Source organism: Desulforegulaceae bacterium, from assembly GCA_034006035.1.
GTDB lineage: Bacteria > Desulfobacterota > Desulfobacteria > Desulfobacterales > JACKCP01 > JACKCP01.
The window spans coordinates 115,343-159,216 of the sequence record JAVETN010000006.1 but is presented as its reverse complement, the minus strand read 5'-3'; the positions used below and the strand labels follow the sequence as shown (position 1 = coordinate 159,216).

Genomic DNA, 43,874 nt, shown 5'->3' with positions numbered 1-43,874 from the left:
ATTCTTGCATTTAAAAATCCGTCAGAAATAAGCCTCGCTTCGAGAGGATTAAGACTTTTATCCAGGTCGGCAGACACTTTTTTTATTTCAATGTCAGAAATAAGCCTCGCTTCGAGAGGATTAAGACATACAAAGGATTAATAAACATTCTTGCATTTAAAAATCCGTCAGAAATAAGCCTCGCTTCGAGAGGATTAAGACTTTTATCCAGGTCGGCAGACACTTTTTTTATTTCAATGTCAGAAATAAGCCTCGCTTCGAGAGGATTAAGACTTGAACTCGAATCCTACTGTGCGTAGGACTCCGATTAGGTCAGAAATAAGCCTCGCTTCGAGAGGATTAAGACAAATTCTGTCATATTTTTTCAATCTGTAATTCATTGCCGTCAGAAATAAGCCTCGCTTCGAGAGGATTAAGACTGATTGACATTGCCTTGACAGGAGTGTTGGGGAAAGTCAGAAATAAGCCTCGCTTCGAGAGGATTAAGGCAAATAAGGCTGTGATTTCTTTCTGCTGATTCCCAAATAAAAGAGCTTCTTAAAACAGAGCATGGAAAAAGCAGAGCATGGAAAAAACAGAGCATGGAAAAAACAGAGCATGGAAAAAGCAGAGTATGGAAAAAGCAGAGTATGGAAAAAAACAGAGCTAAATTAGCACGTTATCTCTGTAAGGAGTATAATTTTTTTGACCCTGCGGGTAAAATGCCGGCAGCCGGCTGCATAAAAGCTCTGTCAACTATTGAAAAGCAGGCTGGTCTGGAAACTTTTTACAATTTCAAGCCTAAAACTAAAACTAAGAAAACAGAGAAAGTAAATCTTCGTCTGGACAAAAGTGCCTGAGCCTGAGAATGTGCCTGATACAGCAGGCAAAATAAAAAATATCAAATTAATTCCTGTAGAAACCATTGAGCAAAGGTGTATCTGGAATGAGCTAATGATAAGCGAACATCCCAGAAAAGCAGGTCACCTTGTAGGCAGACAAATAAAGTATCTCATTAGTTCAGACCATGGATGTCTTGGAGGCCTTGCTTTCAGCTCTGCTGCTTTACATGTTGAAGACAGAGATAAATGGGTTGGCTGGGATTGGCCAAAGCGTCAGACGTTACTTCATTATATTCTTAATTTAAGCAGATTTTTAATCAGGCCGTGTGTAAAATGTAAAAATCTGGCCTCCCATATTCTTGGAATGGCAGTAAGGCAATTTCCTGAAGACTTTTATAAAAAATACAATTACAGACCATTACTTCTTGAAAGCTTTGTTGATACAACAAGCCATTCAGGAACTTGCTACAAAGCTGCAAACTGGGAGCTTGTTGGAAAAACAAAAGGCCGAGGCCGTCAGGATTCATTATGCGAATTCAAAGAGACAATCAAAGATATTTATATTTACAAGCTTGATGATTTTTTCAGGGAAAAATTTGGCACAAAGGCACCTCAAGATTTACAGCCCCTGCCTATTGAATCCTTTAGTGCTGAAGATTGGGCAAAAGAGGAATTTTCAGGAGTAGATATTGGAGATAAACGCCTGGATGAAAGACTTATTCAGACTGTTGAAGAAATATACAAAAACCCCTCTGCTTCATACAGTGCATGTGTTGGAGGAGACTGGAAGAAAGTAAAAGGTTTTTACAGGTTGATTGACAAACCAGATGATTCAGCCGTTTCAGTTGAAAATATATTAAAACCTCACAGAACAAGAACAATCCAAAGGATTAAAGCTCAAAAAACCGTTTTGTGTATTCAGGATGGAACCAAAATTAATTATGATAATCTCAATAACTGCACCGGACTTGGAGAAATAGGCAAAAATCAAACAAAAGCAGTTACAAAAGGCTTTCACATGTATTCAACCATGGCAGTGACAACTGATGGACTACCTCTTGGGATATTAAGTTCAGAAATAACATCGCCAAAAATCCAAAAAATAAAAAGAACTAAAAATGAAGAAAGAAACAGTTCCATAGAAACAAAAAAAATATTTTCCTGGATAAAAGGCATCCGTGACTGCATGTCAATAAAAAAACTTACTCCTGAAACAGCTTTGGTTAATGTAATGGATAGAGAAGGAGACTTTTATGAACTTTTTGATACTCATAGAAATGAATGCATTAAAATTGATTTGCTTGTAAGAGCTGCCTTTGACAGAAAAATAAATGGAAATAATAAACTTTTTGATAAATTAAGAAATACCCCAGCATCAACTTCTATTGAAATAGAGATACCTCGTCAAAGTCAGAGATTAAGAAGAGGAACTCAAAAGGCAAAACCCAAAAAAGAAAGACGAACAGCAAAAGCATTAGTAAGTTTTGAAAAAATAAGCTTAAAACCACCGTCTTACAGCAAAAGTAAAACATCTATAGAACTTTGGGCAATACATTTAAGGGAAGAAAATCCACCTGAAAATATTGACCCTGTAGAATGGTTTTTATTGACAACAATTAATATAGAATCTACAGAAACAGCCTTGGAATGCATAAAATGGTATTGTTTGAGATGGCGTATTGAAGATTGGCATAGAGTTTTAAAATCAGGGTGTAAAATCGAAGAGCTTTCAATGAAAAAAGCAGCAAGATTAAAAAGAGCTATTGCAATAAATATTGTAGTTGCCTGGCGAATTATGCTCATGACTCTTTTGGGGAGACAAGCTCCGGAGCTTCCGCCTGAAATATTATTTTCCGATATTGAAATAAAAGTACTTCAAGGTTATGCTCAAAAAAAACTTAAAAAAACCTGTCAGCCTTGGTGAAATGGTAGTTATGGTGGGAAAACTTGGAGGATATCTGAACAGGAAAAATGATCCTCCAGTTGGACATCAACTAATTTGGAAAGGTTATAATCTTTTACAGATTATATGCGAGGGATATTCCTTGAAAGAATATCCCTGAGAAAAAAAATGTGGGTAAAGGGCAGAGCTCTGGCTTGGGAATGTAATTATTGGATTCCCACCATTTATTCTAAAATTCTTGTATAAATATGAAGAAAAACAGAATCTTTATCGTTTGGCTGTCTTATAAACAAAAGCCGGTTTGACAATAAAATTTCATTTGCAAGCCTCATTGCAAGATGTGTTTTTTCACAGCCCGGAGCTCCAGTAGTTGTAATTGCTCTGCTTTGTGAGTTTTTATCTTTTTTATTTCACCTATTGCAGAATAAAGGATTTTGAATTCATTTTCATGAATAGTTTTAAGATCTGGATGGGTTTGAAAAGAATTGTCCACCCTTGAAATTAAAAATGGGTTATTAAGTATAGAGTTCTTCAAGTTTTAAGCCTTAATTGTAAAAATAATTAAGATTAATCTAAGAGATTAGAGTTAAATTTAAAATTTGTAAAGCTGTGTGATAGGTAATTTTTTTGGGTTAGTTTCCAAGTTCCAGCAGAAAGAAAGCCAGACTCGTTTCAGACTCGCTCCCAAGCTCCTGCTAAAAATTCAACTATTTGAAATAACAAGGTTTATTTGTAGATATCCATGAGGTAACCTGGTTGACCAGCAGGCTTTTTTGTCTTTTTATTGTTTTATTCATTATCTTTTTGGTAAAAAATGCTTAAATTTTGAGATCTTTTCTTTGTGATTGAATATCTAATGTGTAATATTAAGTTTCGCTTAAGTTAATAAGTAAAACATTCAGAATAAAAGATATAAATTAAGGAAAGTTATGGAAGCAGAGATAAAAAAAGAAGGAACCTGGAAAGAGGCTTTTCTTTCTTTTTTTCATAGAAGAGTGATAACCATGTTTTTTTTTGGTTTTTCGGCTGGGCTTCCAATTTTACTGATTTTTTCTTCTCTTTCTTTATGGCTTAGGGAAGCAGGTGTTGAAAGATCTGCTGTTACTTTTTTCAGCTGGGCAGCACTTGGTTACTCTTTCAAGTTTGTTTGGGCTCCTGCTGTGGATGTTATTCCTATATTTTTTCTTTCAAAAAAACTTGGCAGAAGACGTGGGTGGATTTTTTTATCCCAGCTTATGATTGTTTCTTCCATAGTATTGATGGCATTCACTGATCCTTCGAAGGGACAATTCAATGTTTACTTAATGGCTTTTGCAGCAGTTTTGCTTGGATTTTCATCGGCCACTCAGGATATTGTAATTGATGCATACAGAATTGAAAGTGCCCATTTAAGACTTCAGGCTATGATGGCTTCCTCTTATATTTCCGGCTATAGAATAGGAATGCTCACAGCCGGAGCCGGAGCTCTTTTCATGGCTGATCTTCTTGGCTCAAGAATGGGAAGCTACAATTATAATGCATGGATGTATACTTATTTGTTTATGAGTATGTTTATGCTTGTTGGGGTGCTTACTGTTTTATTTATAAAAGAGCCTCAGTCTTATAAAGAGAAAAACTATAAATATAAATCCAATGATTATCTGGGAGCATTTCTGTCTCTTGTTTTAGGAGCAATTGGTTTTATTTCAGTATTTTATTCTACAAAACCTGTTTCTGTGTTTTTAAATCAAATTTTCAATCAATTTGTTTTATTTAAATTTTTAAGCGGATTTTTGATTGGTTTTTTAAGACTTGGGCTTTCTCTTTGTGCAGGGTTTTTTATTGCTTATATTTTAGGGAAAACAAAACTTGTAAATCAGGAAATGATAAAATACACTTATATTGAACCAATTAAAGACTTTTTTACAAGATATAGTAAAAATACAGCCATTTTTCTTTTACTTCTTATAGGACTTTATAGAATTTCAGATATTATTCTTGGAGTTGTATCAAATATTTTTTATCAAGACTTAGGGTTTACCAAAACAGAAATAGCCGGTATTGTAAAAACTTTTGGTCTTTTTATGACAATTGCAGGAGGATTTATAGGAGGAATTTTTTCTCAGAAAAAAGGAGTGATAAAAATTTTATTCTGGGGAGCTTTTTTTTCGTCGGTAACAAATCTTTTATTCATGGTTCTTGCCCACTTAGGACATAATACCTTAATGCTTTATGTGGTTATTTCTGCTGATAATCTTGCTGCTGGACTTGCTGGTGCTGCTTTTGTTGCATTTTTATCCTCCCTTACAAATATTAAGTTTACAGCTGTTCAATATGCTGTTTTCAGTTCTTTGATGACTCTTGTTCCAAAACTTTTTGGAGGATATTCTGGTTCAATTGTTGATTCTGTGGGGTATCAGATGTTTTTTTTGATTACTGCAATTATTGGAATCCCTGTACTTTTTCTTGTATTAAAAGCTGAGAAAAATTTGAAAATTAAAGAATGATATTTATCATTAAAAAATTGATTAATTATAAATAATTTAAAATTTCGGAGTATTAACCATGAAAAAACAAATAATTGTACTTGCGACTAAAAACCAGGGCAAAAAAAAAGAAATGGCAAAATTTCTTGAGGGCTATCCTGTGAAAATTATGAGTCTTGAAGACTTTGGGCCTATTCCTGAAATAATTGAAGATGGTGAATCTTTTGATGACAATGCTTATAAAAAGGCAAGTCTTACTGCAAGATATCTTGGCTTCCCGGCTATAGCTGATGATTCAGGTCTTGTTGTTCCAAGTTTAGGAGGAAAGCCTGGAGTTCATTCTTCAAGATATTCAGGTGAAGATGCCTCTGATGAAGATAACATTAAAAAACTTCTTAAGGATATGAGTGGAATTGATAAAAGAGAAGCTTATTTTGAGTGCGTTATTTCAATTGCAGTACCCATAGGTCCTGCTTTAACCTATGAGGGGAAATGTGAAGGTGTTATTTTAGAAGAGCCAAAAGGCGAAGGCGGGTTTGGGTATGATCCTGTATTTTTATTTCCTGAGCTTGGAAAAACTTTTGCAGAGCTTTCAGTTGAAGAAAAAGCAAAGGTAAGTCATAGGGGAAAAGCTCTTGAAGAAATTAAAAAAGAAATTGATAAAGTACTTGTCTGGATTGAACAAAATCTTCCAAGACAGGAGAACTTTGAATGCCAAAGATAGAAATTTTTTTTGATCTTGTTATAAAAAATAGATCTTTTAGAAGGTTTGATGAAAGTTTTGATTTAGATGAGGAATTTTTAAAAGGCCTTGTTTTTACATCCAGACACACAGCTTCAGCCGGAAATCTTCAGCCTTTGAGATATAGGCTTGTTTTTGAGAAAAAAGAAAAGGAAAAATTGTTCTCAAGTCTTTCCTGGGCAGCTTATCTTAAAGATTTTGATGGGCCCGTAAAAGGCGAAAGGCCAGGAGGATACATAGTTATTTGTAAAGAGATTTCTTTAAAAGGAAATCACTTTATGTTTGATACCGGAATATCTGCCCAGACAATTTTGCTTGATGCTGTTTCCAAAGGATATGGGGGATGCATGATTGCATCTTTTAATTTAAAAAGACTTGTAAAAGATCTTGAGATTTCACAAGGAGTGGAGCCTGTTTTAGTTATAGCCCTTGGAAAGCCCATGGAAAAATGTATAATTGAAGATGCTGAAGATTCAAAAGAAATAAAATATTATAGAGATGAAAAAAATATTCATTATGTGCCTAAGATAAAACTTGATTCTCTTTTAATCTAAAATCAGTTTTTATTTTTAATATCAGATTTAAATGGGGAAATTATGACAAAAAAAAATGCTTTGGATATTGTTGGACAAAAAATTAAAGCTCTACAAAAAAAAAGAGAATCCATTTTAAAAATGGAGCCTGAAAAAGCATTGGAAGCTATTCTTGATTATAATGAAAGTTATCCTTTGGTTCATTCTTTCCCTGAACAATCTTTATATATGCTTTTAAATGAAATTGGGTATGAAGATTTTCTCCCGGTTTTATCAATAGCAAATAAAAAACAATGGGAATATATTGTAGATCTTGAAATCTGGGAAAAGGATGAAGTAGATATTACCAAGGCTTCTTTCTGGCTGGGAGTCCTCCATATGACAGATCCTCAAAGACTGGCTGACTGGCTTTTAGATGATCAGGAAGATTTTCTAACTTATTTTTTAAGAAACAGGATTGATGTGGTTATCCGTGAACACGACGAAGATCCTTCCATAATTCCAGCTGATTTTATGACATTTGATGATGTGATTTATTTCAAGGTTTTAGATTCAAAAGAGGACAAAAACCTTCCAATAAATATTAAAAGCCTGGTAACTGATATTCTTGGAAGAATAGCAGACAGATCTTATAGGGACTTTCAATCAATTATATTTATTTCAGCAGGAGTTATAAATGCTGAACATTTAGAGCATCTTTTCAAGTTTAGAAATGCAAGGCTTGAGGAAAAAGGTATCCTGCCTTTTTATGAGGCTATTGAAATTTTTGCCCCTATAGATTTAAAAAATATAAAGAAAAGATCTGAAAATAAAAACTTAAATCCCGCTGTTTTTTTTGATGACCAGGGAAACATCAATTCCAATGCGGTTATGGATATTTTTTCTGTAAATAATTATTTTCTTGATTCAGATGATTTTTCTCTTGAATTTGTTTCCTTATGCAATAGGGTGATTTCAGGTGAACATAAAAAAATAAGAACAAGAAAAGAGCTTTCAGATCTTGTAAAAAGAGTATCTGGAATTTTAAGGATTGGTGCTCAAAGTCTTGGTGAACTTGATGAAAAAACAAGTGAAAAACAATTTTTGGAACTTGCCTTTGAATCATATTATACCGAAGATATTTTCAAGGCAGGAAACACTCTTATAAGAAATTTAAGGGAAAAAGTTTTAGGCTGGCAAAGAAATTCCTTTGTTCTTAACAATTCATTTGACTTGAGTTTTATTGGCGAAAAATGGTTTGGGATAGTAGGGGGGATTGCTGCTTGGCCATCTGTTTATTTTGATAATTATCAAAGCTCATCCAATATATATAAAGAGTTTTCATCTATAGATGAGGTGAAAAATTCAGAGAAAGAAATAGAAAAGCTTATTGCTGTTGATGATCTTTTAGGACTCCTTGAAATTAAGGAAATAAAAGCAGACACTCTTTTTATAAACTGGCAGAATTTTATTCTTACTTTATGGGCAAGGGACTGGCTCCACCTTAAAGAAAATGTTTTTGAACCAATTAAAGTAAAAAATTTTAAAGAATTTTATCAGTGGCTTTGGGTTGAAGATAGTGGAATAAGAACTCCGGGGAAAGAAAAAAAGCAGGACTTTTTAAATTGGCTTGTAAGAGTTGCTGAAATTAATTATGAATCTCTTCTTAAAAGACTTGGTCCTTTGTTTGATGAATTGTTTGAGCTTGTTGAAGAAGAGCTTGGAAATGTGGATCTGGAAAACATTGATCCTAAATATATTTCTCTTTTTATCCTTTGTTGATAGCCGCCTGCTTTTTTAAATTATTTTTCTATGTCAGTTAAAATATCCTCAATTACTTTTCCGGAATCACCAAAAAGAGTGATATTTGCCACAGTGTTTGTAAGGGGAGTTGATTGGGGATTTATTTCAATTACAAAAGCTCCTGATGTTTTTGCAATCACAGGAATTGAGGATGCAGGCTGAACAACAGCTGAGGTTCCTGCAACAATAACAACTTCACATTGAGAAGCAAGAATATTTGCCCTTTCAAGGGCGTCAAGAGGAATACTTTCCCCAAAAAATACACAATCAGGTCTTAAAATTCCACCACAGCTTTTACACTTTGGGGGAAGAGATGATAGGTCAAGGCTTTCAAGATTTATTTTTTCAAAACACTCCATACAATAAAACTTGGCAAAGCTTCCATGGAATTCAATTACATCGGTGTTTCCTGCTTTTTGATGGAGGCCGTCAATGTTTTGGGTTATTATTGAATTTAAATATCCTTTTTTTTCGAGTTTATAAAAGCCTGAGTGGGCAGAGCTTGGCTTTGCCTTTATAAGTGTGTTTTTCATATCTTTTAAAAAAACTTCCCACACATCTTTTGGGTTTTTAAGAAAATAATTTATTTCAGCATATTTCATGGGGTCATATTTTTCCCATAACGAACCTTTTCCTCTAAAAGGAGGAATCCCGCTTTCAATAGAAATTCCTGCTCCTGTAAGTGCTATTGTAAGTTTTGATTTTTTTATTTTAGAGGCGGCTTGTTTTATAAGGTTTTTCATTTATAACTCCCATTATTGTTTTTTCATAATTAGGTTTTTTTAAAAATTTGGTTCTTAAAGTTCTATTTCCATCCCTGCAAAGATCCCAACTACTTCTATCCCTGTTCCTTTTAGGATACTTTTAACTGATTCAACCAGATTATCAATATCATTGTCTGTTTTGTCCTGGTTGTGATGAAAAAGCCCAAGCTTTTTTACTTTGGCAAGCTTTGCAAGCTCTGCAACCTGACTTACACTTGAATGTCCCCATTCTTTTCTTTTAAGATAGTCTTTGTCTGTATATTCGCAATCGTGAATTAAAAGGTCACAGTTTTTTGAAAAATCAGCATACTCTTCCAGTGTTTTTCCATTTTCATGAAGATGGCCAAGTTCATTGTCTGTTAGAAAAACAAAGGTTTTATTGTTTTCCCTAAATTTATATCCACACCCGGAATTGGGGTGACTTAAGTTTATGGGTTCAATTTTTATTGTGTCTATTTTAAACCCGCCGGGGCAACCGTCTTCATATGTAATAGTTGCCTTAATGTCTGTATACTTGATTGGAAAGTTTGGAGGTGACATTACCCTTGTCATCATTTCTTCAGCATATTTACCTGGGTGGGGGCATCTGATAATATTTAGTTTTGTTTTAGAAAGAAAAAGAGGTTTAAAAAAAGGAAATCCCATTAAGTGATCCCAGTGAGCGTGGGTAAAAAGAATATTAAATGAAGAATTTTTTTCAGATATAAGCTTGTTTCCCAGCTGCCTTATTCCTGTGCCAGCATCAATTATTATGATTTCATTGTTACGGCTTCTTATTTCCATACATGTTGTATCACCGCCGTATTTTAAAAAATCTTTTCCTGAAACAGGTATAGACCCCCTAGCACCCCAGCATTTTATAAACATTTATGACCTTCCTGAGATTTTTTCTAATCAACAATGAAAAGGAAAATAATATTCAATTACTTTTGCCTTAAACAATTACGATTGTCAACTTTTCACATATAATTTCTAGGTGAATGGCATAGAGTTTAAATTTAATTTTTCAATTTAAGGATCTTTAAATAATTATTGTTTATTTAATGGATAAATCGGAAAAATTAAACTTTTATATAAGAGTTTTAGTTAATTTGGGTGTAGAGTTTTACTATAGTTAAAGGATAGTTGAGTAAAATATCTCAGTTTTTCAAAGGGTTAATTGGGATTAAGAATTTAAATATGATTATCTTGGTAGTACACTGTGTTATTTTGTTGAATTATGTTTACATTCATGAGATAGTAAACTTATGCATACAAGGTACAGGAGCAGATTCAGTAAATCCGTTAATAAAAAATAAACAAATAATAAAGGAGTTTAGCATGGCTCAGATGATCGCAGACAAAAGAGATGTGGATTTTGTTTTACACGAACAGTTTTCAATTGGGGATTTTTCAAAGTTTGACAAATTTTCGGATTACAACAAAAGAACCATAGACATGATAATGAAAGAGGCTGTAAATCTTGCTATAAAAGAGATTCTTCCTCTTCAAAAAATAAGCGATGAAGTAGGATGTGTTTTCGATGCTGGGGAAGTAATCGTTCCAAAGGAATATCATAAGGTTTACAAAAATTATTGTGAAGGCGGCTGGCTTGCAATGTACGATGACCCAAAATGGGGCGGTCAGGGAATGCCTAAAACTGTAGCTCAAGCTGCAAATGAATTTTTCTATGGTGCATGTAACTCTTTTATGCTTTTCAATATGCTCTCACATGGTGCTGCAAAGCTTGTTGAAAATTTTGGAACTGATGAGCAAAGAGAAAAATGCCTTAAAAACATTTATTCAGGTAAATGGGCAGGTACTATGCTTTTAACTGAGCCTGAAGCAGGTTCAGACGTAGGTGCTCTTACAACATCAGCTGTAAAAAATTCTGATGGTACCTACTCAATTACAGGTCAAAAAATTTTTATATCAGGTGGTGAGCAGGATATGGTTGAAAATATTATTCATCCTACTCTTGCGAGAATTGAAGGTGCACCAGAAGGCAGTAGAGGAATTTCTCTTTTCCTTGTTCCAAAATTCAGAATCAATGATGATGGTAGCCTTGGAGAGTTCAACAATGTTGTGTGTACAGGGATTGAGGAGAAGATGGGTCTTCACGGAAACGCTACATGCTCACTTGATCTTGGCGGAAAAGGGGAATGTATAGGTACCCTTATAGGTACAGAAAACAAAGGTATGTCACATATGTTCCAGATGATGAATGAAGCTCGTCAGATGGTTGGACTTCAGGGATTTGCCAATGCAACAGCTTCATATATCAACGCCATGAATTATGCCAGAGAAAGAGTTCAGACCAAACATATGACTGCACCTAAAGAAGCTGGACCAGCATGTATAATTGAGCATCCAGATGTTAAAAGACAGCTTCTTTTCATGAAAGCCCATGTGGAAGGAATGAGAAGTCTTATATATTACAATGGTCTTATAGAAGACAAAAAAATGGTTTCAGATGATCCTGAAGAAATAGAAACTTTAAGTGGAATCCTTGAAGTTCTCACACCGATTATAAAAGGTTATATCACAGATAAAGCATGGGAAGTATGCAGCTACGGTGTTCAGGTTTACGGTGGATACGGATATATTGAAGAATTTCCCCAGGCACAGCTTCTAAGAGATGCAAGAATTTTTCAAATTTATGAAGGAACAAACGGAATTCAGTCTATTGACCTTCTTGGAAGAAAGCTTGGAATGAAAAAAGGTAAGCCTTTTATGGATTATCTAAATGAAGTTCAGAAAACAATCAATGAAGCAATGAAAGTTGATGAAGTAAAAGAACTTGCTACTGATCTTTCAGCATATTTTGAAAAATATGCAAAAACAGCAAAGATTCTTGGTGAAAAAGCAGGCTCTGATGATGTTTTAGAGGCTTTCTCTTTTTCATTGCCCTTCCTTGAAACAACTGGAGATCTTACAATGGCATGGATGCTTTTGTGGAGAGCTTCTATTGCAGCTCCAAAAATTGGTAAGAAGAAAAAAGATGATAATTTTTACCAAGGGCAGATAAACACTGCAAGATATTTTATAAAAACACTTCTTCCTGTAGCTTCAGGAAAACTTGATGCAATTGCTGATACTGATGGTTCAATTATTGCTATGGAAAACGAAATGTTTGGAAGTAGATAAGTTTTTTTTAGTTGATTAACAAGGTCGCCTTCTTAGGCGACCTAAAATACTTGTCAAGTGGTTGAAATTTAGAGTTTTATTATCGATTTTAAGTTTTAGATTTTAATCTGGAAATATTTAAAAAAAATTTGTTTTAATTTAGACCTGTGCCTCAGTGTTTATTCCTTTCAAAATAATCTCGTCTTCTTTTACCCCTATGTCTTTGGCTATTACATTGCATTTAGCCTTTAAAAGAAAAAAAACATCTCTTTTTTCAAGGGAAAGGCCTTCATAATTTCCTTGTCCTTTGCTTATTACAAGGTCTGAATTATTAAATAAACTTTTGAATTCATTATTTGATTTAGATAAAACTGCTCCTGGTGAATCCACTCCTGAAGATACAATTTCTGAGACCTTATCAAGGCCTGAGCTTATTGCATCATCATAAGTTACATCATTAATAACTGGAGTTCCTCTAACTGCATAATACACCTTTTTTTTAAGCTGTTTTATCAAAAGAGTGTCAAAGACAGTTTCTCCGCAATTATCTCCAATAAAAAGAATAGACTTTGAGTTGTTTAATTTTATTTTGAAAGATTCATAATCAAAAACTCCAAAGTCCTGATAAAGAATTTTTTCAAGGTCTTTTTTAATATTAAATTTCTTATCTACCCCAAGGTCGATTACATTGCCTGCTATGGAAATTCTTATTGCACAAAGAAGAGGATCTTTTGCCTGGCTTATTGTTTTCTCAAGTTCAGGTAAAAGTTCTTTAGCCTGTAAAATGTTTTCATTTTTAATTTTTCTATATGGATCTTTAATTCCTGTAACTTCCCTTACTATTCTGTAAATATCTGCTGCAGTTTCAACAGGGGTGTTTTCGAGGGGAATATGTTTAATAAATTCTCCGGTTTCATCCAGAAGTTTTTTTAATGTTTTTTCGTCTGCTCCTGTTTGTCTTCCTGCACGAAGAGCTTGTTTTATGAGACAGGGAATGCAGTCTAGGTAAGTTTTCATTTTTGCTCCAAATTTTTTATCTTGCCTTGGTGATGACAGCCAATTAATTGTCAAGTTAATGTTTTATAAAAAAACCATTTATTTCAATTACTAATAAAGAGATGACAAAGTGTAAAGGTATAAAATTTATCATTTCTTTACAGATAAATAAGGTGGTGGTAGGTAAAACTTTAGTTTTAGAGCTTAATTGTTATTATAAAATCAAGGGGAATAAAATTATGTATAAATATGTTTTTGGGCCGGTACCTTCACGAAGGCTTGGAGTTTCACTTGGAGTGGATCTTGTTACCCATAAAACCTGTTCACTTGACTGTGTATATTGTGAATGCGGGAAAACAACTATTCTTACAGCCGAAAGAAAAGAATATGTTCCTGTAAATGAAGTAAAAAAAGAGCTTGAAGATTATTTTAAAAAAAATTCAAAACCTGATTTTGTCACCTTTTCCGGTTCAGGAGAGCCTTGTCTTAATATAAAAATTGGAGAAATTCTTGATTTTATCAAGGCAAATTTTAATGTAAAAGTTTGCGTTTTAACAAACGGAACTCTTTTTGAAAACAAGGAGCTGAGAAAAGATCTTTTAAATGCGGATCTTGTAATGCCTTCCCTTGACAGTGCTGATAAAAATTCTTTTTTAAAAATAAACAGACCCGTTAAAGAAATAAAAGTTGAAAATTATATAAAAGGGCTTTCCGATTTTAAAAAAGAGTTTAAAAACAGGCTTGAGCTTGAGATTTTTATTCTCCCTGATTTTAATGATTCCAAAGAAGATATTTTAAAACTTAAAAGTGCAGTCAAACAAATAAACCCGGATCTTGTACTTTTAAATACCCTTGACAGGCCCGGAGCTATTAAAGATCTTCGGCCTGCTTCTGAAGCTGAACTTTTAAAATTTAAAAAAGAGCTGGGTTTTGAAAATACTCAAATTATTTCTAAAAGTATTCAAAGAAAAAATATTACTTCATATCGAAAAGACAGGGAAGAAGCAATATATGGAATGATTTTTAGAAGACCTTGCACTATAGATGATTTAACTGAAATTTTAGGACTCCATAGAAATGATATAGGAAAATACCTTGATGTTCTTGTCAGTCAGGGACAGGTTGAAGTGGAAGAACTTGAAAGGGGAGTTTTTTATAAAATAAAAAAAACTAATGAGATTAGTGTTAACTGAAATCTGAAAATTTTGCATATGCTTTGGAATAAAAAGATTTAAGGTTTTAAAAGACACAGGTTTCTGCCTAAGAATAAACTTGGTTTTTAAAAGTTTAAGTTTTCTTTTTTTCATACAGCTTTTTTTAAATTAAACTAGAAAAGTTTTTGTTTTTGTTGTGCAATTAAGCGTATTTCAAAACATTTAAAACGCAGTCACAAGAGTTTTTAAAAGCTTTGTCAAAATCCCAATTTAATTTGTTTCTATCACCGGTTTCATTGCTGGCAGCCCTAATTTCAATAAAAGGAATTTTATATAAAAAAGACACATAGGCAGAGCCTGCACCTTCCATGTTTTCCATTCCAGCATCATAGTTTTTAAATAAAAACTCTGCTTTTTTTCTTGTTGAAGTGATTTCTGAAACCGTTAAAAAAGGATAGAAACCCACTTTATATTGTGTTTTTGTTTTGATTATATCCAAAACTTGAAGGCTTGTGTTTTTATCTGTTTCAAAGACATTAGTAAGAAAATTTTCATTGGTAAGAGAAAATGGAAGGGGGGAGGGGATAATTGGATTTTTTGGGTTTTCCACTCCAAGATGGTGATAAATTTCTTTTGATGCAATTCCAAGATCACCAATGGAAATGTTTTTTTGTAAAAAAGCTCCAGCACATCCTGTTTGGATTATTAAATCAGGCTTTGGATTGTTTTCAAGATAAAGAGTAAGTGAATGAACAGCATTTAAAATGCCGGGCCCTGATACTAAGATATCTGTATTTCTATTGTTTATTTTTCCTTTTTCAACAATCATTGAATGTTTCTTTATTGATTTGCTTTTTCCCAGATGTTTTACAATAGGTTTTACTTCATCGTAAACAGCTGAAATAATAAGTATTTTCTTAAACATTTAAAGTCCGGTTTTTAAAATGATAATTATTTCATTAATTAGCTCTTCACACTTTTTTTTATTTGCTCCGAAAATATCTGCTCCTGGATCCAAAAATGGAAGAATTCTTGTTTGTAAAAATCTGTCCATTACAGCTTCAATTACAAAAGCTGCAAGTTTTATATCTGTGTTTTTTTTAATTTCACCTTTTATTTTTGCATCATAAAGAAGCTCACATAAAAATTCATGGGCTTCTTTTCTTATTTTTTTTTGAATATCCTTTCTTAAAGGAATGTCTGAATTTAAAAGCATTCTTATATATATTCTGTAGATATTTGGATGGTTGTCAGTAAATTCAACTCCTGATTCAAATATTTTTTTCAATCTTTCAAAAATATTCTCATTTTTAGTTTTTTCTCTGACATCCCTTAAGTAATCTTTTACTTTTTCAATTGCAAACTTATAAATATATAAAAAAAGACCTTCTTTGTCTCCAAAATAGGAAAAAATTGAGCCCTTGGCAATTTCAATTTTTTGTACAATGGAGTTTATACTAGCCCCTTTGTAACCTTTTGAAGCAAATTCTTCTGTTGAAACTTTTATTATTTTTTCTTTTTTATCAGAAGGGAGATTTAAAAATGTTTGTTTTGCCATGATTATATAAGTCTGGATAAAGCCTTAAGAGCAAGCTGATATCCAAAACTTCCAAATCCGCAGATAACTCCTGTTGAAATGTCTGAAAGGTATGACTTATGTCTTATTTTCTCCCTTTTATAAATATTGGAAAGATGAACCTCGCAAACAGGAATTTTATGCATTAAAACAGCATCTCTTATAGCAATACTTGTGTGGGTGTAGGCTGCTGCATTTATAATTAAGCCATCAATTTTGCCAAATTCTTGATTTAGTTTTGAAACAATTTCTCCTTCATGGTTAGACTGAAAAAAAGAGATTTCAATTCCAAGCTCAGCAGATATTTTTTTAAGCTCTGAATTAATTTCTTCAAGAGTTTGCTCACCGTAAATTTCAGGCTCTCTTTTTCCAAGCATATTAAGGTTTGGACCGTTTATTACAAGAAGTTTTTTCATTTGGAACCTGCAAGAAATTTTAGGTTTTCAATTTCTTCTTTATAGTCATCTTTGTTAAAAATTGCAGAACCAGCAACAAAAATATCAGCTCCAGCCTTGGAGATATCTTTTATTGTTTTTGAATTAACTCCGCCATCAACTTGAATTTTAGTATCAAGATTTTTATCATTGATCATTTGTTTTATTATTTTAATTTTATCAAGAGAGTTTTTTATAAATTTCTGTCCTCCAAAACCTGGATTAACACTCATTACAAGAACAAAATCAAGGTCTTCGATAACCCATTTTAAAACATCAGGATCTGTTGAAGGATTTAAGGCAACACCTGCCTTTACATTGTTTTCTTTGATTTGCTGAACCACCCTGTGAAGATGAGGACAGGTTTCTGAATGAACAGAAATATAATCTGCGCCGCTTTTAGCAAACTCTTCAATATGTTTTTCAGGTTTTTCTATCATAAGATGAACATCAAGGGGAAGGTTGGTGATTTTTTTGCATGTTTTAACAATTATTGAACCATAGGTGATATTTGGGACAAATTGTCCATCCATTACATCAATATGAATCCAGTCTGCACCTGCTTTTTCAGAATCAGAGATTTCCTTGCCAAGAATTGAAAAATCAGCTGATAAAATTGAGGGGGCAATTATTTTTTTCATTACAAATCCTTTGAAATTTAAAAAAAATTATTGATTTTATCAAAATCTGTTAAGAAGTTATTTGGTTTATTTATTTTAAAAGCTTTAAAAACGATCTCATCAGTAAATTCTTTATCTTTATATATAGTGACAACAGCATCCTGATCAAAAGGGATTGCTATTCTAATTTCTTCTTCAGGGCTAAAGTATTCATCATGGATAATAAATTTTTTATTGTAGATTTCAAGTTCAGTTTTTATATGTGATTTTAAAACACTTGGAGGCAGCTTATATAAAAAAACATTTGCTCCTATTATAGGAGAAATTATTGAAGGAGTATCCATATGATTTATCACAAGGCTTACCTTGGTTTTTTCTTTTACTCTAAGACCCTGCGAAGGTTTTTGGGATAAAACCACAGACTGCCTAAAGTCTGGAGAAAAAACTGATTCAATTTTATCTATAATAAGATTTCTTTTTGCTATCTTTTTTTCAGCTTCTTCAATTGTCATTCCTGTTAAATCTGGCATGGTATATTCTTTGAGTTTTCTCCCAAGACTTACAAGAAGGGAGACATCTGTGTTTGACTTTATGAAAACTCCCTGGGAAGGTGAAGATGCTATTATATGATCTTTTTTAACTTTATCGTGGTGGACATAGGAAAGATGTGATAGTTTTATTCCGTTTTTAAAAATTTCTATTCTAGCCTCATCAATAAATTTACCGTATAAAAAAGGCATTAAATCGCTTTTTTGGCCTCTTGAGATTGTGAGGTGAACATCCCGCCCTTTTTTCACTGTTTCTCCGGGAAGAGGAGCTTGATCAATTATATAATCAGCAGGAACAACCTGACTGAATTCAAAGCTTTTTATTCTAGGTATAAGTGCAAGTGAGTCAAGCTGATTTAGGCAATAGCTTATCTCTTTTCCCCTGAAATCTGAAACAATTACTTCTGGCTGATTTTTTGTAAGATAATGAATGGTAAAAAAGGCAAAAACACCAGTTATTATTGAAAAAATAACTAAAAGAAAAATAAATTTAATTATTTTTGAAATCATAATCTGTGTTTTTTATCCTTTACTAGGAAAGCTGCAAAAAATCCGTCAGTTTTTGAGATATAAGGTAAAATTGTAACATCCCCATTATTATCAATATATTTTATTTCATTGTGGTCAAGTTCAGCTCTTTTAAAGTTTTTGTTTTGCTCAAGGAATTGATTTATTACTTCAGTTGTCTCTTCAGGCTCAAAGGAGCACACACAATAAAGAAGAAGTCCTCCTTTCTTTAAAAGAGGGGCTGTGTTTTTTAAAATGAGTTTTTGAGTTTTTGCACATTCTTTAATGTCTTTTAAAGTTCTATTCCATTTTGTGTCAGGATTTCTTCTTAAAACTCCAAGTCCTGAGCAGGGTGAATCAACAAGGATTTTATCAAAATATTCTGACTTAATTTTTTGAGAACTCTGTGTAAGATCAACTACTGCGGTTTTTACAGAGTTGCTAAACCCAAGCCTTAACATTTCTTCTTTTAATAGTTCAAGTTTTGCTTTGTTTAAATCGGCAGCAGTTATTTTTGCTTTTCCTTTGGTAAGTTGGGCAAGATATCCTGTTTTTCCACCATATCCTGCACAGGCATCCATTATAATTTCATTTGGTTTTGGATCAAGAAGGGCTGTTACATATTGTGCTCCCAAATCCTGAACCTGAAAAAAACCTTTTTTAAATCCAGGTAGCTTATCTATGGTAAATTTGGGTTTTACTAAAGAAATAGAGTTTTTGCCTGAAATATCTTTCCAAACTTTTTCTGCAGCAGGCAAAAGAAGTTCGTATAAGTCTTTTTTTGTGGTTTTTATTGTATTTACCCTCAATGTGATGGGGGGAGTTTCATTATAAAAACTACACAAATCTTCAGTGTTTTTTTTCCCAAATCTTTTTTCCCAGCGTTTTGTCATCCATTTTGGAAAATCAGCTGAGTTTTTTTCATACTTAAAAAATTTTTTTGAATCAAAATCCCTTGAAAAGTTTCTTAAAATTCCGTTTACAAATCCACTGGCACTTTTAAAACCTCCGGATTTTACAATTTCAACACTTGTATTTACTGCCGCACTTACAGGAATTTTTTCCAAATATACCATTTGATAAATTCCTGTTCTCAAGGCATTTAGGACAGGAATGTCAATTTTATTAAAGTTTTTATCTGAATTTCTTTGAATTATTTTGTCAAGATTGCCTCTTTTTCTTAAAACTCCATATAAAATATTGTAAAAAAGACTTTTATCTTTTGGATCCATCTGGCTGATTGTTTTTTCATGATCAGCTACAAGAGTATCAAGCATGAGATTTTTGGTTTCAATCAAGGTAAGAAGATAGACTGCAAGATATCTTGGATTTTTTTTTAAATTTTCTTTAATTATCAATTAAGAACTGCTCCCTGGCTGATGTCGTAACCTTTCAGGAATTGAGCCGCAGTCATTTTCTTTTTTCCGGCAGGCTGAATTTCCTTAATCATCAAATCAAAATCACCTGATGAAACAATTAGTCTGGTTTCCTCTGTATTTACTATTGTACCTGGAGTTGCACTGCTTTGGTTTGATGTTTTTTCAACAGAAAAAACTTTAAGTCTGTTATCATCTAAAAATGTAAATGTTCCAGGCCATGGATCAAAGGCTCTTATTTTTGCCTCAATTTTATCTGCGGATTCTTTCCAATTGATGTGGCCGTCTTTTTTTTTCAAAAGAGGAGCATAGGTTGATAACTTATCATCCTGTTTTTGTCTTTTTATTTGATTAAAATTTTTTAAAGTGTAAATTATTGAATCAGCTCCAAGTATGCTCAGGCGGTCGTGTAAAGTTTTTGTTGTATCATTTTTACTAATTTTTGTTTTTTCAATATGTAAAATATCCCCTGTATCAAGGCCTTCATCCATAAACATTGTTGTGATTCCAGTTTCTTTTTCCATATTTAAAATCACATGTTGAATTGGTGATGCTCCTCTGTAAAATGGAAGAATAGACGCATGGATATTTATTGGTGCAAACTTTGGAATATCAAGCACTTTTTTTGGAAGTATCTGCCCATAGGCTGCTACAACAAGAAAATCAGGAGAATATGACTCAAGTTTTTTTATTGACTCAGGCTCTTTTATTTTTTCCGGTTGGAATACTTCTATTCCAAGTTCCAAAGCTTTGGTTTTTACAGGAGGAGGTAAAAGTTTTTTCCCTCTTCCTTTTTTTCTGTCCGGCTGGGTAACAGCAAGGCAGATATTAAAACCTTGATTTTTAAGAGCTTTTAAAGGAACAGCTGCAAACTCAGGTGTTCCCATAAAAATTATTTTATAGTTTTTCCAGTCCATTATTGAGCCTGCTTCACAAGTTTTTTGTGATAAAACTTCTTTTTTAAAACTGAAAGTCTGTCTATAAAAACTTTTCCGTTTAAATGGTCTATTTCGTGCTGCAAGATTATTCCAACAAGTTCATTGTCTTCTATTTCAATTTCTTCGCCCTCAAGATTTAAGGCTTTTACTTTTACTTTTGCATATCTTTTAACATCAGCTCTGATTTCTGGAAGGCTTAAGCATCCTTCTTCCTTTGAAATCTGGCTTCCTTCAGTTTCAACAATATGGGGGTTTATAAGAACAGTATAATTTCTTAGTTGAGGATCGGGATCAGGGTCAAATACGATTATTCTTTTTGTTGAATTTACCTGATTTGCTGCAAGCCCCACTCCGTTTGATTCGTACATGGTGTCTGCCATGTCTTCAGCTAGTTTTTTAAGCTCATCATCAATTGTTTCAACGTCTTTTAAGTTTTCCCTTAAAACTGGATGAGGATAAGTAACAATATCTAAAACTGACATATTCTATACTCCATCTTTAGTATCTGCAAAATATAATATATATAAAAAATAAGATGTAAATGAAAAGAAGAATCTTTTTAATTAATCTGGGGTGAACAAAGAAATTTGAAGTTCCGGCTAGTTTACCTTGGATTGAAGATCATACAATAGAACCAAGAATTTTTCTTGCCTGGCCAATATCTTTGGAAATCTGATCTGAAAGCTCTTCAATACCTGAAAATTTTTTTTCTCCCCTGAGTCTTTGAACAAAACTTACCTTTATTTTTCTACCGTAAAGGTCTTCTTTAAAATCAAGAAAATGAACTTCCACTGTAAAGTTCTGCTCGCCAAAGGTAGGACTGTAACCTATGTTTGCCACTCCTTTATATTTTACATTGTCAATTTCGGGGATTACAGCATAAACTCCGGTCTTGGGGCAAAGTTCATCTATAAGCTCAAGGTTGGCGGTTGGAAAACCTAATTTACTCCCTCTGTTTCTTCCGTGAACCACCTTTCCCCTGATTTGATAAAAACGGCCAAGCATTGATTTTGCCAGATCAAGTTTTCCGCTTGTTACAGATTCTCTTATAAGGGTTGAACTGATTCTTTGGTCTGATAACTTGATCCATTCAGGAACAAAAACTTTAAAATTATGAGTTTTTCCATATTCTTTTAAAAAGTTGATATCTCCTTGGCGGCTTTTCCCAAACATATAATCTTTACCAACAACCACAGCTTTTACTTTAAGCGTATTTACAAGAATATCTTCAATAAATTGGGCCGCTCCAAGATTTGCAAATTCTTTTGTAAATTTGATAATAAGAATATCATCAAGTCCAAAGTGATTTAACAATTCAATTTTTTGCTCAAGGGGGGTAATAGTTGGAGGATGATTTCCCGGCTTTATACATTTCATGGGGTGGGGATGAAAAGTGACAGCCATTGTCCTTAAATTATTTTCTTTACCTTTTTCTACGGCAAGTTTTATAAGTTCTTGATGACCTTTATGTACTCCGTCAAAATTTCCTATTGTTGCTATGGTGCTTAAATTATTGCCTTCAAGTTGTTCGAGTCCGTAATATTCTGTCATGATAAGGTAAATTCCCTTGTGTTTTCATTTATTCAACAAAAAGCATATATAGAATTTTTTATTTTTGAAATCAAACAGTTTTTATTAATTGACACTTAGTGATCAGTAGAAATTTAGTGTAATTGTAAAATATTTAATGTATATAAAGCTTGGTTAGAGCTTAAGCCTGCAGGTTTGGTAATTCCAAAATAAAATATAAAAAAATAAAAGCCTAAAAATGGGAATCTAGTATAAAATTCAACCAGGTTAAATTTATATCTTTTTTAGACTTGGTTTGTTTTTTATAACCAATAAATTTTTATAAGCGGAGTGAAAATGTTTGATTTATTTCTAAAACCAGAAGTGTTGTGGTTTATTGCAGGCTTAATCATGTTTATTGCTGAACTTGCTTCGTCTGGGTTCATTATAGTTTTTTTCGGTTTAGGAGCTTGGGCTGTTGCCCTTATTACCCTTGGAGTCAAAATGAGTCTGGATGTTCAGCTTTCAGTTTTTCTTGGGTTGTCTCTTCTTCTTCTTTTCTTTTTAAGGAAAAAACTCAGTTCTGTCTTTACAGGAAAGATACAAAATGTATCTGAGGGCGAAACAAATGGTATAGTTGGAGAAAAAGCTGTTGCCTCAACTGATATTTCTCCAAATTCAGCGGGTAAGGTAATGTTTCGAGGATCTGACTGGGGTGCAGATTCGGATTTTGAAATAAAACAAGGTGAACCTGTTCAAATAATAGGAAGAAAAAGCATACGGCTTATTGTAAAACCATTTAAAAAAGAGGAATAAACATGACGGGCTATTCATTGATAATTATTGGTCTTGTTGTTTTTGCAGTTATTGTTGTTGTAAAAACAGCAAGGGTGATTCCCCAGAAAGAAGCATTTGTAGTTGAAAGATTAGGTAAATACAGAGCAACTCTTCACGCAGGGTTTCATATTCTGATTCCGTTTCTTGATAAGGTTTCATACAAACACACTTTAAAGGAGCAGGCCATAGATGTTCCTTCTCAGACTTGTATAACAAAAGACAACATTTCTGTTGAAGTTGACGGTATTTTATATATGCAGGTTCTTGATGCCAATAAAGCATCATATGGAATTGATAATTACAGGTTTGCTTCAATTCAGCTTGCACAGACTACCATGAGAAGTGTGATCGGTAAAATGGAGCTTGATAAGACTTTTGAAGAAAGGGACAATATCAACGGAACTATTGTTGCAGCAGTTGATAAAGCTTCTGATCCATGGGGAGTAAAAGTTACAAGATATGAAGTGAAAAATATTGTTCCTCCTCAAAGTATAAAGGAAGCAATGGAAAGGCAAATGAAGGCAGAAAGGGATAAAAGAGCTGCAATTGCTGAGTCTGAAGGGGACAGACAGTCAAGAATAAACAGGGCAGAAGGGATGAAAAAAGAAGCAATTTCTGTATCAGAAGGTGAAATGCAAAAAAGAATCAATGAAGCTGAAGGTCATGCTCAGGAGATTTTAAAAGTTGCAAATGCAATATCCCAAAGTCTTAAAGTTGTGGGTTTGGCAATAAAAGAAGAAGGTGGAGAAGCAGCTGTTAATTTAAGAATTGCAGAACAATATATTGGTCAATTTGGAAATCTTGCAAAAGAGTCAACCTCTCTTGTTATACCTACAGACCTTTCAGATATTACAGGTTTTGTTAAAACAATGGGTAGTTTTGTTGACAAAGGAAAAAAAGCCTAATTTGAAGTTTTGTTAAACTTAATAAAAAATTTAAAAACTTTTATTGAAATGCATCAGGAATATCAAAGTTGAAACCTGATGCATTTTTTTATTTAAGAAGCTTTAAATTTGACTAGCCTTGATTTGTTTTTATTGGGTTTTTTAATATAGTCTTTTGTGGCTTGCTTAATAATTAAAGATATTGGTTTTGACAAAAATCAAGGATAAATGTAGAAAAAGTTTTTGTTTGTGTTTAACTTTTTCAGATTAGTATTTAATAGAATTAACCATAGTTATTTTCAGGGGAGGAGAAATGTTTAAACTAATTGAAAATTTTTTCGGGCTGAAAAGCCACGGAACAAATGTAAAACAGGAAATAATAGCTGGAACTACTACTTTTCTTACCATGGCCTATATTATTTTTGTAAACCCGGATATTCTTTCCGCTACAGGAATGGATAAAGGTGCACTCATTACTGTTACAATACTTGCAGCCTTTTTGGGAACAATGCTTGCCGGGCTATGGGGAAAGGTACCTTTTGCAATGGCTCCGGGAATGGGACTTAATGCTTTTTTTGCATTCAGCCTTGTAATAGGAAAGCAGATAAGCTGGCAAACTGCACTTGGTGTTGTTTTTCTTTCAGGGGTTCTTTTTTTACTTCTTACACTTTTGGGGATAAGAAAATGGATAGTTTTTGCAATTCCAAAAGAAATAAGGCTTGCCACAGCAGCAGGGATAGGGCTTTTCATAACCTTGATAGGGTTCAAAGGAATGGGTCTTATAGTTGCTAATCCCGCCACTCTTGTTGGAATAGGAAAAATGACTACTCCTCTTGTTTTAGGACTTTTAGGTCTGGCAATAATTGCAGTGCTTGAAGTTTTGAAAGTAAGGGGCAGTATGTTGATAGGAATAGTTGCAGTTACCATTATAGCAATGATAACAGGGGATGCCTCCTTGCCTGAAAAATTTATTTCAACTCCCCCATCTCCAGGGCCTATTTTTTTGGAACTTGATATTTTAGGTGCTTTAAAATGGAGTTTATGGGGGGCAATTTTTTCATTTATTTTTGTTGACCTTTTTGACTCCCTTGGAACAATTCTAGCCTGTTCATATGAGGCTAAACTTGTTGATGAAGACGGTAATATTGAAAAAATTGACAGGGTTCTTGAAGCAGATGCTGTTGCAACAATAGCAGGTGCTCTTCTTGGAACAAGTACAACAACAACCTATGTTGAATCTGGTGCAGGTATTGCTGTGGGGGGAAGAACAGGGCTTACAAGTGTTGTAACGGCTTTTCTTTTTCTTCTGGCCCTTCTTTTTACCCCTTTTATTGCAATAGTTCCAACATTTGCAACTGCTCCAGCTCTTGTCATTGTAGGTGTATTTATGTTTAAAAATGTTGGAATGATTAATTTCAGCAAGTTTCATACAGGGATTCCAGCTTTTCTTACAATAATTTTAATGCCTCTTACATATAGTATTTCAATGGGACTTGCTGTTGGTTTTGTTTCTTATTGTATCCTTGGGCTGTTTTCTGGAAATATTAAGAAGATTCATCCTCTTATGTGGATTATCGGTGTTTTCTCTTTTATTGATATAATACTGAATACAATCTAAATTTTAAATTAAGCATGGGTAAGTTTTTAAAAGTTTTCCAATAATAGGATATTAAATAATTTGCCGATGTTTTTATCTGGATGGAGAAATTGATGTCAGAAAAAGTTGAAAAATATTTTATTTCACCGGAAATGCTTGAAAACGATTCATGGGGATTTGCAAAAAAACTTTTTAAAAAAAATCTTGATTTTGATTTATTTGTGGGAATTACAAGGGGAGGAGCCCAGGTTTCGGTATATATCCAGGAAGTGTTTACCGTGCTTACCAAAACAAGAAAAAAATATGCAACCATTCAGGCACAATCTTATAAAGGTATTTATCATGCTTCCAATGAAGTTGAAGTAGATAATATTGAAGGGGTAATTCGTCAAGTTGAAGATGGAACAAGGATAATTGTAATTGATGATATATTTGACAGGGGAAAAACTTTTGAGGGAGTGAAAAATAAACTTTTAAATACAATTGATAAAAAAAATGTTTCCCTTACAATGGCAGCCCTTTATTATAAGCCTGAAAACAGAGTTGCCAATATGCTTCCTGATGAATATTATAAAACTTTTGAGTCACATCAGTGGATAGTTCTCCCCCATGAGCTTGAAGAACTTACAGAAAATGAAATGAAAGCCAAAGGGTTTATTTTTCCTGATTAACTCTTTTTGTTTCTTTGTTTTCAGTAAATAAAAAACGGAATTTATTTAAATGAAATTCCGTTTTTTATATTCAGCTTTACTATTAAATAATCAGTGCAAAAACAAAAAACTTTATTTTCAAGATGGCTAAAGCTTAATTTTATTAATATCTGCTGAATTTACGATTGGCTTTGTATTTGCTAAATAAAAAATCAATTTCTATCAGCCAAATGTTTAGTTGATTTTTTCTCTTAATTTACCTGAACACTTGAAAGTAACAATTTTTCTTGGCGGAAGCATCAAGTCTTTGCCTGTTGCTGGATTTCTTCCTCTTCTTGCCTCTTTTTCCTTAATGCAGAACTTTCCAAACCCTGAGATTAAAATATCCTCTCCGTTTTCAAGGCTTGATTTCATTATTTCTAGAAGGGTTTCTACATGCTCAGATGCATCTTTTTTGCTAAAACCCAGCTCATAAACTTGCTCGATGATGTCATTTTTGGTCAGTGCCATTTAAACTCCTAAATTTGAATTTCTGGAAGAACTTGGATTTATAAGGGGAAATTCCCTTTTTTATAAATATGCTCAAAACAATAATCATAGTATAAGGTCTCTTTTTCAGCAAGAGAGCCGTCTGGTTCTTTAAGTCTGTTTTTAATTATGCTCTCTATCCATATGTTTTTTGAAAAGCTATATAGATTTTCAAAAAACTTTTTAAATTCCAAAGATTTACCCTGTGCTTCAAGGTATGATTTCATTCCTTCTAGCACTGATTTAACAGAGCTTACATAGCCTGTTCCATCGTCTTGAGAATTATTGCTTTCTTTGCAAAGGGAAATGACTATCTCTTTGGTAATTTTAGTAAGATGTTCTGCTTTGGCCTTTTTCATTACAATTCTCCATAACTGTTTGCCAAGGGTAATTTAAAAGTCCTAAAGTTCGATGGAATATATTTTTATTTGTTTTTCGTCAAGTTATCTTTTTATTCTTTTTTATCTTTAAGTACTTAAAATATTAGGCACTTGAAAAAAAAGAAATTTAAATGTAGAAGAAATCAGCCTTGAATATTATACACTCAACTAATTAAAAAATGCTTTTGCATTTTGTTTTAAATTCCAATTTTAAAAGTTTTTAAATTTTAAATTATTCAATATTTGAAAAGCGATGAAAATCTTAAGTTTAACTTACAAATAAAAGTTTTTGTGTCTGTTTTTGTAGAAGAATAAAAAAATCAATTCTGTTACATCTCAAAATCAGGTTCAATTTGTTGACATTGTTAACAATTAACTTTGTCTTAATAACATAGCGAAAATAAAATCAAGAAAAAAATTAATGAATTTTATTGAAGAATTAAAAATCAGAGGTTTTGAAAGCCTTGAAATCTCAGGAGTAAATTCTGGTGTAATTGCCTATATTGTTTCAAGAATAAAAAAATCTTTTTTAAAGCCTGTTTTTGTTTTTGTAAACGATGAAGAAGAAGCTGAAAGACTTTTAACAGACTCAAGCTTTTTTCTGGATAAAAAAGATTTAAGAATTTTCCCAAGATATAATCAGGATATTTTAAAGTCCGATTCCTTTCATATGGAAACCACAGCTCAAAGAATAAAACTTTTGTATGAAATGAAAGAAAGTTTTTTTCAAAAAGTTGTTTTTATTCCCTGGAGTGAAGCCTGCCGATTTCTGATCCCCAAAATAAAGCTTGAAGAAAGCGTTGATCTTTACGGTGCGGGTGAAGATATTAAAATGGAAGATATAATATCTAAGCTTTTAAAGTCAGGATATTCAAGGGCCTCCATTGTAGAAGAACCAGGTGATTACTCAGTAAGGGGAGGAATCTTAGATTTTTATCCTCCTCTATATGATGATCCTGTACGATTGGAGTTTTTTGGGGACTATATAGAATCAATCCGTGTTTTTTCAGTGGTAACCCAAAGAAAAATTAAAGATATAAAAGAAGTTTTTATTGTACCTGTGAGTGAAATAATTGTTTCTGATGATGAAAAAGATAAAATTTTTTCAAAAATCAGAAAAAAAGGAGCCAACTCAAAGGTTTCGGTTGAAGCTGTAAAATCTGTTCTTGAGAAAATAAAAAACGAGGGCTCTTTTCAGGGAATAGAATCCCTTCTCCCAATATTTTATGAAGAAAAAACTGTTTTTGCTGATTATATTCCCAAGGACTCTATTGTTTTGTTTTCAAACCCTTCTATGTTTGAAAAGTCTTTTGAAGAAGTTTATAAAAAAAATGAGGAAAACTATTACAATGCCCTTGATTCTGGATTTTTTATACTCCATCCAAGAGATCTGTTTGAATCTGAAAATAAAACAATTGAAAAACTTGATAAATTCAAAAACATTACCCTGAAAAATCTTCCGGGAAATAATGAAAAAAGCACTAAAATGTTTTTAAAAATTGAAGATAATTCCTGGGTTAAATCAAGGCTTAAGGCAAAAACAGGGTCTGATTTCCCTCTTTCTCCGCTTTCTGAATGGGTTTTTGAGCAAAAAAGAAAAAACATTTTACCTGTAATTGTATGTTCTTCAAAAACTCAATGCGAAAGGCTTTCTTCAGTACTTAAGCCTTATGGAGTTGATGCTGAGCTTTATGAAAGCGATTTGTTTAAAAAAGATGAGTTTAAAAATATCAAGGCTGCAGACCCTGTAATTGTTCCTGGAGATTTGGCCAAAGGTTTTACCTTTGAAGATGAAAGTCTTTCAATTATCACTGAAAATGAAATTTTTGGAGTAAGATATTCAAGAAGAAAAAAGGTTAAAAAGCTTGCCGGTGAAAGAATTTATTCTCTTAATGAACTTGATTTAGGAGATATAATTGTTCATGCTGAACACGGACTTGGAAAATATAAAGGTCTTGAAACAATAAATCTGGGAAGTTTTAAAGGTGAATTTGCCATTGTAGAATATTTTGACAATGACAGACTTTATGTTCCAGTGGACAGAATCAATATTTTACAAAAATATGTTGGAGCTGAATATTCCAGGGTAAAGCTTGACCGTCTTGGTGGGAAGGATTTTACAAAGGCCAAGGAAAAGGCAAAGAAAAAAGCTGAAAAAATTGCTAAGGAGCTTCTTTCTATTTATGCAAAAAGAGAAGTTGAATCAGGTTATGCATTTAGTCCTCCAGACGATCTTTTCAAAGATTTTGAATCAGGATTTCCCTATGTGGAAACAAGCGGACAACTTAAAGCTATTAAAGATGTTTTAAGTGATATGACTTCCAAAAAACCCATGGACAGGCTTGTTTGCGGTGATGTGGGATATGGAAAAACAGAGGTGGCCATAAGGGCTGCATTTAAAGCCTGGAGTGAAAGTAAACAAACAGCAGTTCTTGTTCCCACAACAATTTTAGCTGAACAGCATTATAAGACATTTTTAGAAAGATTTGAGGGTTACCCTGTAAATATTTTTGTTTTAAATAGATTCAAGACCAAAAAAGAGCAAACTGAAATTATTAAAAAAATGGTCTCGGGTGAGGCAGATATTGTAATAGGAACCCATAGGCTTTTGCAAAATGATATAAAATTTAACTCCCTTGGTCTTCTTGTAATTGATGAAGAACAGAGGTTTGGTGTAAAGCACAAGGAAAAAATTAAAAAAATCAAGGCTTTTGTTGATGTGTTGACCCTTACTGCAACTCCTATTCCAAGAACCCTTCATCTTTCACTTTCAGGAATAAGAGATATCAGTATTATCTCAACCCCTCCTGAGGCAAGACAGCCTGTTAATACTTATATTTCAGGATTTGAGGAAAGTGTAATAAAAGAAGCTGTTTTAAAGGAGATCAAACGCAATGGCCAGGTTTATTTTGTTCACAACAGCATAGAAACTATAGATGGAATCTGCTCTTTTCTTGAAAAAATTCTTCCCAATGTAAGAATAGGTAAGGCCCATGGCAGAATGCCTGAAAAGCAGCTTGAAGAAACAATGAGAAAATTTGTCCATAAGGAAACTGATCTGCTGGTTTGTACAACTATTGTTGAATCAGGACTTGATATTCCTGATGCAAATACAATGATTATAAATCGGGCGGATCGGTTCGGGCTTTCTCAGCTTTATCAGCTTAGAGGCAGAATCGGAAGGGGAAGAAACCAGGCTCATGCTTATCTTTTTGTTCCAGAAGAAAACCGACTTACAAATAAAGCCCAAAAAAGGTTGAAGGTTCTTATGCAGTATTCTGAACTTGGAGCAGGTTTTCAGCTTGCAATGGGTGATCTTCAGATAAGGGGTGCAGGCGATATTTTAGGGGCTTCCCAATCAGGTCATGTTACTGCAATAGGTTATGATATGTTTCTTAAACTTTTACAAAATGAAGTATCACACCTTAAAGGGGAGGAAATAAAAGAACCTCTTGAGCCTGAAATCAATATTGGTTTAAGTGCTTATATTCCTGAATCCTATATTCCAGATATTGACCAGAGAATGATTATTTACAGAAGACTTTCAAGACTTTCAGAGCTGACTAACTTAAAAGAGTTTAGAAGTGAGCTTTCTGACAGATATGGTAAGATTCCCCAGGAAACTGAAAATCTTATTCTAAAAATCATGCTTAGAATAATTTGTATGAAAACAGGAATTGTTCAGCTTGATATGAATAATAGCGGTCTTACTTTTATTTTTTCAAAAAATTATGTTAATAGTCCTTTGGCATTAAATAAGCTTGTTGAAAAAAATAAAGGTTGGAAATTTGACGGTGATTTAAAGCTTTTTATAGACACAGGCGGAGTAAAACCCACATTTTTGAAAGCAAAAAACACTCTTTTTAATTTAAATCAAGGTTTGCAGAAATTAAGGTGAAAAACTTTAAAAAATTAATCAACTTAGGGTTATCAAGGTTTTTTATGAAAAAATTTATATTAATTCTTTTACTCCCTTGTTTATTTATGGGATGTCCTGCTGGGAAAAAAGAAATTGAAGGCAAGGTAATAGTAAAGATAGGGGATTCAGTAGTTACAACTGAAGATTTTGAAGCTGCTTTTGAGATTACAAAACTTGGTTATTCCCACAATTATGTGTTAAAGAATCTTTCTGAACTAAAAGAAGATGTTTTAGCCCAGTTAATTGAAGAAGAACTGATTCTTGATTATGCCTCAAAAAAAGGGGTTGAATATACAAACGAAGAATTTATTAATGACCTTGAAGAAGTAAAAAAGGAGTATCCTGACAACGTTTTTGAAGAGATTTTAAAAAACAATTCAATTGAAACTGCTGTTTTTCAAAAAAGATTTAAAAGGGAAATGGCACTTAAAAAAGCTCTTTCATCAATAATTAATAAAAACATTGAGGTTGATGAAAAAGATTTGAGAAGTGTTTTTTTGAAATATTGTAAAGCTAATGATTTAAACTCTGAAGATGTTAAAAATAACAACGAAATTGCTGAAATTGTGTTGGATACTGTGAAAAGACTGACGATTCAGGCTGATTACGATAGTCTTCTTGAAGAGCTTAAGAAAACTATAGAAATAAATATTGTCAAAGAAAATTGGGCTGATGTATTAAAAGAAGGCAGATTATAATTTAACAGGAATTGATAATGAATACTTTGAAATATACAATACTTTTTTGTATTTTGTCTGCTCAGGTTTGTTTTGGAGCTCAAAAGCTTGTGGATAGGATGGTTGCTGAAGTTGATAATGAAATCATCACCTACAGGGAGCTTGAAAAAGAAATAGAGCCCTTTGTTGAAAAAATCAAGCAAGCAGGATACTCAGATGCTGAAGAAAAAGAGCTTATTGCTGAAGTAAGGGCAAGAATGCTCAGAAATCTTGTTGATGAAAAGATTGCTGAAATAGCGGCAAAAAGATCAAAAGTTGAAGTTGATGAAGAAACTGTGGAACAATTTCTTGATAATATAAAAAGAGAGCAAAATCTTACCACAAAAGAGCTTGAGTCAGCCCTTATGATGGAAGGGGTGACTCTTGAAGATTATAAAAACAAATTAAGGCAACAGATTTTAAAAAAAAGACTTATTGATTATGAAGTAAGATCAAAAATAGTAGTAACCAATGAAGATGTTAAAAAATACTACCAGGATAATTTGGTAAAGTACGGGGGAGATGAAGCCTTTGAAATTTGGCATATAACCATTCCTTCAGGTCAATTTGATGAAAATGATAAGGATGAGATCTTAAAAATATTTGGAAATATAAAACAGTTAGCCGAAGGGCAAGATAATTTTACTCAAATCTCTTCAGAAGCAGGATCTTATTTTAATGAAATGAAAGTCTTGTCTGGTAATCTTGGTTATTTTAAAAAAGGAGACCTTTCAGATTCAATAAAAGCTGTAATTGAAAATCTTAATAAAGGCGAAGTAAGTTCTCCTCTTGTTACTTCAAGGGGGATTCAGATTTTTTACATCTCGGATATAAAGAAAAAAAATGAAAAAGATTTTGAAAAGGCAGCTCCTGAGATAAGAAGAATTCTATATGACCAGGAAGTTGGAAAAAGATTTGATAAGTGGATAGAATCTCTTAAGCAGAATATGCATATAACAATTATTGAATAAGGATAGTTTCTTTTTATGGAACAGGTTCCCCTGGATTCTGTACTCCTAAGGAAAACAGAGTTTGGAGATTATGATTATATTCTTACATATTTTACAAAAGAATTTGGCAATGTTTCAGTCATTGCAAAAAATGCAAAAAAAAGTAAAAAAAGATTTTCAGGCAAACTAGAACTCTATACTCTTTCAAAAATAATTTATTCATCAAGTAAAAGGGGAGGAATGCCTGTACTTACAGAGGTTATACTTGAAGACCCTTTTGAAAAAATAAGGCAAGATATTTTTAAACTTGCGTTTGCATCTTATTGGGCAGAAATAATCACTAATTGGGTCTGGGCAAATACACCCCAGGAAAGAATTTATAATCTTTTAGTCTTTCTTTTAGGCGTATTAAATAAAGATAAAATTTCGCCTCAGGCGGCAAACCTTTATTTCCAAGTTTATTTTTTAAAGTTTTCAGGGTTTGATCCCATGCTTTCAAGCTGTGCTTCCTGCGGAAAAGAGATGGATAAAAACATGAAAACTTTTAAGTTTAGATTTGACAAGGGCGGAATCTTGTGCTGCAAATGCTCTGATTTTTTTAACGGCAGCCTTTCTGCAGCTAATGTTAAGCAGCTTTTATGGATAAGGGAAAATCAATTTGAAACGGCTTCAAAACTAAGGTTTTCAGTAAAAAACATTAAAGACTGCACAAGGTTTTTAAGCGGTTTTCTTTCCTATAGCACAGGGAAAGAATTTAATTCACAAAGAATTATCCATTGTCTTGAAGCTAAAGCCTTATAATTTTCAGGGCAGACTTAAAAAAGGGTTTATAAAAAATATGATAAATTTAGAGGAAATATTAGAAAAAAAAAGCTTTTCTGCCTCAGCTCCCTGTAGAATTGATTTTGCAGGAACCCTTGATATAAATACTTTTAGTTTTCCAATGGCCAGTCTTTATCCTGTAACATTTAATATGGCAATTGACCTTAGAACTAAAGTAAGTCTTAATCCATATAAAAAAGATTATATAAAAGTAAGTTCAAAAGGGTTTGAAGACGCTGTTTTCAAGTCCAAAGAAGCTCCTTATAATCATGATTTAGGTCTTGTGTTTGCAATTTGTGATTGTTTTGATTGTGGAGGCCTAGAAGTTAAAATTGAATCTTCATCTCCTCCAAAAAGTGCTCTTGGGGGTTCTTCAGTGTTTTCTGTGGCTCTTGTTTCTCTTCTAATGAAAATTTTGAATAAAGAAAAAATTTTTGCAAAAAATGCTGCATTAAGGGCATTTTTAATTGAAAGTGCAGTAGCCGGAGTCCCCTGCGGTCTTCAAGATCACCTTTGTGCTGCTTTTGGAGGTGCAAATGCCTGGCATTGGACAGATGTTTCTTCCTGGCCTGATTTTACAAATACTTCTCTTTTAAGAAAAAACGAATTTAAAAATGCAGGAAAACATTTTCTTGTGGCCTATACTGGAAAAACCCATGATTCACACTTGGTAAATACAAAATGGAGACAGCAATTTGTATCAGGTAAGTTTAGAGAAATCTGGAATGAAATTGCTCTTCTTTCCCATGAGTTTTGTCTTTATTTTGGGAATAAAGATTTTTCAGCTCTTGGAGAAATTGTAAATAGGGAAGTTGAATTACGTCTTGAAATGACTCCTGATGTTCTTGATAATTCAGGTAAACAGCTTTTTGAACTTGCAAAGCAAAATAATTGCGGAGCAAGGTTTACAGGAGCAGGAGCAGGAGGCTGTGTCTGGGCTGTGGGCTCTCAAAAAGACATTTTAAACCTTAAATCTTTGTGGAAGAGCAAGCTTTCAAAAATTGAAGGAGGAATGCTTCTTGATACAAAGCCAGAATCTGAGGGGCTTTTGTTTGAATCAATTTAAACTTTAGTTTCTCATTTAATTTGAGTTTTTCATGATTTAGATCAACTGAATTTTATCATGGACGAAATTTAATTTTAGTATAAAGTTTGGCATTTAATTATTCCCAAAAGTTTTTTGGTTAATTTTCAAAATATTTAAGGAAAATTTTGTTATGAATTTTCAAGATCTTATTTTTAATCTTCAAAAATACTGGGCAGATGAAGGATGTTTTATATCACAGCCCTATGATACTGAAGTGGGAGCAGGAACTTTTCATCATGCAACTCTTCTCAGATCTTTAGGCCCTGAGCCCTGGAAAACTGCCTATGTTCAGGCATCAAGAAGGCCAACAGACGGAAGGTATGGAGAAAATCCAAACAGACTCCAGCATTATTATCAGTTTCAGGTTTTAATTAAACCTTCTCCTTCCGATATTCAGGAAAAATATTTAAATAGTTTAAAAGTTTTAGGAATCAATCCTCTTGAGCATGATATCCGTTTTGTGGAAGATGATTGGGAATCTCCAACTCTTGGAGCCTCGGGACTTGGCTGGGAAGTATGGCTGGACGGAATGGAAATTACTCAGTTCACATATTTTCAGATGACAGGAAGTATTGAAGTAAAGCCTGTTTCAGTGGAAATAACTTATGGTCTTGAACGAATTGCTATGTATATTCAGGGTGTTGACAATGTATATGATTTAAAATGGAATGATGAACTAAATTACGGAGATCTTTTCCATACCCAGGAAGTGGAGCAGTCAAAATATAATTTTGAGCTTGCAAATGTTTCTCTTCTCCATGAATTTTTTTCAAGCTACGAGTCTGAAGCACACCGTCTCATTAAAGAAGAAGTGGTTCTTCCTGCCTATGAATTTTGTCTCAAATGCTCACACACATTCAATCTCCTTGATGCAAGAGGGGCAATAAGTGTAACTGAAAGAACAGGCTATATAGGAAGGATACGAAAGATTGCAAGGGAATGCTCAGAAGCTTATCTTGAACAAAGAAAAGAGATGGGGTTTCCTTTGCTTAAAAAACAGAATACAGGAAATTAGGATATGACTGATTTTTTATTTGAAATATCAACAGAAGAACTTCCAGCAGGATATATAAAACCTGCTCTTGATTTTATGTCTTCATTCCTTGAAAAAAATCTTTCAGATAAAAGAATAGATTTTAAAAAAGTTTATAAATTTTCAACTCCAAGACGACTTGCCCTTATTATAAATAAAATTTCCTCCGAGCAAAAAAAAGCTCAGACAAAAATTATGGGGCCTCCTGAAAAAGTTGCTTTTAAGGATGGAAAACTTCAGACTCCAGGAATTAAGTTTGCCGAAAAAAATGGTGTTTTACCAAATAATATTCAGATTGAAGAAACTAAAAAGGGAAATTATATTTTTGTACTTAAAAATGAAGATGTTTTTTCAACAAAAGATATATTAAAAAAGCTTCTTCCTGAGCTTGTTACAAAAATTCCTTTTCCTAAAAGCATGAGATGGGCAGATCTTGATTTGACATTTGCAAGACCTGTAAAAGGCTTTATTGCCCTTATCGGCAGTGAACTTATAGAATTTGAAGTTGAGGGGATAAAGTCTTCCCGGTCAACTACAGGCCATAGATTTCATCACAGCGGAGAGCTTGTAATTGAAAATCCTGATCAATATGAAAAAAAGCTTAAAAAGGCTTTTGTAATTGCAGACAGAGAAAAAAGAAGGGATTTTATCAAATCTGAAATTAAAAAAGCAGGCTTAGAAGCGGGCGGCAGGGTATACGAAGACCTTGGGCTTCTTGATGAAGTAACCAACCTTGTAGAATATCCTGTTATTTTTACAGGAAAATTTGAAGAAAGATTTTTAAAACTTCCTGATGAGGTTTTATATACTGCAATGAAAAATCACCAGAAATATTTTGCAGTTTTAGATGAGAATGGAAAAATGCTTCCTTATTTTATTACAGTTTCAAATATAAAACCCTTAAAAGATGAAATTGTAATTAAAGGTAATGAAAAGGTTTTAAGAGCAAGGCTTTCAGATGCTGATTTTTTCTTTGATGCTGATCTTGAAGCAGATTTTGAAACCTGGAATAAAGAACTTGAAAATGTAATGTTTCAGGCAAAACTTGGTTCAATTGGAGAAAAAGTTTCACGAATCAAAAAAAACACTGAGTTTATTTGTGAAAAACTTGGATTTGATGAAAATGAAACTGAAAATGCCAAAATTACTGGAAGTTTATCTAAATCAGATCTTGTTTCTAAAATGGTTGATGAGTTTGCAGAACTCCAGGGAATAATGGGAAGAATTTATGCAAAAAACATGGGTTATCCAGATGAAGTTTCAATAGGAATTGAAGAGCATTATATGCCTGTAAGTGCTGGAGCCAAGCTTCCTGAAACAAAATCTGGGTATTGTGTTTCTTTAGCAGACAAACTTGATTCAATCTGTGGGTGTTTTTCCATAGGTCTTGTCCCAACAGGAGCCTCTGACCCCTATGCCTTAAGAAGACAATGCATTGGAATTATTCAGATTTTAAAAGCAAAAAAAGGATTTATTTCCTTAAAAGAAATGGTAACTTTTTCACTTGAGCAGTTTTCTTCATTAATGACCAAAGATAAAGATATTATTTTAAATGAAGTTATGGAGTTTTTTGCTGTAAGAATGGAGCAGATTCTTGTTGATGAAGGATATTTAAGAGATCTTGTTTCAGCTGTAATTTCAGCAGACTTTGATTTAATTCCAAATGTTTGGGAAAGGGTCTCTGCAATAACTGCCTTAAGACAAAAGGACAAGGAATCTTTTGCGACTTTAGCAAGCGGATTTAAAAGAGTGGAAAACATTCTTAAAAAAATCAAAATAGAAACTGATTTAATTGATGAGTCTCTTTTTGAATCCAGTGAAGAAAAAGCTCTTTATTCAAAGGCAAAAGATATAAAAGAAAAGTCCGCACTTTTTGTAAGCGAAGGTAAAATAAAAGAAGCTCTATTTGAGGTTTCTTCAATAAAAGATGAGGTTGACAGTTTTTTTGATCATGTAATGGTAATGTCAGACAATGAAAAAATAAAAAACAATAGGATTGCTCTTTTATCAAATATTTCAAATATTTTTAAAGGGTTTGCAGATTTTTCAAGAATATCTGGTTAATAAAATTGAGGAGGTAAATTATGGCAGGTTTTGATCCTGAAAAAGACAAATTATTAAAACAATGGAGATCTGAAGAAACAGGTCTTGTTGTTTCCATAAATCAATATGCTGAAGGAGAGCCAAAAGTTCAAATTGGTCCAAGAATTATAATGAAAAAGGATGGTACTGAAGGTGCTCCAAGGCGTGCTGGAAGACTTAGTGTTGAAGATATAATCTGGCTTTATGAAATAATAGATGAATTAAAAGATGAGCTCCAGGATCTTGCCTTACCAGAATAAAAGAGATTCTAAAGGGCTTGTAAGACCTTTAATTTTATCTAAAAAACCTCTTCCTGGAAAAGGAGTTTTATCTGCAGTAAAAAAAGATTTTGATTTTTTACGCCAGAACATTTCATTTAAGGAAAGAGGTTTTGGTTTTTTAATGAGCCAGGTTTACTCTTCAGACTCAGGGTTTATTGCAGGCCCTTATTTTGGAGCTCCTCATGCTGTTGCTGTGCTTGAGTCTCTTGTTTGTTCAGGAGCAGATAATATTCTAGCAATTGGATGGTGTGGAAGTTTAAGCTCTGATTTAAAATTAGGGGATTTAATAATTCCTTCATCCTTTGAATATGAAGATTCAACATATAAAAGCTATGCTTTAGATGAAGAAATAAAATTTGATTCAGATTTTCAAGTTAAAATTAAAAAAAGTTTAAATAAAAACAATATTTTGTTTAAGGAAGAAAAAATCTGGACTACAAATGCAATTTTTCGTGAAACAAGGGAGAAAATTGATTTCTTTAAAAACAAGGGCTCAACCTGTGTTGAAATGGAAAATTCTGCACTTTACCATGCTGCTAAATTTTTAAATATCAATCTTATTTGTATAAATATTGTTTCAGATTTTGTTTCAGGCAAGAAATGGGTTCAAGGGTTTAAATCAAAGGAGTTTAATGAATCAAGAAAAAAAATTATTAACTGGGCAGCAGACTATGTCAGAAAATAAAGTTAAAAATAAAATTTTAAATCTTGTTAAAGAATTAAATTATCATTCTAAAAAATATTATATAGATGATGATCCTGAAATTTCAGATTCAAAATACGATTCTTTATTAAAAGAACTTATTTTACTTGAAGAAAAATATCCCCAGTTTAAAGTTCCTGATTCTCCTACAATAAGAATAGGTTCCAAACCCCTTTCTAAATTTGAATCAGTAAAACATTTTATTCCAATGATGAGTTTGAGCAACGCTTTAAATGAAGAAGAGTTTTTAGATTTTCATTCAAGGGTTGTAAAAAACTTAAAAACTTCAGAAATAAAATATTCAATAGAGCCAAAACTTGATGGAATTGCAGTTTCTCTTATTTATGAGGATTCGGTTTTTTTAAGGGCTGCAACAAGGGGGGATGGATATATTGGGGAAAATATTACAGAAAATGTAAAAACCATAAAAACCCTACCCTTAAAACTTTCCAAACATGTAAAAGGTATTTTTGAAGCAAGAGGAGAAGTAATAATTCCAAGGAAAGAATTTGAAGAACTTAATCTTGAAAGGGGAAAAAAGGGTGAGACTTTCTTTGCCAACTCAAGAAATGCAGCAGGGGGTTCACTAAGGCAGCTTGATTCAAAAATTACAGCTTCAAGACCTCTTGAAATTTATGTTTACGGGGTTGGCAAAACTGATATCTTATATGGCTCTTTTGAAGAAATGTTTTTAGATTTAAAGGAAATGGGATTTAGAATAAATGAACTTAATAAATATAATTTGTCCCCTGAAGAAGTAATAAAAGTTTATAGAAATTATCTTGAAATAAGAGACAGTCTTTCCTGTGAAATTGATGGAGCTGTTGTAAAAGTTGAAGATTTCAAATTTCATCAAATTCTTGGAGCCACTTCAAAAGCCCCAAGATGGGCAATTGCAATAAAGTTTCCAGGCAGGGAGGAAACAACAAAAATTCTGGATATAACAGTTCAGGTGGGAAGAACAGGTGTGCTTACGCCGGTTGCAGAACTTGAGCCTGTTAAAATCTCAGGAGCTTTGATAAAGAGAGCTACCCTTCATAATATGGACGAAATTGAAAGAAAAGACATAAGAATTGGGGACAGTGTTTTTGTTCAAAGGTCAGGGGATGTAATTCCAAAAATTATAAAAGTCGTTAAATCAAAAAGAGTTGGTAAAGAGCTTAAATTTGAAATGCCAGCCAAATGTCCTTCATGTGGTGAACAAATTATAAAAGATGAAGAGCAGGCAGCACACAGATGTGTAAATCTTTCATGTCCAGCCCAGCTTAAGGAAAAAATAAGGCATTTTACTTCAAAATCAGGATTTGATATTGACGGTTTTGGAGAAAAAACAGTTGAACAACTCGTAAGTAAAGGGTTGGTAAAAGAATTTTCTGATATTTTCAAGCTTTCAAAAGACGAGGTTTCGGCACTTGAAAGAATGGGAGATAAATCAGCATCAAATCTTATTGATTCAATAAATAATTCAAAAACAACAACTCTTGATGTGTTTATTTATTCTCTTGGGATAAAAAATGTAGGAAAACATATGTCTGAAGTTTTAGCCTCAAAGTTTGAAACATTTGATGATTTTTTAAGTGCAGAAGAAACAAAGCTTTTAAGTATTGAAGGCATAGGTCCTGAAGCAGCAAAGGAAATAAAATCTTTTTTTGGAAATGAAACAAACAAAAAAATAATATCAAATTTGTTTAATTGTGGAATTAAAATAGAAAATTTAACCTTTCAACAACCATCCAAACAAACAAAAATCACTGATAAAACTTTTGTGATAACAGGTAAAATGGAAGGGTATACTAGAACAGAGCTTGAAAAACTTATTAAAGATATGGGCGGTAAGGTTTCAAATAGCATAAGCAAAAACACAGATTATCTTATTGCCGGTGAAAAAGCAGGCTCAAAAATTGACAGGGCTGAAAGTTTAGGGGTTAAAATAATTGATTTGAATTACTTAGAAAAAAAACTTTTGGGCAATAATTGATCAAGGCCTGTTGCTTTGTGAGCTGAGAAATGAAATTTTATAAAAGGAAATTAAATGCCTGGGTGTGAAGATGTTTTTGAAGAAGATTTTAGAGTTTTATATTCTGATGTTGACTTTAAAGGTCAGATAAAAGCAGTTAAAATTTTAAATTTATGTCAGGATATTGCAAGCAGGCATTCTTATCAATTAGGTCTTTCAGCTCTCCACCTTGGAGAAAAAGGAAAAATCTGGGTTGTTCACAGGTATGAGCTTGAATTTAAAAAAAGACCTTTCTGGGATGAAGTCTTTAAAATCAGAACCTGGAGATATCCTTTTAAAAAGCTCTATGAGATGAGAAGGTTTGATTTTTTGGATTCAAATAATGACGTCTTTGTAAAAGGTCTTTGTTCCTGGGTTATTGTAGATAAAAAGACTAAAAGGCCTTCAAGATTAGATAGAACAATTGAAGAAAAGTTTTGCTTTGAACCAAAAAATCCTGAAGTTTTTGCAGCTGAAATTAAAAGCCCTTTAAATCCTGTTTTAAAATCGGAGTTCAAAGCTTTAAGAGATGATATAGATTTTAACAACCATGTGAATAATACTTCTTATTTAAAATGGGCAAAAGAATGTATAGATGAAGATGATTTTAAAAATAAAAATTTAAAAAAAATTGAAATTTTATATTTAAATGATTCCTTATATAATGATAGACTTAAAGTTTTTTCAGAAAAAGAAGAAGACTCAAGCCGGTATTTAATTGAAATTAAAAATGGAAAAAATCTTAAATCACTTGCATTGATAAAGATTTTTATCTCTTAAATAAGTTTTTGCAAATAATTAATTTAGTTTGTTTTTAAATTTCAAAAACTGAATTTTAGTTGAATTATATAAACTTTTATTATAGAGTTCTTTTAAAATAAAATTAAGCTCAAATTTAATAACAATTATTCTCCTTATGCTGTGTTATTTATTGGTTTAAAAAAGTCCTCTGGTTTTATCAGGGGGCTTTTTTTTTGTACTGGATTTTATATGCTTAATAGTAGAAAGTTAAGGTGAAAAGCAATTTAAATTTTGACAGAGCATTCAATTTTTATTAGTGAGACTAAAAATCAATTGCCTTGGTATCTGGCATAATGTATATTAATTTTTTTAATTTGAGTATCTGGGGGTATAAAATGCATGGTATTGAAGAAGGTTTTTTTGAAAAACATTCAAAAAAATTTCTTGAAATGGCTTTCAGCACAGACAGAGCAGAATATGTGGAAAATCCTGATGGTTTTGGTTCTAAAACAGGAGAATGCGGGGATACAATTTCAATGTATCTTACAATCAGTGAGGAAAAAATTAAGTTTCTTTCATATCAGATTGATGGATGTATAAACACAAATGCATGCTCAGCTGCACTTTCAAAGCTTGTAGAAGGTAAGGACTTTGATGAGGCTTGGGAAACTACTCCTGAAGACCTTGTAGAATACCTTGAAACTTTGCCTGAAGATGAAACTCATTGTGCTGAACTGGCTGTGGGAGCTTTTTTTCTTGCTTTAAGTGATGCAGGTAAAAAATGCGTGAAAACTGTGTGATTTTGCAGAAGTGAATAGCCATAGTTAAAGATTGTCCAAGCTGTTTGTAATTTATTTGTTAAAGTGTTAGCTATTAACATCTCCGTAATTTTATTTATATTGAATAAAACTAATTGGATTTATTTGTTAAATGTTAGGGGCTTGGGGTTTGTTTTAAGTCAGGTAAAAAAGTTAACTTTCAGAATTGATGTTTTTGAGGCTTAAGTTTTGAATCTGACTAGGGAAAATCATTTTTTATCTTCCTCAATTAACTCAGATTAATATGTGTCAGTACATATATATATAAATTTTTAAGGAGGCCTGTTAATGACTCAACAGTCAACTTTTATGAAGCTTAGGGAGGATGAAAGAGAAGTGAGAAAGCAGCTTATAATTTCTGCTGCCATGACACTTTTTGATGAAAGATCCTTCCATGAAATAGGAATGAGGGATATAGCAGCAGAAGCAGGGGTTTCTGCCGCATCTATTTATAGATATTTTCCAAGCAGGGATGATTTGTTTGTAGAAGCCCTTATTCAGGATATAAATAAGATAGAAGGCGAGCTCGAAAAAAGAATAACTGCTGGCGGTACTTTAGATGAACTTGCAATAGCTGTAGTTGATTATCTTATAGATAACGAATCAACCTTCCAGATGATGTGCCATTTTATGATAAGAGGTGAGGTTAATCAAAGGGCTTTGAAGAAATTTAACGCAGTTCAAAGATATTTCCTCAATATGTTTGATAAAGCAGTTAATAAGGCTGAAGGTGTTTCAAATATAAGGTTTTTTACCCATGCTTTTTTTGCGTCCCTTGCTGGCGTTGTGCTTACATTTAGGAATTATCCTGGAAGAAGCCAAGAAGAAAGAAGAGAGTATATGCATAGGCTTGCAATTTTGATAATTAAAGAAGGAAATGCTCTTGGGCGGGAAATTCTGGAAAAAGATCTAAGTCAAATAAGAGAAGAAATGAGAGATAAACGATAAATTTTATCTTTTTTTAACTTCTTTCTTGACTGAAATAATTTTTATTTTTATATACACAAATAATAAGGCGTTTGTAAAAAAACTCAGATGCCTTGTTTTTTAACCTTATGTCGGTCAGCCGACCGAACGGATAGTTTGATGAAAAAAAATATAATAAAATCTGCTTCAAAGCTTTTTACTGAAAAAGGTGTGGAAAAAACATCACTGGCTGAAATTTCTTCAAAGGCAAAGATAAGCAAAGGAACCTTGTATTATCATTTTTCAACTAAAAACGATCTTGTTTTTGCAGTGACTGAAATGCATATGGAAAAAATTACTCAAAATCTTTTAAATCTTTTAAACACAGGCGATCCACCTGAAGAAATAGTTGGAAAACTTTTTGAAACAGTGCCTGATTCAATAACAAGGAGCAGGCTCCATATTTATTTAGTTCGTGAAGCTGTAACTGAAAAAGGAGAGCTTTTGGACAAGTTTCGTTATATTTACGGGAGATGGAAAAAAATGCTTGTCCGGGGTTTGAATGAGGTTGTTCCAGATCTTAGAGATCCAGATGCTCTTGCAAGTTTTTTTATAGCGGCTGTTGATGGACTTGTTATTCAGAACCTGCTTTCCATAAACGAAGTTTCAAGCAAAAGATATGTGGAGTTAATCAAAATTTTGTTTAAAAACACAAAGGGGGAAGAAGATGTCAGAATTTAAAAGTTACAAACCTGGCAGAAAATGGTTTAAAACCGCTGTATGCAAAGTTGTAATGGTGATTTTAGGAAGAGCTTTTCAGGTATTTTCAAAGCATGATCATGAAATTATGGGTGAGGTTGGAGCCTGGCCGGAAGGGTTTATACTTGAACTTAATGTTCTTCCCCATGGGCCAAAACTTTTTTTAACAAAAAATAGTGGTAATTTAAAGGCATCTTCAAATCAGGAAAACAAACCGAATTTATCAGTAAATTTTAAAAATATAGAATCAGCTTTTCTTATTCTTACTCCTTTAATGGGAGTTCCCCAGGGTTTTTCAGAAAGCAGGTTTATTGTAATTGGCGATGTTGCCAAGGCAATGTCATTTACAAGGTGTTTAAACAGAATTCTTGCCTATCTTTACCCTGATTTTCTTTGTAAAAATCTAATGAGG

At 32.8% G+C, this 43,874-nt stretch carries 41 protein-coding genes and 1 CRISPR repeat array (1 of these 42 cut by a window edge); of the genes, 27 read left to right on the top strand and 14 right to left on the bottom strand.

The features are described from left to right. Positions 1-20 precede the first annotated feature (20 nt). A CRISPR array of direct repeats spans positions 21-489; the repeat unit is 35 nt; unit sequence GTCAGAAATAAGCCTCGCTTCGAGAGGATTAAGAC. A gap of 92 nt (positions 490-581) precedes the next feature. The 6 genes from RBR53_06715 to RBR53_06690 all read left to right on the top strand — a co-directional run bounded on the left by RBR53_06715 (position 582) and on the right by RBR53_06690 (position 8,225). Further along, complete coding sequence (locus RBR53_06715; protein MDY0132346.1) at positions 582-839, top strand: hypothetical protein; 258 nt, start codon at positions 582-584, stop codon at positions 837-839. Continuing rightward, a complete protein-coding gene (locus RBR53_06710) occupies positions 832-2,745 on the top strand; it encodes an IS4 family transposase (protein ID MDY0132345.1) in 1,914 nt (637 codons plus the stop codon). The genes RBR53_06715 and RBR53_06710 overlap by 8 nt, the downstream gene beginning before the upstream one ends. Positions 2,746-3,653: 908 nt before the next feature. Beyond that, positions 3,654-5,210 carry an MFS transporter gene (locus RBR53_06705; GenBank protein MDY0132344.1) on the top strand — a complete coding sequence of 519 codons (1,557 nt, stop codon included), beginning with the start codon at positions 3,654-3,656 and terminating at the stop codon, positions 5,208-5,210. Between the two features lie 58 nt (positions 5,211-5,268). Next, the gene (locus RBR53_06700) at positions 5,269-5,913 is read left to right on the top strand and encodes an XTP/dITP diphosphatase (GenBank protein MDY0132343.1); all 645 of its coding nucleotides are present in this window, start codon (positions 5,269-5,271) and stop codon (positions 5,911-5,913) included. Continuing rightward, entirely contained in the window at positions 5,901-6,485 is a 585-nt protein-coding gene (locus RBR53_06695; protein MDY0132342.1) for a nitroreductase family protein, read from the top strand. The genes RBR53_06700 and RBR53_06695 overlap by 13 nt, the downstream gene beginning before the upstream one ends. 42 nt (positions 6,486-6,527) lie before the next feature. Next, positions 6,528-8,225, top strand: coding sequence for a DUF6178 family protein (locus RBR53_06690; GenBank protein MDY0132341.1), 1,698 nt, complete (start codon positions 6,528-6,530; stop codon positions 8,223-8,225). Between the two features lie 20 nt (positions 8,226-8,245). Here RBR53_06690 and RBR53_06685 read toward each other — a convergent pair whose 3' ends face one another. After that, positions 8,246-8,989 carry an NAD-dependent deacylase gene (locus RBR53_06685; protein MDY0132340.1) on the bottom strand — a complete coding sequence of 248 codons (744 nt, stop codon included), beginning with the start codon at positions 8,987-8,989 and terminating at the stop codon, positions 8,246-8,248. A gap of 54 nt (positions 8,990-9,043) precedes the next feature. After that, complete coding sequence (locus tag RBR53_06680; protein ID MDY0132339.1) at positions 9,044-9,877, bottom strand: MBL fold metallo-hydrolase; 834 nt, start codon at positions 9,875-9,877, stop codon at positions 9,044-9,046. A gap of 453 nt (positions 9,878-10,330) precedes the next feature. Between RBR53_06680 and RBR53_06675 the strand changes: the two genes are divergently transcribed. Then, positions 10,331-12,136, top strand: coding sequence for an acyl-CoA dehydrogenase (locus tag RBR53_06675; GenBank protein ID MDY0132338.1), 1,806 nt, complete (start codon positions 10,331-10,333; stop codon positions 12,134-12,136). A gap of 138 nt (positions 12,137-12,274) precedes the next feature. On the opposite strand, the gene RBR53_06670 is transcribed toward RBR53_06675, so the two are convergent. Further along, positions 12,275-13,132, bottom strand: a complete 858-nt coding sequence (locus tag RBR53_06670) for an ARMT1-like domain-containing protein (GenBank protein ID MDY0132337.1) — start codon at positions 13,130-13,132, stop codon at positions 12,275-12,277. A 218-nt stretch (positions 13,133-13,350) separates the two neighbouring features. Here RBR53_06670 and RBR53_06665 point away from each other — a divergent pair, with 218 nt between their 5' ends. Next, positions 13,351-14,304, top strand: a complete 954-nt coding sequence (locus RBR53_06665) for a radical SAM protein (GenBank protein ID MDY0132336.1) — start codon at positions 13,351-13,353, stop codon at positions 14,302-14,304. 163 nt (positions 14,305-14,467) lie between these two features. On the opposite strand, the gene mqnB is transcribed toward RBR53_06665, so the two are convergent. The 9 genes from mqnB to RBR53_06620 all read right to left on the bottom strand — a co-directional run bounded on the left by mqnB (position 14,468) and on the right by RBR53_06620 (position 21,815). Continuing rightward, positions 14,468-15,190 carry a futalosine hydrolase gene (gene mqnB, locus RBR53_06660; protein ID MDY0132335.1) on the bottom strand — a complete coding sequence of 241 codons (723 nt, stop codon included), beginning with the start codon at positions 15,188-15,190 and terminating at the stop codon, positions 14,468-14,470. After that, the gene (locus RBR53_06655; GenBank protein MDY0132334.1) at positions 15,191-15,823 is read right to left on the bottom strand and encodes a TetR/AcrR family transcriptional regulator; all 633 of its coding nucleotides are present in this window, start codon (positions 15,821-15,823) and stop codon (positions 15,191-15,193) included. 2 nt (positions 15,824-15,825) lie between these two features. Then, entirely contained in the window at positions 15,826-16,257 is a 432-nt protein-coding gene (gene aroQ / locus RBR53_06650; GenBank protein ID MDY0132333.1) for a type II 3-dehydroquinate dehydratase, read from the bottom strand. Then, on the bottom strand, positions 16,254-16,916 hold the full coding sequence (rpe, locus tag RBR53_06645; protein MDY0132332.1) for a ribulose-phosphate 3-epimerase: 663 nt from the start codon (positions 16,914-16,916) through the stop codon (positions 16,254-16,256). The genes aroQ and rpe overlap by 4 nt, the downstream gene beginning before the upstream one ends. A gap of 17 nt (positions 16,917-16,933) precedes the next feature. Further along, entirely contained in the window at positions 16,934-17,953 is a 1,020-nt protein-coding gene (locus RBR53_06640; GenBank protein MDY0132331.1) for a PASTA domain-containing protein, read from the bottom strand. Next, the gene (gene rsmB / locus RBR53_06635) at positions 17,950-19,308 is read right to left on the bottom strand and encodes a 16S rRNA (cytosine(967)-C(5))-methyltransferase RsmB (GenBank protein MDY0132330.1); all 1,359 of its coding nucleotides are present in this window, start codon (positions 19,306-19,308) and stop codon (positions 17,950-17,952) included. The genes RBR53_06640 and rsmB overlap by 4 nt, the downstream gene beginning before the upstream one ends. Beyond that, positions 19,305-20,243, bottom strand: a complete 939-nt coding sequence (fmt, locus tag RBR53_06630; GenBank protein ID MDY0132329.1) for a methionyl-tRNA formyltransferase — start codon at positions 20,241-20,243, stop codon at positions 19,305-19,307. The genes rsmB and fmt overlap by 4 nt, the downstream gene beginning before the upstream one ends. Further along, positions 20,243-20,746 (bottom strand): peptide deformylase, encoded by a 504-nt coding sequence (gene def / locus RBR53_06625; protein MDY0132328.1) that lies wholly within the window; start codon positions 20,744-20,746, stop codon positions 20,243-20,245. The genes fmt and def overlap by 1 nt, the downstream gene beginning before the upstream one ends. Before the next feature lie 139 nt (positions 20,747-20,885). Then, a complete protein-coding gene (locus tag RBR53_06620) occupies positions 20,886-21,815 on the bottom strand; it encodes a bifunctional riboflavin kinase/FAD synthetase (protein ID MDY0132327.1) in 930 nt (309 codons plus the stop codon). Positions 21,816-22,130: 315 nt separating this feature from the next. On the opposite strand from RBR53_06620, the gene RBR53_06615 reads away from it, so the two are divergent. The 4 genes from RBR53_06615 to RBR53_06600 all read left to right on the top strand — a co-directional run bounded on the left by RBR53_06615 (position 22,131) and on the right by RBR53_06600 (position 25,762). Continuing rightward, on the top strand, positions 22,131-22,589 hold the full coding sequence (locus RBR53_06615; GenBank protein MDY0132326.1) for an NfeD family protein: 459 nt from the start codon (positions 22,131-22,133) through the stop codon (positions 22,587-22,589). Positions 22,590-22,591: 2 nt separating this feature from the next. Then, on the top strand, positions 22,592-23,515 hold the full coding sequence (locus RBR53_06610) for a stomatin-like protein (GenBank protein ID MDY0132325.1): 924 nt from the start codon (positions 22,592-22,594) through the stop codon (positions 23,513-23,515). A 292-nt stretch (positions 23,516-23,807) separates the two neighbouring features. Then, complete coding sequence (locus RBR53_06605) at positions 23,808-25,112, top strand: NCS2 family permease (protein MDY0132324.1); 1,305 nt, start codon at positions 23,808-23,810, stop codon at positions 25,110-25,112. Between the two features lie 92 nt (positions 25,113-25,204). Further along, positions 25,205-25,762 (top strand): phosphoribosyltransferase family protein, encoded by a 558-nt coding sequence (locus RBR53_06600; GenBank protein MDY0132323.1) that lies wholly within the window; start codon positions 25,205-25,207, stop codon positions 25,760-25,762. 213 nt (positions 25,763-25,975) lie between these two features. Here RBR53_06600 and RBR53_06595 read toward each other — a convergent pair whose 3' ends face one another. Continuing rightward, on the bottom strand, positions 25,976-26,251 hold the full coding sequence (locus tag RBR53_06595; GenBank protein ID MDY0132322.1) for an integration host factor subunit alpha: 276 nt from the start codon (positions 26,249-26,251) through the stop codon (positions 25,976-25,978). Positions 26,252-26,289: 38 nt separating this feature from the next. Then, positions 26,290-26,628, bottom strand: a complete 339-nt coding sequence (locus tag RBR53_06590; protein ID MDY0132321.1) for a hypothetical protein — start codon at positions 26,626-26,628, stop codon at positions 26,290-26,292. A 442-nt stretch (positions 26,629-27,070) separates the two neighbouring features. On the opposite strand from RBR53_06590, the gene mfd reads away from it, so the two are divergent. The 15 genes from mfd to RBR53_06515 form a co-directional block, all read left to right on the top strand. Further along, positions 27,071-30,547, top strand: a complete 3,477-nt coding sequence (mfd, locus tag RBR53_06585; protein ID MDY0132320.1) for a transcription-repair coupling factor — start codon at positions 27,071-27,073, stop codon at positions 30,545-30,547. Between the two features lie 44 nt (positions 30,548-30,591). After that, positions 30,592-31,266 carry a SurA N-terminal domain-containing protein gene (locus RBR53_06580; protein MDY0132319.1) on the top strand — a complete coding sequence of 225 codons (675 nt, stop codon included), beginning with the start codon at positions 30,592-30,594 and terminating at the stop codon, positions 31,264-31,266. A gap of 17 nt (positions 31,267-31,283) precedes the next feature. Next, positions 31,284-32,255 carry a SurA N-terminal domain-containing protein gene (locus RBR53_06575; protein ID MDY0132318.1) on the top strand — a complete coding sequence of 324 codons (972 nt, stop codon included), beginning with the start codon at positions 31,284-31,286 and terminating at the stop codon, positions 32,253-32,255. Positions 32,256-32,270: 15 nt separating this feature from the next. Then, entirely contained in the window at positions 32,271-33,035 is a 765-nt protein-coding gene (recO, locus tag RBR53_06570; GenBank protein MDY0132317.1) for a DNA repair protein RecO, read from the top strand. 37 nt (positions 33,036-33,072) lie between these two features. Next, the gene (locus RBR53_06565; protein ID MDY0132316.1) at positions 33,073-34,122 is read left to right on the top strand and encodes a galactokinase; all 1,050 of its coding nucleotides are present in this window, start codon (positions 33,073-33,075) and stop codon (positions 34,120-34,122) included. A gap of 151 nt (positions 34,123-34,273) precedes the next feature. Next, a complete protein-coding gene (gene glyQ / locus RBR53_06560) occupies positions 34,274-35,158 on the top strand; it encodes a glycine--tRNA ligase subunit alpha (GenBank protein ID MDY0132315.1) in 885 nt (294 codons plus the stop codon). 3 nt (positions 35,159-35,161) lie between these two features. Continuing rightward, the gene (glyS, locus tag RBR53_06555; GenBank protein ID MDY0132314.1) at positions 35,162-37,240 is read left to right on the top strand and encodes a glycine--tRNA ligase subunit beta; all 2,079 of its coding nucleotides are present in this window, start codon (positions 35,162-35,164) and stop codon (positions 37,238-37,240) included. A gap of 20 nt (positions 37,241-37,260) precedes the next feature. After that, positions 37,261-37,518, top strand: a complete 258-nt coding sequence (locus RBR53_06550) for a hypothetical protein (protein MDY0132313.1) — start codon at positions 37,261-37,263, stop codon at positions 37,516-37,518. Further along, the gene (locus RBR53_06545; protein ID MDY0132312.1) at positions 37,487-38,224 is read left to right on the top strand and encodes a nucleoside phosphorylase; all 738 of its coding nucleotides are present in this window, start codon (positions 37,487-37,489) and stop codon (positions 38,222-38,224) included. The genes RBR53_06550 and RBR53_06545 overlap by 32 nt, the downstream gene beginning before the upstream one ends. Continuing rightward, positions 38,211-40,220, top strand: coding sequence for an NAD-dependent DNA ligase LigA (gene ligA, locus RBR53_06540; GenBank protein ID MDY0132311.1), 2,010 nt, complete (start codon positions 38,211-38,213; stop codon positions 40,218-40,220). The genes RBR53_06545 and ligA overlap by 14 nt, the downstream gene beginning before the upstream one ends. A gap of 54 nt (positions 40,221-40,274) precedes the next feature. Further along, the gene (locus RBR53_06535; GenBank protein ID MDY0132310.1) at positions 40,275-41,018 is read left to right on the top strand and encodes a thioesterase; all 744 of its coding nucleotides are present in this window, start codon (positions 40,275-40,277) and stop codon (positions 41,016-41,018) included. Between the two features lie 356 nt (positions 41,019-41,374). Continuing rightward, entirely contained in the window at positions 41,375-41,779 is a 405-nt protein-coding gene (locus RBR53_06530) for an iron-sulfur cluster assembly scaffold protein (protein ID MDY0132309.1), read from the top strand. Between the two features lie 306 nt (positions 41,780-42,085). Continuing rightward, positions 42,086-42,745, top strand: coding sequence for a helix-turn-helix domain-containing protein (locus tag RBR53_06525; GenBank protein MDY0132308.1), 660 nt, complete (start codon positions 42,086-42,088; stop codon positions 42,743-42,745). Between the two features lie 138 nt (positions 42,746-42,883). Beyond that, positions 42,884-43,444, top strand: a complete 561-nt coding sequence (locus RBR53_06520) for a TetR/AcrR family transcriptional regulator (protein ID MDY0132307.1) — start codon at positions 42,884-42,886, stop codon at positions 43,442-43,444. Further along, positions 43,431-43,874, top strand: partial view of a hypothetical protein gene (locus RBR53_06515; GenBank protein ID MDY0132306.1) — the 5' portion only. 81 nt of this gene lie beyond the right edge of the window; the window shows 444 of its 525 coding nt (coding positions 1-444); the start codon lies at positions 43,431-43,433; its stop codon lies beyond the right edge, outside the window. The genes RBR53_06520 and RBR53_06515 overlap by 14 nt, the downstream gene beginning before the upstream one ends.

What these genes read in the sequence shown, in the direction of transcription:
- glyS (MDY0132314.1), top strand. Translation starts at nt 35,162, where the DNA reads ATGACTGATTTTTTATTTGAAATATCAACAGAAGAACTTCCAGCAGGA.
- RBR53_06610 (MDY0132325.1), top strand. Translation starts at nt 22,592, where the DNA reads ATGACGGGCTATTCATTGATAATTATTGGTCTTGTTGTTTTTGCAGTT.
- RBR53_06580 (MDY0132319.1), top strand. Translation starts at nt 30,592, where the DNA reads ATGAAAAAATTTATATTAATTCTTTTACTCCCTTGTTTATTTATGGGA.
- mfd (MDY0132320.1), top strand. Translation starts at nt 27,071, where the DNA reads ATGAATTTTATTGAAGAATTAAAAATCAGAGGTTTTGAAAGCCTTGAA.
- RBR53_06670 (MDY0132337.1), bottom strand. Translation starts at nt 13,132, where the DNA reads ATGAAAACTTACCTAGACTGCATTCCCTGTCTCATAAAACAAGCTCTT.
- RBR53_06675 (MDY0132338.1), top strand. Translation starts at nt 10,331, where the DNA reads ATGGCTCAGATGATCGCAGACAAAAGAGATGTGGATTTTGTTTTACAC.
- RBR53_06695 (MDY0132342.1), top strand. Translation starts at nt 5,901, where the DNA reads ATGCCAAAGATAGAAATTTTTTTTGATCTTGTTATAAAAAATAGATCT.
- RBR53_06705 (MDY0132344.1), top strand. Translation starts at nt 3,654, where the DNA reads ATGGAAGCAGAGATAAAAAAAGAAGGAACCTGGAAAGAGGCTTTTCTT.
- RBR53_06575 (MDY0132318.1), top strand. Translation starts at nt 31,284, where the DNA reads ATGAATACTTTGAAATATACAATACTTTTTTGTATTTTGTCTGCTCAG.
- fmt (MDY0132329.1), bottom strand. Translation starts at nt 20,243, where the DNA reads ATGGACTGGAAAAACTATAAAATAATTTTTATGGGAACACCTGAGTTT.
- def (MDY0132328.1), bottom strand. Translation starts at nt 20,746, where the DNA reads ATGTCAGTTTTAGATATTGTTACTTATCCTCATCCAGTTTTAAGGGAA.
- RBR53_06600 (MDY0132323.1), top strand. Translation starts at nt 25,205, where the DNA reads ATGTCAGAAAAAGTTGAAAAATATTTTATTTCACCGGAAATGCTTGAA.
- RBR53_06655 (MDY0132334.1), bottom strand. Translation starts at nt 15,823, where the DNA reads ATGGCAAAACAAACATTTTTAAATCTCCCTTCTGATAAAAAAGAAAAA.
- glyQ (MDY0132315.1), top strand. Translation starts at nt 34,274, where the DNA reads ATGAATTTTCAAGATCTTATTTTTAATCTTCAAAAATACTGGGCAGAT.
- ligA (MDY0132311.1), top strand. Translation starts at nt 38,211, where the DNA reads ATGTCAGAAAATAAAGTTAAAAATAAAATTTTAAATCTTGTTAAAGAA.
- RBR53_06530 (MDY0132309.1), top strand. Translation starts at nt 41,375, where the DNA reads ATGCATGGTATTGAAGAAGGTTTTTTTGAAAAACATTCAAAAAAATTT.
- RBR53_06680 (MDY0132339.1), bottom strand. Translation starts at nt 9,877, where the DNA reads ATGTTTATAAAATGCTGGGGTGCTAGGGGGTCTATACCTGTTTCAGGA.
- RBR53_06535 (MDY0132310.1), top strand. Translation starts at nt 40,275, where the DNA reads ATGCCTGGGTGTGAAGATGTTTTTGAAGAAGATTTTAGAGTTTTATAT.
- rpe (MDY0132332.1), bottom strand. Translation starts at nt 16,916, where the DNA reads ATGAAAAAAATAATTGCCCCCTCAATTTTATCAGCTGATTTTTCAATT.
- RBR53_06665 (MDY0132336.1), top strand. Translation starts at nt 13,351, where the DNA reads ATGTATAAATATGTTTTTGGGCCGGTACCTTCACGAAGGCTTGGAGTT.
- mqnB (MDY0132335.1), bottom strand. Translation starts at nt 15,190, where the DNA reads ATGTTTAAGAAAATACTTATTATTTCAGCTGTTTACGATGAAGTAAAA.
- RBR53_06605 (MDY0132324.1), top strand. Translation starts at nt 23,808, where the DNA reads ATGTTTAAACTAATTGAAAATTTTTTCGGGCTGAAAAGCCACGGAACA.
- RBR53_06565 (MDY0132316.1), top strand. Translation starts at nt 33,073, where the DNA reads ATGATAAATTTAGAGGAAATATTAGAAAAAAAAAGCTTTTCTGCCTCA.
- RBR53_06700 (MDY0132343.1), top strand. Translation starts at nt 5,269, where the DNA reads ATGAAAAAACAAATAATTGTACTTGCGACTAAAAACCAGGGCAAAAAA.
- RBR53_06690 (MDY0132341.1), top strand. Translation starts at nt 6,528, where the DNA reads ATGACAAAAAAAAATGCTTTGGATATTGTTGGACAAAAAATTAAAGCT.
- RBR53_06550 (MDY0132313.1), top strand. Translation starts at nt 37,261, where the DNA reads ATGGCAGGTTTTGATCCTGAAAAAGACAAATTATTAAAACAATGGAGA.
- aroQ (MDY0132333.1), bottom strand. Translation starts at nt 16,257, where the DNA reads ATGAAAAAACTTCTTGTAATAAACGGTCCAAACCTTAATATGCTTGGA.
- RBR53_06545 (MDY0132312.1), top strand. Translation starts at nt 37,487, where the DNA reads ATGAGCTCCAGGATCTTGCCTTACCAGAATAAAAGAGATTCTAAAGGG.
- RBR53_06685 (MDY0132340.1), bottom strand. Translation starts at nt 8,989, where the DNA reads ATGAAAAACCTTATAAAACAAGCCGCCTCTAAAATAAAAAAATCAAAA.
- RBR53_06520 (MDY0132307.1), top strand. Translation starts at nt 42,884, where the DNA reads ATGAAAAAAAATATAATAAAATCTGCTTCAAAGCTTTTTACTGAAAAA.
- RBR53_06615 (MDY0132326.1), top strand. Translation starts at nt 22,131, where the DNA reads ATGTTTGATTTATTTCTAAAACCAGAAGTGTTGTGGTTTATTGCAGGC.
- RBR53_06590 (MDY0132321.1), bottom strand. Translation starts at nt 26,628, where the DNA reads ATGAAAAAGGCCAAAGCAGAACATCTTACTAAAATTACCAAAGAGATA.
- RBR53_06715 (MDY0132346.1), top strand. Translation starts at nt 582, where the DNA reads ATGGAAAAAACAGAGCATGGAAAAAGCAGAGTATGGAAAAAGCAGAGT.
- RBR53_06595 (MDY0132322.1), bottom strand. Translation starts at nt 26,251, where the DNA reads ATGGCACTGACCAAAAATGACATCATCGAGCAAGTTTATGAGCTGGGT.
- RBR53_06640 (MDY0132331.1), bottom strand. Translation starts at nt 17,953, where the DNA reads ATGATTTCAAAAATAATTAAATTTATTTTTCTTTTAGTTATTTTTTCA.
- RBR53_06525 (MDY0132308.1), top strand. Translation starts at nt 42,086, where the DNA reads ATGACTCAACAGTCAACTTTTATGAAGCTTAGGGAGGATGAAAGAGAA.
- recO (MDY0132317.1), top strand. Translation starts at nt 32,271, where the DNA reads ATGGAACAGGTTCCCCTGGATTCTGTACTCCTAAGGAAAACAGAGTTT.
- RBR53_06620 (MDY0132327.1), bottom strand. Translation starts at nt 21,815, where the DNA reads ATGACAGAATATTACGGACTCGAACAACTTGAAGGCAATAATTTAAGC.